Here is a 56690-nt window from a genome sequence, read left to right on the forward strand (position 1 = left end):
GGGCGCCTCGCGCCCCTACGACGTCGCGCGCGACGGCTTCGTCCTCGGTGAGGGCGCGGGCGTCCTGGTCCTGGAGTCGGCCGAGCACGCCGCCAGGCGCGGTGTCCGCGTCTACGCGGAGGCGGTCGGCCAGGGCATCTCCTCCGACGCCCACGACATCGTGCAGCCGGAGCCCGAGGGCCGCGGCATCGCGCACGCGCTGCAGAACCTGCTCAACAACACCGACCTGGACCCGGCCGAGATCGTGCACGTGAACGCGCACGCCACCTCGACCCCGGCCGGCGACGTCGCCGAACTGAAGGCGCTGCGCACGGTCTTCGGCGACGACACCGACCACATGGCGGTCTCCGCCACCAAGTCGATGACCGGTCACCTCCTCGGTGGCGCGGGCGGCGTGGAGTCGGTCGCCTCGGTGCTCGCCCTGTACCACCGGGTGGCTCCGCCGACCATCAACGTCGAGAACCTCGACCCCGAGGCGGAGGCTGCCGCCGACGTTGTTCGCGGTGAGGCGCGGAAGTTGCCCGTCTCCGGGCGGATCGCCGCGCTGAACGACTCGTTCGGGTTCGGTGGGCACAACGTGGTGCTTGCCTTCCGGACGGTCTAGTTCCCGCCGTTTTCGTACGTACGTGAAGGGCCCCCGCCGTGTGGTGGGGGCCCTTCGTGTGTGGTTGAGGGGAACTCAGACGACCTGGTGCAGCCAGCGCACCGGCGCGCCCTCGCCCGCGTACCGGAAGGGCTCCAGTTCGTCGTCCCAGGGCTTGCCGAGGAGCTTGGCGAGTTCGGCCTCGAGGTCGGTCTCGCCCCGCTGGGAGCGCAGGAGCGCGGCGCGGAGGCGGTCCTCGGGGATCAGGATGTCGCCGTGGATTCCGGTGACGGCGTGGTAGATGCCCAGCTCGGGGGTGCAGCTGTAGCGCTCGCCCTCGGCCGTGGGGCACGGCTCGGCGGTGACCTCGAAGCGCAGCATCTGCCAGCCGCGCAGTGCGGAGGCGAGCTTGGAGGCGGCGGAGACCTCGCCCTTCCAGGAGAACTCTGATCTCCAGGTGCCCGGCGAGGCGGGCTGCCGGATCCAGTCGAGGTTGACGCGGGTGCCGAGCACCCCCGCGACGGCCCACTCGACGTGCGGGCACAGCGCGCGGGGCGCGGAGTGCACGTAGAGAACTCCACGTGTCGTCACTGGGGCCTCCGGACAGAGCGACGCATCTTGTAACTTAGCGGGACGGCGGTGGCGGGGCTGCCACGTGGCGAGGCTACCGTGCGGCGGCGTCAGGAGTGTGACGTACCGTCGGTCCCAGCGCGCAGAAACACTGAGGTTTCACCCAAGGGGACGCGGTGTTGACCGACCGTGTCCGTCGGGGTAGTGACCGACCCTGCACAACGATCGAGGGGACCAGGGGATGCGGAACCGTAGCCACCGTTCGCGGGCCGTTCTCGCCTTCGCGGCGGCGGCCCTGCTGGGCGTCGCCGGTTGCGACGCCACCGGTGGCAACTCCGCGGCACCGAAGGGCACCACGGCGAATGTCCGGCCGTCCCCGACGCCCGCCTGGGACCGCAGCCCCGAGTCCGTGGCCGCGGTCGGCGACTCCATCACGCGGGGTTTCGACGCGTGCACCGTGCTGTCGGACTGCCCCGAGGCGTCCTGGGCGACGGGCAGCGACAAGAAGGTCAACAGTCTCGCCGTACGGCTGCTGGGGACGGCCGGGGCGGCGGAGCGCAGCTGGAACTACGCGGTGACCGGGGCGCGGATGGCGGACCTGCCCGGGCAGATGGCGCAGGCCGTCACGGAGAAGCCGGAGTTGGTGGCGGTGATGGCGGGCGCCAACGACGCCTGCCGCGCGTCCGTGTCGGCGATGACGTCCGCCGCCGAGTTCCAGGCCGACTTCGAGGACGCGTTGGGCACGCTGCGCGCCACGCTGCCCAAGACGCAGGTGTACGTGTCGAGCGTGCCGGACCTGAAGCGGCTCTGGTCCGAGGGCCGCACCAATCCGGTCGGCAAGCAGATCTGGAAGCTGGGCATCTGCCCCTCGATGCTGGGTGACGCGGAGTCCCTCGACGCGGCGGCGACGCTGCGGCGCGACACGGTGCAGGACCGGGTGGAGGCGTACAACAGGGTTCTGGAGGAGGTCTGCGCGAAGGACAAGTACTGCCGCTTTGACGGCGGTGCGGTCTTCGACTACCGCTTCGGGACCGATCAGTTGAGCCACTGGGACTGGTTCCACCCGAGCAAGAACGGCCAGGCGCAGCTCGCGGAGATGGCTTATCACGTGGTGACGTCCAAGGAACCGGTGGCGTGAGACGGGCTGCTCCGGGAGACGGGACACGGGCCGCCGGTCGCCGGTCGCCGGTCGCCGCCCCATCGACCGGCAGCGACCGGATGACATCGACTCAGCGCGGGAGTGCTCAGAGGAGGGCCTCCAGGAGGATGGGGAGGTCGGTGAGGCGTTTGCCGGTGGCGTTGAAGACCGCGTTGCCGATGGCCGCCGGGACGCCGACGATGGTGATCTCGCCCAGTCCCTTGACGCCGATGGGGTCTGCCTGAGGGTCCTCGGTGTTGATGAAGGTGGCGTCGAGTTCGGGAACGTCGGCGTTGACCGGGACCAGGTAGTCGGCCAGGCTCGCGTTGACGATCCGGCCGTCGCGGTGATCGGTGCGGGTGCCTTCCAGCAGGGCCATTCCGATGCCGCCGACCATGCCTCCGAGGGCCTGGCTGTGGGCCAGTTTGGGGCTGATGACCCGGCCCACGTCGTAGGCCGCGAAGATACGGCGGATCCGGACCAGGCCGAGCAGGGGATCGACCGACACCTCGGCGAAGACGGCGCCGTATCCGTAGCTGGAGACCCTGGTGTCGATGGTGCCCGGCCCCCAGGTGGCCGTGGCTTCCAGGCCGGGCAGGTCGGCTCGGCTCAGGATCTCGCGGTAGCTGTCCCTGGCGCTGTCGTCGTCGCCCACCATGAGATTGCCGCCGCTGACGGTCACTTGGGCGGGATCGGCGCCGTGCAGGGGCGAGGCGGCGTCCGCGACCGCCATGGTGATGAACTTGTTCCGCAGGGCGTTGCAGGAGGTGAAGGCGGCGGATCCGACGCTGGCCATGGTGGTGGCGCCCGCGTGTGGGGGCGCGGTGGGGTAGGTGGAGTCGCCCAGTCGGAAGGTGACTTTCCCGGCGGGCAGGCCGAGCGCGTCGGCGGCGACCTGCATGACGGACGTGGTGGTGCCCGGGCCCATGTCGCTGGTGGCCGTGGCCACCGTCGCCGTCCCGTCCGCGTCGATCCGGGCGCGCGAGCCGACATCGCGGCGGTTGTTGTGGTACGAGGCGGTGGCCATCCCCATGCCGATCAGCAGATCGCCCTCGGTGCGGCTGCGGGGGGTGGCGTCGCGCCGCGACCAGCCGAAGCGGCGCGCCCCGGTGTCGAAGCATTCGCGGAGCTTGCGGGTGGAGAACGGAAGCCGTGTCACCTCGTCCCTGGTGGGTTCGTTGCGCAGCCGCAGCTCGATGGGGTCGACGCGGAGATCGTGCGCCAGTTGGTCCATGGCCGTCTCCAGGGCGAAGGCACTGGTGACGACGCCCGGTCCGCGCATCGAGGACGGTGACTGGGCGTCGATGGCGGTGATCTTGTACGCGGTGCTGGTGTTGGGGACGCCGTAGAGGAACTTCGGCAGGTCGGTCATGCCCTCCTCGTACGCGTCGTAACGGCAGGTCTCCGTGCGTACCTCGTAGAGGAGGCTGTCGACGCGTCCGGCGGCGTTGGCTCCGAGGGCGAGGCGCTGCCTGCTGGCGGGCCGGTAGCCGGTGCCGTAGTAGAACTGGCGCCTCGTCAGGACGACCTTGACGGGCTTGCCGACCTCGCGGGCGGCGAAGGCGGCCAGGGTGACGTGGTCGTAGGCGCGGATGGCGCTGCCGAATCCGCCGCCGACGAATTCGCTGAGGACCCGGATGTTGCCCACCGGGATGCCGAGTGTGCCGGCCACCGTACGGGCCGCGCCCTGGACCCACTGGGACTTGTCCCAGAGCGTGAGCCGGTCGCCCTCCCAGCGGGCGATGGTCGACGGCAGCTCGATGGGGTTGTGGTTCTCCCGGCTGATGGTGAAGTCGAGATCCACCTTGTGGGGCGCCGACCTGAAGGCGGCCTCCGGGTCTCCGCGGCTGTAGTCGGGGTTCGACGGAGCGGTCACGGAGGTGGCCGTGGAGCTGTTGAAGTCGGTCATGACCTCCTGCCGGTTGTACGTCGCCTCGACGAGGGACGCTCCATGTGTCGCCGCCTCCAGCGTGCCGGCGAGGACGATGGCGATCGGCTGGCCGTAGAACACCAGCTCGGTCACGGAGTGGGCGAGCGCCAGGCTGCTGAAGTCGGTCAGCACGCGCACCACGCCGGGGTGTGCGCGGGCCGCGTCCACGTCGATGGCGGACACCGTGCCCCGGGCCGCCGTGCTGTTGACGATGACGCCGTACAGCAGCCCCTCGAACCGGTGCTCAGCGGCGTAGGTGGCGGCGCCGGTCACTTTCAGCCGGGCGTCGACGCGGGAGAGCGCCTGCCCCACAACGGTGTCGGCCATCACTGCCCTCCGATCGTCATCAGCTGACGGCGCACGGTACGTTCGATGAGCGCGATCTTGAACGCGTTCTCGGACAACGCGGTCGCGCCGTCCGCGGCGTGGGAGGCCGCGTCCGACCAGGTCTTGCGCCCGGGGCGCTTGCCCACCAGCGCGCGCTCCACCTTCGGCAACCGCCACGGCACGGTGGCGACTCCGCCGACCGCCACACGGGCACCGCGGATGACGCCGCCCCTGATGTCCAGCGCGACGGCCGCCGACGCGAGGGCGAACTCGTAGGACTGGCGGTCGCGCACCTTGAGGTAGCCGGACCGCCTCGTGTGCGGACCGGCCGGGATCTCGACGGACGTGATGAGCTCTCCCGGCTTCAGGCTCTGCTCGCGCTGCGGGGTGTTCCCTGGGCGCAGGAAGAACTCCTGGACGGGGATGGCCCGTACGCCGTCCACGCCGCGTACGTGGACGACGGCGTCGAGGGCCACGAGCGCGACGGAGAAGTCCGAGGGGTGGGTGGCCACGCACTGTTCGCTGGTCCCCAGGATCGCCTGCATACGGTTGTCGCCGTCGCGGGCGTCGCACCCCGTGCCGGGGGTACGCCGGTTGCAGGCCGAGTGGACGTCCCGGAAGTACGGACACCGCGGGCGCTGCATGATGTTGCCGCCGATGGACGCCATGTTCCGCAGCTGCGCCGAGGCGCCCAGCTCCAGCGACTGCGTGATGACGGGGTACAGCGAGCGCACCCGCGGATGTGCGGCGAGTTCACTCATCCGTACCAGGGAACCGACCTGGACTCCCGAGGAGGACACCGTGATGTCCTTGTAGGGAAGGCTGTTGATGTCCACCACGCGCGGCGGGCGTTCGACGGTCTCCCGCATCAGGTCCACGAGCGTGGTACCGCCGGCGATGTACCGGCCGCCGGCCGCGCCGGCGGTCAGTGCGGCCTTTTCGGTGCCGGCTTTGCTGAAGGCAAAGGGATGCACGACAAGCTCACCTCTCCTTGGCGGTCTGCTCGATGGCCGAGACGATGTTGGTGTAGGCGCCGCACCTGCAGATGTTGCCGCTCATCCACTCGCGGATCTCCGCCGGGGAGCCGGTGTGTCCCTCCGCGATGCAGGCCACCCCGGAGAGGATCTGACCAGGCGTGCAGTAACCGCACTGGAGGCCGTCGTGATCGATGAACGCCTGCTGGAGAGGGTGCAGTTCGTCGCCGTCGGCGAGCCCCTCGATCGTGGTGACCCGAGCGCCGTCGTGCATGACGGCGAGGGTGAGGCAGGAGTTCACCCGACGGCCGTTCACCAGGACCGTGCAGGCTCCGCAGGCGCCCTGGTCACAGCCCTTCTTGGCGCCGGGAAGGTCCAGGTGCTCCCGCAGGAGGTCGAGCAGCGAGGTCCGGTTGTCCACCGACGCCGACCGCTGCTCGCCGTTGACCGTCAGCCTGACCTCTGACTCCTGCACCGCGGCGGCCGCTGTCTGGCCCTGAGCACTGTCGGACGTGAACGCCGTGCTCAGCAGAGGCGCACTCACGACTGCCGTGGACGCCACCACGAAACCGCGCCGATTGATGGTGGATGCTTCGTCGAACGTATCTGACATAGGTCATGCCTTCCGGTGTCCGAGAGCGATGGGACCGTACTCACCAAGCCCTTCGACAGAGCTCGGTCAGACGCGCTCAGGCATTCCCTCACGGAAAGCTCTGTCGAGGAAATGCGCCCGGTTATCGTAACAGCGAAAACGCGGGAATTAACGATATGAAGGCATCATGAAGCTTCGATGAGACGCATGGACGGGACCGGACGGAGTCTGGTACATCAATACTGTTCAACACGGAGAACCATAGGCGTGATCCACTCCCGGCTTTCGAGGACTATATGCGTGATCTACTACCGGCTCTCACCGGGTGGTTCGGCGAGAAAAAGGCGTTCGCCGTCGCCCTGGTGACCGCGGTGGAAGGAAGCGCGCCGCAACGCCCCGGCGCCATGTTCGTCCGAGGCCCGGACGGTGAAGCGCTCGGCGGTATCTCGGGGGGATGCCTGGACGCCACGCTCTATGAGCTGGCAGGTGAGGTGCTGGCCGACGGCCGCGCCCAAGTGGTGCGGTTCGACAGCGACTCGGACGACGTGTTCGAGCCCGGTCTGCTGTGCGGGGGAAGCATGGAGGTCCTTGTGCGGCGCGTCGACCCGGGCGCGGACGAGGCCTTCGCGGCGGCCCTGGCGTCACTCGCCCGCGGGGCCTCCGTCACGCTCGCCCTGACCGTTGACACCGTCCACCCCGAGCACCTCGGCTCGACCCTGGTCATCACTCCGGAATCGGTCAGCGGCACACTCGGCGCCGAGAAGTGGGACCGTGAATGCCTGCGCCGCCGGGCCGCCGGCGATTCCGGTGTTCTGCATATGACGAACGATTCCCGTGAGAGAATCTCATTTTTCCTGCACCAGATCTCCACGCCGCCCAGGATGCTGTTGTACGGGGCCGTGGATTTCACGCGGGCACTCTCACAGCTCGGAGCATTTCTGGGATATCGCGTGACCGTGTGCGACGCGCGTGCGGTATTCGCCATTCCCGAACGATTCCCGTACGCCCATGAAGTCGTCGTCGACCGTCCGGCGCGCCATCTCGGCAGTGTGGGAACCGATCGCGACACGGTCGTGGTATCGCTGACGCACGACCCCAAGTTCGATATCCCGCTGTTGCGTGAAGCACTTCGACGTCCGCTGGCCTATGTCGGGGCCATCGGGTCACGACGTACGTGTGCCGAGCGGAGCAGGTCGCTGATCGCGGCAGGTGTGACGGAACGCCAACTCGCCCGTCTGCGGGCTCCCGTCGGCCTCGACCTGGGCGGGCTCAGCCCGGAGGAGACCGCCTTGTCCATCGCCGCTGAAGTGGTCGCGGTGCGCCATGGCCGTCCGGCCACGCCTCTTCGAGCCGGCACGGGGCCGCTGCACGCGGAACCCGCCGAAGTATGCGGCCCACTGGACCGTCCTCTGTCGACGCGGGCATGACCAGGCCGTAGGGCGGCGCCAGCGGCCCGTTCGCGGCCGGTTGACCTAGGCTTCCGATCATGTACGACGAACTCTTCGGCACCCTTCCGGACGGCACCCCGGTCCACCGCTGGACGCTGGAGCGCTCCGGTGTACGGGTGCGGGTCCTGACGTACGGCGGGATCGTGCAGTCGGTCGAGGTGCCGGGTCGGGATCGGGCGGCCGTGGACGTGGTGCTGGGCTTCCCGGACCTGGCGGGGTATCTCGCGCATCCCCAGCCGTACTTCGGGGCGTTGGTCGGGCGGTACGCGAACCGGATCGCGGGCGGCCGCTTCCCGCTCGACGGTCGGACGTACCACCTGGCCCAGAACAACGGCACCAACTCCCTGCACGGCGGCGAGCACGGCTTCGACAAGCGCGTGTGGGACGCGCAGGCGGTCGAACACGGGGTTCGGCTGTCACGGGTCGCCCCACACGGCGAGGAGGGCTTCCCTGGGCGCCTGGAGGTCTCTGCGACGTACACGCTGGATGAGGGTGGCGCGCTGCGGATCGCGTACGGGGCGGTCACGGACGCGCCGACCGTGGTGAACCTGACGAACCACACGTACTGGAACCTGAGCGGAGGCGGCTCGGGGAGCGCGGGCGGACACGAACTCCGTATCGCCGCCTCGCGGTTGACTCCGGTGGACGGGGACCTCATCCCGACCGGCGAGTTCCTGGACGTGGCGGACACCCGCTTCGACTTCCGGGAGGCGCGGAAAGTGGGCGCCGGATACGACCACAACTTCATGCTCGACAAGGGGCCGACCGAGACGCCCGTCGAGGTCGCCGAGCTGCACGATCCGGCGTCCGGGCGCGTACTGACCGTGGCGACCACCGAGCCCGGTCTCCAGCTCTACACCGCCGACCATCTCGACGGCTCGGTGCCCTTCGCGCCCGGCGACGGCATCGCGCTGGAGACGCAGCACTTCCCGGACTCCCCGAACCGGCCGGGGTTCCCGAGCACCGAGCTGCGGCCGGGCGGGGTGTACGGGTCGGAGACCGTCTATGGCTTCGCGGTGCGGGACTAGCCGGCCCTGGTCAGGCCTGGTCGGGGATCCGGGCTCCCGCACCGGACACCCGTACGCGTGGATCGCCCGCCCTGAGCTCCACCGTCAGCAGGCCGGGGCGGCCCATGTCCGCACCCTGGTGGAGGGTGAGGACGGCCGCGTCCGGGACCAGGCCCAGCTCGCGCGCGTACGCACCGAAGGCGAGGGCCGCGGCCCCGGTGGCCGGGTCCTCGACCACGCCGCCCACCGGGAACGGGTCGCGGACGTGGAAGACGGAATCCGACTCCCGCCACACCAGTTGGACGGTGGTGAGGTCGAGCCGGTGCATCAGGGCTTCGAGCCGCACGAAGTCGTAGTCGAGGTCGGCGAGCCGGGAACGGGTGGCGGCCGTAAGTACGAGATGGCGGGCTCCCGCGAAGGCGATACGGGGCTCACTGGCCGGGTCCAGATCGGCGGCGGTCCAGCCGAGCGCGGCCAGTGCCTCCGCGACATCGGCCTCACCGGCTTCCTCGACCGCGGGCTCGACGCTGGTGAGCGTGGCCCGCAGCTGCCCGTCGACCCGGGCGACGGTCACCGGGACGATGCCGGCCCGGGTGGCGAACACCAGGTCGCCGGTGCCGGACGCGGAGATCTCGCCCGCCTCGGCGAGGGCGATGGCCGTGGCGACGGTGGCGTGACCGCAGAACGGCACCTCGGCCTTGGGGCTGAAGTACCGGATGCTGTAGGCGCGGCCGGGTCCGTCGGCGAGCTCCGGGGGCGGCGGCGTGATGAAGGCGGACTCGCTGTACCCCAGCTCGGCGGCGATCGCGAGCATCGCGGCTCCGTCCAGGGCGGCGGCGTCGAGGACCACTCCTGCGGGGTTGCCGCCGGCCGGGTCGGTGGAGAAGGCGGTGTAGCGCAAGACCTCGGGCGGCACGGATGGGGCGTCGCTGATCGTCATGCTCGCACCAACCCGAGGTCCCGACCGGCTATTCCTGCTGCCCTTCCGGTTCTGGTTCCGGCACACAGTCCGGTGCGGCCAGCAGCTCCACCGCCTCCGGAGGCAGGGAGCCGGGCGGCCAGGCCCGCAGGGTGCGCCGGGCCGCCCGGCGGTTGCGCGTGACCCGGTTCAGGAGCGCGGCGCGCAGTACGGGCCAGCCGTGGCCCGGATGGTGGGCGAGCGACTGGACGATCGGTTCGAGGACACGGTCGGCGATGCGGTCACGGCCCAGGCCGAGGTCGTCGCCGGGGCCGTTCGCCAGCTCCGCCAGCGGGAGGAGACGCTCGGCCGCGGCGAGGATCGGGGGCAGGTCCGCCGGGCGGGCGTCCCGCAGGAGGTGGTGCCAGGCATGGGCGTCGAGCGGCTCGTGCTCCAAGTGGTCCAGAATCTGGCGCACCGGCCGCAGCCCCCGCCTGCCCGCGACCCAGATACCCAGGCCGAAGTCGGGGCGGACCGGGTCCGAGAGGTGGGTGAGGACCAGCTCGTCCCAGCCGGGCAGGGCCAGCAACGCGGCGTATCTGCGGGCCAGTTCAGTGACGGCCGCCGGCTCCCAGTCGCCGTCCGGGGCATTGAGGCGTACGTACCGCTCGATGCTGAGCAGGGCCTCCAGCCGGGTGAGGGTGCGGGGTGCGGTCGCCGCGAGTTCGGCGTAGCGGCCGAGGGCGGAGACGGCGTCCGGGTACTCGCGAAGCCCGGTGGTGGGACCGCCCTCGCCGTTGGCCAGGGTGGCGAGGATGTCCCCGGCGCCTTCGAGGAGGGCTTCGTCGATACGGTCGGCGGGTTCCAGGAGTGCGTCGAGCAGGCCGCCGGTGCTGGCGGCGAGCGGGGCCAGGTACTCGTTCATGACGCCGTTGCGGAAGCCGTCGCGCAACAGCCAGCCCTTGATGGCCGGGTCCTGGGTGCCCTGGAGGCGCTCGACCGCGTGGATCCTGCCCCAGCCGGTGACGCTGCGGCCCAGGGCGTGCAGGGCCTGGTCGGGCTCGTCCAGGGTGCGGCGCAGCGCGACCGCGGCGTACAGCGTGAACTCGTCGAGTGAGCCGAGCAGCAGCAGGAGTTCGCGGTCGCGGGTGTCACCGGCCAGGCCGACCAGGACGATCCCGGTCTTCACGGCGGCCAGGTGGGTGCCGGTCTCGGCGAGCCACCGCCCGATCGCTCCGACGGGGCCGCGTCCGACCCCGCACTCCTTGAGCGCCGGACCGATGCGGTCGGCGGTGCACAACGCGTCGGCGCCGCCCCCGGCGAGCCAGTCGTGCAGTTCCTGGGCGGCGCCGAGATCGGTGTCGAGGCCGGTGGTGAGGTCGAGGCCGGGGGCGGAGGCGAGGTCCGCGATGCGGCGGGCGAGTCCTGCGACGGCGTCGCTGTCCTGACCGATCCCGAAGTGCTTGGCCCGGACGGAGTCGAGGACGACACTCGGCATGAGGGCCTGCTCGCCGCCTGGGGGCTCATCGGGATAGGGCCGCCCTTCGTCCGGCCAGGGACCGGTGCCGTACAGGGCGCCCAGGGCGAGCACATGGGCGAAGAAGGTGGGCCGCGCGTCGACGGCGGGGCCGGTCAACGGCCGGGGCGGAGGCCGCCCTTCCGTACAAGCTGAGGAGTCATGCCCCGATCCTGCCCCAGCCCCGTACCCCGGACAACCGCTTATCGCCCCGCCGCCCCCGGAGGGGCTGGTGGTTCCAGGACTCTGAGCTCTTTGTTCTTCCCGAGCCCCGGCCCGGTCTGTCAGGTTCCGGACCGGGACTGTTCAGGAGGGCGGCTCGTCCTGGGTCAGACGGTAATGCCCGACGCGACGCGACGGTCCGCGATCGAGCGTCCTGCCTGGATCTCGTACGAACCCTTCACAAATGCCCACGAGTTCGCCGTCTCGTCCCAGACCTCGAAGGCACGGCGCGGGACTTCGACGACGGCCACGACGCTCTCGCCGGGTCCCGCCTCCACCCCCGCGAAACCGGCGAGCCACCGGGCCGGGCGGCCGCTGTCCTGTTCGGTCGGCGCCAGATAGACCTGGACGACCTCACGCCCGGCGCGCTCGCCGGAGTTGCGGACGCGGATCGTGACGGTCCTGCCGTCGACCTCGATCGACTCGTACGTCCAGTCGGTGTAGCCGAGGCCGTGTCCGAAGGCGTACGAGGGGGTGGCACCGGCCTTGTCCCAGGCGCGGTAGCCGATGAACACGTCCTCGGTGTACGGGAGTTCACCGTCGACGGGAGCCACCCGGGTGACCGGGGCGTCGCTCAGTGAGCCCCAGGTGGTCGGCAGGCGGCCGCCCGGCTCGTGGGCGCCGGTGAGGACGTCGGCGAGGGCGGCGCCTGCCTCCTGGCCGGGGAACCAGCTCAGCAGGACGGCCGCGACCTCCTCGCGCCACGGAAGCTCCACCGGGGAGCCGGAGTTGACGATCACGACGGTGTTCGGGTTGGCGGCGGCGACGGCGTGCACCAGATCGTCCTGGCGGCCCGGAAGTTTGAGGTCCTTTCGGTCGAAGCCCTCGGACTCGACGCGCTCGGTGGTGGCGACCACGACGACGGCGGTGTCGGCGGCGCAGGCCAACTCGACCGCCTCGGCGATCAGTTCGTCGGCGTCGCGCTGCGGCTCCTGGTGGGCGAGCGTGAAGCCGATCACCTTCAGGTGGACGCCCTCGGGGAGGGTGACGACGTGGGTGAGGGAGACGTTCACCGGTTCGCCCGCGGTCAGTTCGACCTGGGCGCCGGGCATCGGAGCGCCGAAGAAGGTGACGAACGGGTCGCCCTTCTCGGCGCGCTGGACGTCGTCGAAGTACGTCCTGCCGTCGATGGTGAGTGTGAAGGCGCCAAGTCCCTTGATGCCGAAGGTGTGCGGGCCGCTGTCGCGCGGGGTGAAGGTACCCGTCAGCTCGACGGTGTGGAGGGCGGCGTGCGTGACGCCGGCGGGGAGGTCGTCGCCCATCCACTGGATCTGGCCGCTGGGCGCGGAGCCGCTGCCGATGACCTCGCCGGCCGCGTCGCGGCAGACGGCGCGCAGCTCGAACCCCTTGTCGGCGACGGCGAGTTCCTCGTTCGGGTCGGCTCCGACGGCGTACGTCAGGCTGCCCTCGGGGAGAGCCGCGGTGAGGCCGTCGAGGGGCGAGACGACATGGGAGGGGAAGACGGTGGCGGAGCCGCCGCCGAGGACGCGGGCGTCGCGGGCGGCGGCGCCGATGAGCGCGACGGTGCCGGGCCTGAGCGGGAGGGCTTGGCGTTCGTTGCGTCCTTCGCTGCGTACTTCGTTGCGAACTTCGTTGCCTGCTTCGCTGCGTACTTCGCTGCGAACTTCGCTGCGAACTTCGCTGCGAACTTCGTTCCGTACGAGCACGAAGGCGCGGCGGGCGATCTCGCGGGCCAGGGCTTCGCCGTCGATGGTGGCGGGCGGCTCGGTCACGACCGGTTCGGCGCCGTCCAGGATGCCCACGCGGGCGGCGAGGCGCAGCACGTTACGGACGGCCTCGTCGACCGTCGACTCCTCGATGCGGCCGGCTCGTACGGCCCGCGCGAGCGGCTCGCCGTACACGGTCCGCGGGCCGGGCATGGCGACGTCGAGGCCGCCCTCGATGTCGGCGGCCGTGGAGCGGGCGGCCATCCAGTCGGAGACGTTGAAGCCGTCGAAGCCCCACTCGCCGCGCAGGATCTCGTTCACGAGACGGCGGTGTTCGGTCATGGTCGTGCCGTTGACCGAGTTGTAGGCGGTCATGATGCCCCAGGGGCGGGCGTTTTGGACGATGGCCTCGAAGGGGGCCAAGTAGAGCTCGCGCAGGGCACGTTGGGAGACCCGGTTGTTCACTGTGAAGCGGTCGGTCTCGGCGTCGTTGGCGACGAAGTGCTTGACGGTGGTGGCGACGCCGCCGGACTGGACTCCGTTCACATAGCCCGAGCCGATCCGTCCGGTCAGGTACGGGTCCTCGCTGTACGCCTCGAAGTGGCGGCCGCCGAGCGGGGAGCGGTGCAGGTTGACCGTGGGCGCGAGCAGGACGTGGACGTGTCTGCGGCGGGCCTCCTGGGCGAGGAGCGCGCCGGCACGGTGGGCGAGGGCGGGATCCCAGGTGGCGGCGAGCGCGGTCGGGGACGGGAGGGCGATGGAGGGGTCGTCGGCAGTCCAGCGGACGCCTCGTACGCCGACCGGGCCGTCGGACATGACCAGGGACTTCAACCCGATCTCCGGGAGCGCGGGCAGCGACCACATGTCCTGCCCGGACAGCAGCCGCGCCTTGACGTCGAGGCCGAGCCTGCCGAGCGCCGCCTCGACGATGGCCTCGCGGGCCTGGTCCGTCGAGGTCCGGTCCAACGGAGTCCGGTCCAACGGAGTCCGGTCCGACGGGGTCCGGTCCGACGGGGTCTGCTCGGTCTCCGCCACGGCGACACCTCCACGTTGAAGTCCTGGTTGAAGTCCTGGTTGAAGCGCTTGTCGAAGACGGTCGAACTATTGATTGAAGCGCTTGGCGAGGTCCTTGGACATCTCCGTCTCCATCCTGCCTCGGCCGTCCGCGGGCCGGGATCTTCCTACGATGGCGTACGCCCCACCCGTCACGGGATACTTCCGCTGTCCGGCAGCACCCCACAGCGGCGGAAGGTCAGAACTCCCTTGAATCACATACGTACTCGGATCGGCGCACTCGGACTGACCCTGGTGGCGGGGCTGGCGGTGGCGCCCACCGCGTCCGCCGCCCCGTCGACCGCCGAGACCCCCACCGTGGAGGAGCTGCGGCTCGACAAGGCCGCGCCCCAGGAAATCCTGCGGCGTTCCGGATTCGACACCGTGGCCCCGGAGTTCGCACGGGCGCTGGAGAAGGCTAACTCGTACGCGCAGGCCGAGCGTGCCGCCGTACAGCAGGGTGCGCGGCTGTGGCAGCGGGCCGTGGACCGGGCGCAGGGCCGGGGTCCGGCGGGCGGGGACCTGAGCCGGGACGACGACCGGCCGCTGTACTGGGCCCGCCTCGGCATGACGCGTGAAGTGCGCGAGTGGGAGCCGGAGTTCGCGCTCACGGATGCCCAACGGGACAAGCTGCTGGGCAAGTTGGAGGTGTCCTCACGTGGTCAGGACGCCATCCGCTATCCCCAGGCCAAGGGCGTGAAGCGGATCCTGGTCACCGGCTTCGACCCGTTCACGCTGGACCGTGACATCCGGATCTCCAACCCGTCCGGAGCCAGCGCGCTCGCCCTGGACGGTACGACGATCCAGACCGCGGACGGTCCGGCGCGCATTGAGACAGCCATGTTCCCGGTCCGCTGGGAGGACTTCACCGACGGAATGGTCGAGCGGGCGTTGCGGTCCGCTCTGCCGAAGGTGGATCTGTTCACGACCGTCAGCCAGGGCCGCGTGGGCCGGTTCGACGTGGAGCGGACCAACGGGGCCTGGCGGGGCGGCTTCGGCGACAACCTCAACACCGGGGTCCCCGAGACCGTCCCGGTCACCGACCCGGCCTCACAGCCGCAGTGGACGTCAACGACCCTTCCGTACGCGGAGATCGTGGCCGCGAACACGGGCCGCTTCCCGGTGTACGACAACACGTCGGTGACCGAGATCCCGGCGGGCGGCACCACCGCGGTCGTACGTCCCACCGGCCCGACGCCGGGTTCGACGGCTCGCGCCGGGGGCGGCGGTGACTACCTCTCCAACGAGATCGCCTATCGCGCGACGCTGCTGCGCGACCGTCTCGGCCTGCACGACAGTCTGCCCGGCGGTCATGTGCACACGCCCGTGCTGCAGTTCGGCACGGGGAACACGGACCCGGCGACCGGGGTGATCACGGACGCGGCGTTCGTACAGAACCGGCTGGACATCATCGCTCAGGTGCGGGCGATTTTGACGGTGGCGGTGGAGGCGGCGTCCTGAGCGTGGTGGTGAACGCCGGCTCGTGACCGAGTCGGCGGGCGCCGCTCCTGACCAGGGCGGTGGGCGCCGGGGGTCAGCCCGTGGACGCCCGCTCCTGATCGTCCGCGCCGTTCCTGTCCAGGTCGCCGTCCGTCGTCGTCTCCTCGCCCAGCAGGTCGCGGGCCATCAGCGTGGCGCCCGCGACCGCGCCGGGCATCAGGAAGACGGCGACGAACGGGACCAGGAAGGAGACGGCGAGGGGGGTGCCGAAGCCCCAGACCAGGGTCTTGCGGGAGCGGAGGAGGGTGAGGCGGTGGCGGAGGTCGACGCGGCGGCGTTGCATCGCCACCGCGGTCAGCTCCTCCGTGAGGAAGAAGCCGGTGACGAAGAAGCCGATCACCGGGACGGCCGTCTGTCCGACGAACGGGATGAAGCCGAGGGCGAAGAGCAGGATGCCCCACAGGGCCGCCCGCACGACGATACGAAGGCTGTCGCGGGCCGAGATCCACAGCTCCCGCCACAGCGGCAGGCCCGACTCGGGGGCCGTGCCGTCCTTGGAGACGTCCCGGTCGACATTCTCCGAGAGGTTCTCGTAGAACGGCTGGCCGATGAGGAGGGTGACCGCGGTGAAGGTGACCACGGAGAGGAGGAGAGCGAGGGCGAACAGCACGACGGTCAGGAAGCCGCGGAAGAGGCCCTGCCAGGGGCTGCTCCAGTCGTCCGCGAACGGGGTGGCCCAGCCGATGAGGTCATCGCCGTACACCGCCAGGGCGACGAGCGCCCCCGCGTACAACACAAGTGTGATCAGCCCCGGAAGCAGCCCGAACCCGTACTGCTTCCCGTGCCTCCCCACCCACCGCTGGCCCTGCACCAAGTAGTTGAAGCCCACCCCGAAGTCACGCATGGGGGAACTTTAGCGTCGATCCTGCATGAGGGCCCGTCAGCCTGCTACCGGACCTATGTGGACTGTCTGGCGGGGGTTTTCGAGATCTGGACACCGCTAGGGATCGTCGCGCTCGCCCTGGACCTCAGCTTGGGAAGCTACGGCGCTTGGGCGGGGGCGGCTCGGCTGCGCGCGAAATCATCACGGCAGCCATCGAATCCCTGGGGTGAATGCCCGGCAAGTTCCGGCACGCTCTTCCTTGTGCCCGGGAGGGGAACACCCTCCCAGGCCAAGAAACGGCTGAAGTCGCGCGTCGAATTGGGACCGGGCTCGTGACCTCGACTGTCGCGCACCTGCCGAGTCAGCAGCCTGTCTCCCACCTGTGCGGTTGCCAGTGGGTTTGCGGACCAGCGCGGTGTTGGGTCGAAAGTGCGGGCACGTGTCGACGCCGTCTGGGAGGGCCTGGACGCGGGCTACCGGAGCGGCACTCGCGTGGAGAAGCCTCCGGTTGTGACCCGCTCGATCGCGCCGTGCGGTCGATGCGCTTCCCGGCCGGGCGGCCGGGTCAGCGCAGTCCGGCGAAGAGGTCGTTCTCGGGCATGGCCGCGCCGGTGGCGTCCTGGACACGTACGAAGGTCTCCATGCCCATCAACTCGCCGAAGCTCTCCTTGCCCATCTTGAGGAAGAAGATGTTCTCGCCCTGGCTGGCGTGCGCGGCCAGGGCGTCGAACTTTTGGCCGCTGAACGCGGTGGTGTCCACCCATGTGGTGATCTCGTCGTCGGGGAGGCCGATCTTGGCCATCGCGGCGGCCTCGGCGGGGTCCGGCTCCGGCATGTCCGGATGGAACTCGCGCATGATCTCGCCGAACCGCTGCATCGTCGAGCGGGGCATCGTGGTCCAGTACACCTTCGGTGTCAGCGCGGTCATCTCCAGCGCCGCCATCGTGATGCGGTGGGCCTGGATGTGGTCGGGGTGGCCGTAGAAGCCGTTCTCGTCGTAGGTGACGACCACATCGGGTCGGTAGTGCCGCATGAGTTCCGCGAGTCGGGCCGCGCCTGCTTCCACGGGGGTCTGCCAGAAGGATCCGGGGGCGTCGTTGCTCGGCCAGCCCATCATCCCGGAGTCGGCATAGTCCAGCATCTCCAGATCGCTGACCTTCAGGACGTCACAGCTCTCCTGAAGTTCTTGACGGCGCATCGAGGCGACGGCCGCAGGATCGTGGCCGGGATCGCCCGGCTTGACGCCCCCCGGTCCGTCACCGCAACCGCCGTCGGTACACGTCACGAGAACGGTGCGGATGCCTTCCGCCGCGTACTGCGCGAGGACCCCTCCGGTTCCCGTGGCTTCGTCGTCGGGGTGGGCGTGCACGGCCATGAGCGTCAAGGGCCGGTCAGTCATGAAGCAGTCCTCCTGCAGAAGTACGCAACGGTCCGGGTGCGCGGCGGGTGTGCCGCGATCCCGGGGGCCGGATCCTGGTGGGACGGACGACCTTGTGGTCTTCGTGTTCCCCCGCCGGTGCGGCGCCGGTCCCTTTGTCGATGCAACCGTGCCGGCCTGACCGGCTGTTCCCGGTGCGGCCGCTTGGCCTTCCAGGCGTCGGCGTTTGAACGCGAACGAGGTGCAGGCGCGACCTGCGTGTGTCCGTTCTCATCCATCGTGTCAGGGAGCCGTGTCGGCGATCTGCGCTCTGACAACTGCCTTGAGACAAGACGGGCGAGCGATCCGGCTGGGATCAATGGGCTTGGATGTCACGGGGTCGATGTCTCAATGGTCTTGTCAGCTGCGGTGAGCGCCGACCAGGCAAGTGACAGAACCACAGAGACCCCGCGCGGTGGATTCTCATCGATCTTGTCAGTTTTCCGAGCCAGCTCCGCCTCATCGGAAGGTGGCCTGGCCGCCGAACTGGCGCTCCAACGCGCACCGTGCGGCATGAGAGGAGGTCGTCCGGCGGTGTCCTGCCGAAGCGTGGTCCCTCTCGACACGTTAGGTGACGCCTACGGCTTGGCCCACGAGGTGATCGGCGATCCGGCCGGGGCTGCGGAGTCCGGCACCACCGCGTAGTCGGGCAGCTCGACGCCGTTGATCGCGCGCCCGACCAATTCGGTGAACCATTCGCCGGCGAAATCGGGGCGCGGCTCGGCGTCTGGCCCGGGGACGTCGCGGCTGCGGGCGTTCAACCGGCCGATCTCCTGGTTGGCCTCGACGAACGAGCGCATCCGCGCCTCGTAGCGGGCGAACCCGGCGTCGGGGTCCCATCCGGCAGCGGCCAGCTCTCCGGCCAGCACGTAGGCACCGACCAGTGCCAGCCCGGTGCCCTGCCCGGACATCGGCGACGAGCTGAACGCCGCGTCCCCGAGCAACCCCACCCGTCCACTCGACCAGCGGTCCATCACCACCTGGGCGACCTGGTCGAGGTAGAAGTCCGGAGTGTCGTCCAGGTGCGCGAGGATGTCCGGGGTCAACCAGCCCAGGCCCGCCATCCGCTCCCGCAGCAGGACCTTCTGGGCTGCGACGTCACGGTGGTCGACGTCGAAGTCAGCCGAGTCGAAGTAGAACATGGCCATCGCCCGGGTGGCGTCCTGGATGGGCCGCAGGAGGGCGGAGCGCCCGGACTCCTGATCCTGGTACTCCAGCAGCCAGCGGTCCAGCCCGAACTCGTTGGGCACACTGCAAAAGGCCAGCACGTGCCCGAGGTGGCGGAGGAACCGCTCATGCGGCCCGAAGACCATCGCTCGCAGCTCCGAGTGCAGCCCGTCTGCCCCGACCACCAGGTCGAAGCGCCGCCGGTTGCCGCCCGCGAAGACCACGTCGACCCCGTCCGCGTTCTGGGCGAGCCCGGCGATCCGGTCGCCGAAGACGTACTCGACGCCGTCGCGGGTGTCGTCGTAGAGCACCCGGGACAGATCCCCGCGCAGGATCTCGATGTCCGCGATGAACCCGTCGCCACCGTCGTCGTCGGCACGGAAGGTCTCCAGCACCTGCCCGTCCGCGTCCACGGTGTGCGCGCCGGCGGTGTCGGTGCACGCCGCGCGCACCGCCGCGTCCAACCCCATGCGCCCGATGACCTCCTTGGCGACCCCGCGCGCGTCCACCGCCTGCCCGCCGGGACGCAGCTCGGGAGCCCGCTCCACCACGGTCACCTCAGCCCCCTGTCGGCGCAGCCAGTGGGCCAGCGCGGGTCCCGCGATGCTCGCCCCCGCCACCAAAACCCTGGGACCGCTCACCCGCGTCCCCTGCCCGCCCGTCCGGATCGCGTGCCCCGGGTCGGAGTCGTCGACGCTCATCACAGCCTCCATCTGCTTCCTCCCGCGCTGGAACGTCCCCAGCACAGGCCCACCGTTGTGGGTGTATCCAGCCGTATCGACCACGGATCCGCACAAGACTCATCGGTCACGGCAGACATTGATGAGAAACGCCAACTCCGATGAGACTCACATCAACCCAGACTGGCCTAAACCAGGCGAACCAGCCTGTCAGCTAGCCGCCGCCCAAGAATTCGCCAGATCTGCGCGCAACACAGTGAGACGCTGAAAGGACCAGTGAGAACGGACAGCGTGTCTCAGCGCCGCGTCGGATCCGACTTCCATTCGGCACCAGCGGTGAGATTCCGACACGAAATTTGAGACCCCCAGGTGCTGACGCTCACGCCCGGGCGAAGTCGACGAACCGCGAATAGTGGCCCTGGAAGGCGACAGCGACCGTCGCGGTTGGCCCGTTGCGGTGCTTGGCGACGATCAGGTCGCCCCGACTCCCCGTCCGGGGCGGATGTACGCCCCCAACAGGCGCTGAGGCGGCGGTGATCACACCGGTACCACCGCCCACCACCACGTTCTCAGTCGCAGGCGACACCGCAGCCGACACGGCCCGCCGCCGAGCGGGCCAAGCGTCCGCCTCGGCGGCCGTGTCGAGCCCTCGTGCACCGGGGCGGCGGTAGTGGACGCGGCCTTCGATCTGGACCGGATTACTCAACTGACCTACTGCGGCCTGCTCGTGAGCCTCGGTTTCCGTAGGGATCGGTAAATGTCGAAGCTCGCGGCCAGGAACACGGCACCGGCGGCTAGGGCCCACAGGATGGTGCTTCCTGAGATGTACAGGCGCACGCCCTGAACCAGCAGGAAAGTCGATGCGGCCAGGCCTATGTAGGGCATCGCTCTGTCCAGCGGGCCGCCGTCGTCGAACGGATTCTTCAAAGGTGTCCCCCTCCGGAGGCCGGCGCCGCACCTCGCGGGACCGGCCTGAGTGTCGTACAGGTCGGCGCTCACGCGTCCGGCGTCGTCAGCCACGTGCCGATGCCCGCCATCGCGCCGGGGCCGTAGTCGGAGCCGACGCTCTGGACGAGGTCGGCGATCGAGACGGCGCGCAAGGACGCTCGCCAGGCCGCGTCCGCTCCGTTCATGGCGCGGGTGATCGCGCAGGGTACGGTGCACGACTCGGGCGGGGTGGCCAGGGGACCCCGCTGGCGGATTTCCGTGCAGTTGAAGGCCGGGCCGGGACCGTCGACCGCTTCGACGACGTCGAGGACCGTGATGGAGTCCGGTTCCCGGGTGAGTACGTAACCGCCCGACTTGCCCTGCACCGAGCGGATCAGCCCGGCGCGGGAGAGGGACTGCAACTGCTTGGCCAGATAGCTCGCCGAGACGTCGTGCAGTTCCGCCAGGCGGGTCGCGGGGACGGGCTCGTCGACCGATGTGAGCACGACGCAGCAGTGCAGGGCCCACTCGACTCCGCCGGACATCTTCACTCGATCACTCTAACCAGACCCACTTGACTCGGACAGCATGAGTCCGAGTATATTCTCGGATAGAAGGTGTCCGGGTTCGGTCGACGTGCGGAGCCCGCATGGGGACCATGCGCCAGGTTTACGGACATACCATCCCAGCGAAAGGCATGTCATGAAGTTCGCGGTCATCGGCGGTACCGGGCTGATCGGGTCGCAGGTCGTCAGGAATCTGAACGCCGCCGGGCATGAGGCGGTACCGCACTCGCAGTCCACCGGAGCCGACGTCATCACCGGCCAGGGCCTGGACGAGGCGGCCGCAGGGGCGGACGTCATCGTCAACCTGACGAACTCCCCGACCTTCGACGAAGCCTCCCTGGCCTTCTTCCGGGCCTCGATGGACAACCTGCTGGCCGCGGGACAGAAGGGCGGCGTCCGGCACTTCGTCATCCTCTCGATCGTCGGCGTGGACCAGGTCCCCGAGCTGGACTACTACCGGGCGAAGGCGCTCCAGGAGGAGATCCTCGCGGCCGGACCGATCCCCTACTCGATCGTCCGCGCCACACAGTTCATGGAGTTCGTCGACGCGGTGCTGTCGTGGACCACCGACGGCGACACCGTCCGGCTGCCCGCCACACCGATCCAGCCGATCGCCGCCAAGGACGTGGCCGCCGCGGTGGCGGAGGTCGCCGCGGGCGCCCCGCTGGGAGGCATCCACAACATCGCCGGCCCCGAGATATTCACCCTGGACGAGCTGGGCCGGATCACCCTGTCCCACAAGCCCGACGGCCGCACCGTGGTCACCGACCCCACCGCCGGCATGTTCGCCGTCGTGAAGGGTGACGTCCTCACCGACAAGGACGCCCACCTCGCCACCACCCGCTACACCGACTGGCTCTCCTGAACCGCTCGCACCCACCCGCGACACCGACCGGCTCTACTCGAACCGCGCGCACCCACGCGCGACACCGGCCGGCTCTACTCGAACCGCTCACGCCCACGCGCGACACCGACCGGCTCTACTCGAACCGCTCGCGTGACATCACCCGTCACACCGGTGTCACCGCCACCACCACCCCCCGGTCCGCCGCAGGCGACACCGCCGCCGAGACGCGGACCGCCGCCGAGCGGGCCACGCGGCCGGTCCGGGAGGCCATGGCCAGGAGGAGCGGCTGGAGGTGTTCCAGGCCGGAGACGAGGTACTCCTCGCCTGCGAGGAAAAGCGGGCGGGCCGCCAACGCGCCGGCAGCCGCCGTCTCGGTGAGGTCGGCCAGCGGCGGCAGGGAAGCGCGTACGACCCCTGCCCCCACCGTGGCGGCCCGTTCCGCCAGGGCCACCTGGAGCGGGACGAGCGGAGCCAGCGTGGCGGTCAACGCGTCGGCGATGCGCCGGAGTTCGGGGGACGTGTCGCGCAGGACGTCCGCGGCGGCCCGTACCACCGGAGTCAGTACGAGGAGCAGGCCCGCGGCGACCCCCGCCGCCGCGGGCAGCAGCGGTGAGCCCGCGGCGACCAGCTCGCCCAGCGCGTCGGCGGCCTCCTCGACCGCGGGCGCCACCGCGTCGAGGACCGGCAGCAGGCTGTCGCCCAGCGCGGCGAGCAGCACCTGGGCGGGTTCGCTCACGGGATGTGTCGCCAGCGGCGCACCGCTGGTGCCGAGCCGAGTCAGCGTGTCCACCATCCGGTAGAAGGCCTCCTGTGCCTGCGGCGACGCACTCGCCTCGGCCAGCCCGGCCGTGGCCTCCCGCAGGACACGCAGCGCCTCCGCGCCCGAACCGTCGCGGGGATCAAAGGTGTTGACGGCGATTCTGGTGATGTTCCCGGCCGTGTCGAGGAGTTGGCCGGTGATGTCGGTCGTGCTGCGCGCCATGCGCAGTACGTCCTGCCTGCTGGGAAGCGACGGAATCGGGGACATCGGAGCTCTCCTCGCCACGCGCGTACCGCTCGGCCATTGCACTGAGCATGCCCCGCCCGACCTGCCCGGAATGCGCCATCAGGGGCATCCGTGACGGCGTGTGTGACGGCATGCGTGACGGAAACGCCCTCTTGTTGCGGGAGAGTCGAACAGGTACACCTCGCCGTACCGACCCTGTGCCGATCGCAGGCATCACCCAGGAGGTACGACGCGTGCGCCTACCGAGACCTGTCCTGACCGTCACCGTCATCGCCACGGCGACCGGCTCACTCCTGCTCGCCCCGCACAGCGCCACCGCGGACCGCAACCCGCCGGTCAGGGAAGGGTCCGCCCAAGCCCAAGGAAGCGGCGCCGCCAGGAACTCCGCGAGCGCCGCCCTCAACGCCCTCGCCACCCCCGTCACCGACCTCTCCGGCGCCCCCGCCGGCTACCCCCGTGAACAGGTCCTCACCCCGGACCCGGTGAACCCCGCCGACAAGTCCATCAAGCTCGGCCTCACCCCGTACCACGCGATCGCCCCGAAGCTGAACTCCCTTCAGGAGCTGGGCAATCGGGTGAGTGTGGAGGTCGCGGGCGAGTCGGCCGGGGGCCACCGCCTCTACCTCGTCACCGTCACCGCGCCCGAGTCCGCCCGCGAGACGCGCGCCCAGGAGCGGATGCGTGAACTCATCGAGAACGCGCCGCAGTCGGCGGCCAAGGACCCGGCCGTGAAGAAGACCTACAAGACTCCCGTCTTCTTCAACAACAACATCCACGGCAACGAGTGGGAGGGCACGGACGCGGCCCTCGGGCTCATCGAGCAGCTCGCGACGGCCAAGGACAGCAAGACCGCCGACCTCCTCGCCCACAGCCGCCTGTACTTCAACATCACGGCGAACCCCGACGGCCGTATCGCGGGCACCCGCGCCAACGCCAACGGCTTCGACCTGAACCGGGACTTCGTCACCGCCTCGCAGCCCGAGGCCCGCGCGATCCGCCAGATCGGCATCGACAAGCAGCCCGTGGTCATGGTCGATCTGCACGGCTACGTCAACGGAACACTGATCGAGCCGACGACCCCGCCGCACGGCGAGAACTACGAGTACGACCTGTTCCTCAAGAACACCTACGCCAACGCGCTGGGCATGGAGGCCGCCGTCAACGGCCTCGGCTACACACCCGCCGCCGACGGTGTGGAGCCGGCCCAGATCCCCTTCCGCGACCAGGAGGAGGGCTGGGACGACTGGCCGCCGATCTTCACGCCGCAGTACGCGGCGTTCCACGGCACGGTCGCCGCGCACACCGTCGAGATCCCGATGCAGGTGAACAACGCGGCCTACGAGTCGCTGCCGGTCGCGGAGTTGAAGCGGCGCTCCGCGATCAACGTCGCTGTCGCGGGCGCCGCCATGCGCGCGACCCTCGACTTCGCGCAGGCGCAACGGACTTCACTCATCGCCGACCAGATCGAGGTCTTCCGGCGCGGCGTGACCGGAGCCGCGCAGGTACCGGTCTCCGCGGAGACGGTCCCCGGCGTCCCGGGCATCGGCCCCGAGGACGTCTACACGACCGAGTTCCCCCGCGCGTACGTCATTCCGGGCGGCGCCACACAGCGCTCCGCGACCGCCGCCGCCCGCCTCGTCGACCACCTCCTCGCCAACGACGTGCGCGTCACCCGCGCGACCGCCGGATTCCGGCTCGCGGGACGGTCGTACGCGAAGGGCAGTTACGTCGTCGACCTGCGTCAGCCCAAGCGCGGGATGGCCAATGTGCTGCTGGCGGACGGGACGGACATCAGCGACAAGGTGTCGGTGATGTACGACATCTCGGGGTGGAGTCTGGGCCGGCTGTGGGGCGCGACGGTCACGCCCGTGCCTGGCGGCACCAGTCTGACGGCCGTCCCGCTGCGCACGGTCGGCGCGGCCACGGACGTCGGGTACGTCGCCCCGCGCGGCGACCTGAGGCTCCGCCTCGACGACCCGCAGGAGATCGCAGCCCTCAACTCCCTCTTGAATCAGGGAGTTTCGGTACAGCAGGCCGCCGACGGCAGTGCGATCGTGCCGGCCTCCGCCCGGGCGAAGGCCGTCGTCGCCGCCCGTGAGTACGACGTCGCCTTCGACGCGACGAAGGTGACCGGTGGCACTCCCCTGCGTCTCACCCGGGTCGCCGCCGCTGTCACCCCGGGCGAGCTGTTCGCGCTGCGCGAGATGAACTTCGACGTGGTCCCGGTGTCGACGGCCATCCTCAACGCGGGCTTCAACTGGTCCGGTGCGGATGTGCTGTTCGTTTCATCCGGGCTCAGCCACACGGGCCTCAACGCGTCCGCACGGGCCGCGCTGGGCGCCTTCCTGGACACCCATGGCCTGGTGGGGCGCGGAGCCACCGGCGCCGCCCTCAACGCCGCCACAGGGCTGCTCACCGTCAGGCCGGTGGCGGGCGACGGGGACGCCAACGGCGTTGTACGGGTGGTGAATTCGGGCGCGGTGACCGCAGGCGCCCCCGACCACAGCTTCGTCTACGCCCCGCTCTGGTTCACCGACCTCGGCCCCGGGGTCCGCGTGGAGCAGTCGTACGCGACGGGCGATCCGCTCGTCTCCGGGCACTGGCGCGCGCTGGCCGACGGCACGGCCGGGCCCGCGGCGGCGGGGGGCCAGGCTTCGGTCGTCAGTGGTCCGCACGCGGTCCTCTTCGGGACGGAACCGCTCTTCCGCGACCATCCGAAGGGTGAATTCCCGCAGGTGGCACGGGCGTTGCTCACACTTCCGCAGTAGCAGGGCCCATACGACAGAGGCCGCACCCCACGTCCTTGGGGTGCGGCCTCCGTCGTGTGCAACGACTGCGGTCAGACGAGCGTCACGGTGATGTTGCCGCGCGTCGCCTTCGAGTAGGGGCAGACCTGGTGGGCCTTCTCGAGCAGCGCCGTGGCCGTCGCCGTATCCACGTTCGGGATGGCGGCGGAGATCTCGACGATGAGCCCGAACCCGTCCTCGTTCTTGCCTATGCCGACCTTCGCGGTGACGGTCGATCCGGAGATGTCAGCCTTCTCCTGACGGGCCACGACGCCGAGGGCGCCCTGGAAGCAGGCGCTGTAACCGGCGGCGAACAGCTGCTCCGGGTTGGTCCCGGCGCCGCTGCCGCCCATCTCCTTGGGCGGATTGAGGACGACGTCGATCTTGCCGTCATCGGTGGCTACTCGGCCGTCGCGGCCGTTCTCGGCGGTGGCGACGGCGGTGTACAGGACGTCTGACTGCTGGATGGACATACGGTGCGTTCCTCCTTGGTCCGCCGCGACTCGCGCCCGCGATCGCGACGATTCTGGAAAGAAGTTACCGCATGCCGGAAATCCAACAGAAGGGCGGGGATCGGAAGCCCGGCAGAACGGCGGGCAAAGGTCAGAGCTTGACGATCATCTTTCCGGTGTTGTCGCCGCGCAGGACCCCGAGGAACGCCTCCAGGTTGTTCTCGATGCCCTCGACAACCGTCTCGCGGTACTTGAGCGTGCCCGAGGCGACCCAGGGGCCGACCTCCTGGACGAACTGCGACTGGAGGTCGTAGTGGTCGCCGACGAGGAAGCCCTCGATACGGCCGCGGGTCTGGATCAGGCGGGCGAGGTTCCTCGGGCCGGGGACGGGCTCGGTGCTGTTGTAGACGGAGATCGCGCCGCAGATCGCGATGCGGCCGTCCCGGTTGAGCTGGCCGATGGCCGCCTCCAGGTGGTCACCGCCGACGTTGTCGAAGTAGACGTCCACGCCGTCGGGGGCGGCCTCGCGCAGCTGTGCGTTCACCGGGCCGCTCTTGTAGTTGAACGCGGCGTCGAAGCCGTACTCCTCGATGAGCAGTTTGACCTTCTCGTCGGAGCCCGCCGAGCCGATGACGCGCGAGGCGCCCTTGAGCTTGGCGATCTGGCCGACCTGGCTGCCGACCGCGCCGGCGGCGCCCGACACGAACACGGAGTCGCCCTCCTTGAAGGAGGCGGTGCGCAGGAGACCGGCGTACGCGGTGAGGCCGGTCATGCCAAGGACACCGAGGTACGTGCTCAGCGGCGCGGCCTCCGGGTCCACCTTGACCGCCTGCTTGGCGTCGACCACGGCGTACTCGCGCCAGCCGAGGAAGTGCAGTACGTGGTCGCCGGCCTCGATGCCCTCGGCGTTGGAGACGACGACCTCGCCGACCGCGCCGCCCTGCATGACCTTGCCCAGCTCGAAGGGGGCGACGTACGACTTGGCGGCGCTCATGCGGCCGCGCATATATGGGTCGACGGAGAGGTACTTGTTCCGTACCAGCACCTGGCCCTCACCCGGCTGCTTCACCTCGGCCTCGACCAGGGCGAAGTCCTCGGGCTTGGGCCAGCCTTCCGGGCGGCTGACCAGGTGCCATTCGCGGCTGACGGCGGGGAGCTGGGGGGTGTCGGTCATGGGAGGGCGCCTTTCCTGCGGGTTGCTGCGGGTGCTGTCTGCGGCTCTGACGGCTCAGGTATTTCAGGTATTTCAGTACCTGAAACAACCATGCTCCTGAATATTTCATGATGTCAAGTAACGGGGTACTCTGGAACGCATGGCCACGCAGAAGACCCCCCGTATCGACCCGCTGACGCTGGAGGTCGTCGACCTCATCGGCACGGTGGTGGCGCGATATCACGAGGAGTACGAGGACGCCGCCGGCGAGCATGCGCTGACGGGCGCACAGGCGCGGCTGCTGAGCCTGCTGTCGCTGGAGCCGCTGCCGATGCGGCGGCTCGCGCAGAAGCTGAAGTGTGAACCGTCCAATGTCACCGGGATCGTGGACCGGTTGGAGGTGCGGGGGCTGGTCGAGCGGCGGCCGGATCCTACGGATCGCCGGGTCAAGCTGGCGGCGGCCACGGAGGAGGGGCTGCGGGTTGCTCGCAGTCTGCGGGAATCACTCCGCTTTGCGCGGGAGCCGTTGGCGGGGCTGTCGCGGGAGGAGCGGGTGTCGCTGCGCGGGCTGCTTCAGCGGATGCTCGCCGCGTAGTGAGTGCTGGGGTCCGGGTTTTCGCCCCCTCCACCCCTACCCGCCCCTTGCTCCTGAGGGCTCCGCCCCAGACCCCCGTGTCGCGCTGAACGCGCCTGCCCTCAAGCGCCGGACAGGCTGAAAACCCTTACGCGCACCACCACAAGATCCGGTCGCACGACTTCGAAGGTGAAGGCTCCGGTGTCGGGTCGGCCGAGGTCGGGTCGCTGCTCGGGGGCCGGGAGGTCTCGGTGGGTGTCGTGGACTCGGGGGCCGAGGTCTCCGGGGTGGTGATCGTCGAGGCCGAACCCTCATCGCCGTCCTCCGCCTCGGCGGACTCCGAGGCGGATACGGATGCGGACGGCGAGGCCGACTCGGAGGCCGAGGGTGAGGCGCCGGCCGAGGCGCCGGTGGAGCCTGCCGTGTCATCGATGGGCAGGGCGGTCTCGGCCGAGGTGTTGGCGCCTCCCTCGGGTGACTCGTCGGCCGTCGCGGCCTTCGGGCTGGACCCCGGGGCCTCCACGCCGAGTTCGGCGAGGCTCAGGCCGCCCGCGGCGAGAAGCAGGCCGGCGCCGACTATCAGGGCTCCACGGCGCCTTCGCCGGTGCGCGGCGGCCTTCCGGTCCCGGCGGCTGCCCCCGCCCGCGGCGGAACCCCGACGCCGCCCACGGGGACCCGTGTCGTCGTCATCGTGCCCGTCGTCGACACCGTCCTCCGCTTTCGGACGCGATTCGACCGCGTCCGCGTGTTCGCGGACCTTTTCGGCCGGTGTGCCGCACCCCGGACATGCAAGGGCGCCATTGAGGTGCCTGTGGCACGGGAGGCAGTAGTCCATGACGCCGGAAGACTAAGTTCCCCACAGGTAACGTTCATAGTCACAGCTGTGAATGTTCTGTGGGGAACCACCCGTTCCGGTGGCCGAGTTGGGGACGCCCCCGCACATTCCCCGCCATCCCCAGGCATCCCTCGCGCATCACATCGAAACCGTTGAGTGTTCAACCCATTGACACCCCCCGGGCCGCCTCCTTACTGTCACGCCAACATTTCGAACGGATGACGAAATTTCGAACAGAATCGAAGAGCACAGGGGGCAACTGCCGTGCGCATCACGGGAATCAGCACACACGTGGTCGGGACGCCCTGGCGGAACCTGACGTACGTCCAGGTGCACACCGACGAAGGTGTCACCGGAGTCGGCGAGACCCGCATGCTGGGCCACACCGACGCGCTGATCGGCTATCTGCGCGAGGCGGAGGCCCACCACATCCTCGGCTCGGACCCCTTCGCTGTCGAGGATCTCGTCCAGCGGATGAAGTACGGCGACTACGGCCGGGCCGGCGAGATCGTGATGTCCGGTATCGCCGTCGTCGAGATGGCCTGCTGGGACATCAAGGGCAAGGCGCTCGGCGTGCCCGTCTGGCAGCTGCTCGGCGGCACGGTCACCGACAGGGTCAAGGCGTACGCCAACGGTTGGTACACCACCGAGCGGACCCCGGAGGCCTATCACAAGGCCGCTCAGGAGGTCGTCGCGCGCGGATACAAGGCGCTCAAGATCGACCCGTTCGGCACCGGGCACTTCGAGCTCGACCACGAGGCCACCCTCTATTCCGTCTCGCTGATCGAGGCCGTGCGCGACGCGATCGGACCCGGGACCGAGTTGATGCTGGAGATGCACGGCCGCTTCTCGCCCTCGACCGCCGTCCGGCTCGCCCGCGAACTCGCGCCCTTCAGACCCGCCTGGCTGGAGGAGCCGGTTCCGCCGGAGAACCTCAAGGCACTGGAGAAGGTCGCCGCCAAGGTGGACATACCGCTCGCCACCGGCGAACGCATCCACGACCGCATCGAGTTCCGTGAGCTGTTCGAGAGCCAGGCCGTCGACATCATCCAGCCCGACGTCGGTCACATCGGGGGTATCTGGGAGACCCGGAAACTGGCCGCCACCGCCGAGGCGCACTACATACTCGTCGCGCCGCACAACGTGGGCGGGCCGGTCCTGACCGCCGCCTCCCTCCAAGTCGGCTTCTCCTCGCCGAACTTCAAGATCCTGGAGCACTTCAACGACTTCGCGGACGCGGAGATCAAGAAGGTCGTGAAGGGGGCCCCTGAGGTCGTCGACGGGTACTTCCACCTCTCCTACGCGCCCGGCCTCGGTGTCGAGCTGGACGTCGACGCGGCGGCCGAATTCCCGCAGCAGCAGGCCCGGTTCGACCTGTGGGCGGACGGCTGGGAGCAGCGCAGGCCGAAGTGCGCTCAGTGAGTACGGGGAAGGCGGTCCTTCTCACGGCCCCGGGCGAGCACCGGCTGACCGCCCATGAGCCCAGGCGGCCGGATGCCGGCGAGGCTCTTGTGCGTGTGCACGCCGTCGGTATCTGCGGCAGCGACCGCGAGGTCTACCAGGGCAACCGGCCCAAGGGGTATGTCCGTTACCCCCTCATCCCCGGCCACGAGTGGTCCGGGACGGTGGACGCGATCGGTGCCGGGGTGCCGCCCGCTCTCGTCGGGCGCAAGGTCGTCGGGGAGGGCTTCCGCAACTGTCAGGTCTGCGACCGCTGTCACGCGGGCGAGACCACGCTGTGCACGGCGGGGTACGAGGAGACCGGCTTCACCCAGCCCGGCGCGATGGCCGCCACCCTCACCCTGCCCGCCCGCCTCCTCCATGTCCTGCCGTACGAGGCCGACTTGACGGCGGCGGCCCTGCTGGAGCCCGCCGCGTGCATCGCGGCCGCCGCGCTCAAGGCCGCCGCACTGCCCGGAGAGCGGGTCGCGGTCGTCGGCACCGGCACACTCGGGATGTTCGCCGTGCAGTTCCTCACGGCGGGCTCCCCGGCCGAACTGCTGGTCGTCGGCACCCGCCCCGACCGCGCGGAGCTGTCCAGGACGTTCGGCGCCACCGACTTCCGTACGAAGGAACAGGTACTGCCCGACGACTTCGATGTGGTCATCGAGACCGCCGGGTCCGCCTCCGCCGCGCGCACCGCCGCCTCCCTGCTCCGGCGTGGCGGACGCCTGGTCCTCACGGGTATCCCGGCGCCGGGCGCGGAGGGTCTCGACCCCACCGATCTCGTCGTACGACAGCTGGAGGTGCACACCGTGTTCGGGGCGCCGCCGGCTGCCTGGGCCCACACGGTGCGGGTGTTCGGCGCCGGGCTCCTCGACCCGTTGCCGCTGGTCACGCACGAGCTGCCGCTCGCCGAGTTCCCGGCGGCCATCGAGCTGGTGGGGTCCGGCGACCCGAAGGTCGGAAAGGTCCTGCTGCGCCCATGAACCAAGTCGTTCCCGGCCCACGAAACCAGGTCGCTCTCAGCCGAGCACCAGACCGTTCCCATCCCACGAACCACGTCGCCGCCCGCCACACACCAAGCCGTCCCCGACCCACGAACCACGTCGCCGCCCGCCACACACCAAGCCGTCCCCGACCCACGAACCGCGTCGTCTGCCGCCACACACCAAGCCGTCCCCAGCCCACGAACCACGCCGTCCCCCGCCACCCACCAGGCCATTCCCAACCCACGAACCACATCGCCCCCCGCCACACACCAGGCCGTTCCCAGCCCATGAGCCGACTCCTTCCGCTCGCCTGAGCAGTACGCCGGTGTGGGGTGCCCGACCGCACCACACCGGCGCACTCCCACCGGCCCGAACCATGTTCGGGATATCGAACGCACTCCAGTCAACAAACGCGAAGGACAGCTTGTGACCGACGTCCCGCCTCCGGCAGCCCGTCGACCCGGCGAGCAGGCGCTCGCCGCGCTCGGCCTGGGCGCGCCGCCCCTCTCCCCCGCCGACGCCTCGCCGCACAGCTTCCCGGGGGGCGGCCGCTGGCGTACCGAGGTCCCGTCCGTCGAGGGTCCCGAGGCCCTTGCCGTGGTCCTCAAGGAGTCCTCGCGGCTCGATGTGCCGATCCACCGGATCAGCCAGGGCAGCGGCGTCTGGATGCTGACCGACTCCGAGATCACCGAGATGGTCGAGGCCACGGCCGAACACGCCATCGAGCTCTGCCTGTTCACCGGGCCGCGCGGCACCTGGGACATCGGCGGCTCGGTGCGCTCCGACTCGCGGGGCGGCGGGCTGCGCGCCCGGGGCCACGACGCGGTTGCCGGATGCGTCGAAGACGCCCTGCGGGCAACGGAGTTGGGTGTCACGTGCCTGCTCGTCGCCGACGAGGGTGTGCTGTGGACGCTGCACCGGGCACGCGTCGCCGGGATCATCCCGGCCGACACGACCCTCAAGCTCTCGGCGCTGGTGGGCCCCGTCAACCCGGCCTCGTACGCCGTGTACGAGAACCTCGGCGCGGACTCCCTCAACGTGCCGAGTGATCTGACGCTCACTCACCTGACCGAGATCCGGCGGGTTTCCGCCGCCCCCATGGACATGTACATCGAGGCCCCCGACGACCTCGGCGGGTACGTGCGGATGTACGAGGTCGCCGAGCTGATCCGGCGTGGCGCACCGCTCTATCTGAAGTTCGGCCTCTCCAAGGCGCCCGGCATCTACCCCTACGGACACCACCTGCGGGAGCTGACCCTGAGCACCGCCCGGGAACGGGTGCGGCGCGGCCGGCTCGCTCTGGACCTGCTCAGGCGGCACGGAGCCGCCGGTGACATGGCGCCGCTCGGTTCCCGACTGCCGGGCGTACTCAGGCGATTCGAAACGCCCTCATAACGTTCCGCGCCAACCCCCTTCACAAAAGTCGACGCAGCCGCACACAATCCCACACACCTGTTCCCGGTCCCACTTCCCCCCCCCATCGGAAGCGTCCCCGCACCGCCAGACCGAACCGGCCCACACATCAAGGATGATGATCATGCGTAACCGCAGAGCCGCACTCGCCGCCATAGCCGGAGCCGCTTCCCTCGCCCTCACCCTCTCCGCCTGCGGGCAGAGCAGCGAGGGCGGCAGCGAGGACAAGGCGACCGATGCCGGCGACGCCACCATCGGCATCTCCATGCCCACCAAGTCCTCCGAGCGCTGGATCGCCGACGGCGCCAACGTCGTCAAGAACCTGGAGGCCAAGGGCTTCAAGACCAAGCTGGCCTTCGGCGAGGACGAGCCGGACCAGCAGGTCTCGCAGATCGAGAACATGATCACGCAGGGCGTGGACGCGCTGATCGTCGCCGCGATCGACAACAAGTCCCTCAACAACGTGCTCCAGCAGGCCAAGGACGCCGACATCCCGGTGATCTCCTACGACCGCCTGATCCTCGGTACGGAGAACGTCGACTACTACGCGTCGTTCGACAACGAGAAGGTCGGCGAGCTCCAGGGCTCCTACATCGTCGAGAAGCTCGGGCTGAAGGACGGCAGCGAGAAGGGTCCCTTCAACCTCGAACTGTTCGCGGGCTCGAACGACGACAACAACACCCGGTACTTCTTCCAGGGCGCGATGACCGTCCTCCAGCCGTACATCGACGAGGGCAAGCTCGTCGTCAAGTCCGGGCAGACAGAGCTGACCCAGGTCACCACCCTGCGCTGGGACGGCGCCACCGCGCAGCGGCGCATGGACGACATCCTCACCGCCTCGTACAAGAGCGGCCGGGTCGACGCGGTGCTCTCGCCGTACGACGGCATCTCCATCGGCATCATCTCGGCGCTGAAGTCGGACGGTTACGGCAGTGCGAGCAAGCCGCTGCCGGTCGTCACCGGGCAGGACGCCGAGGTCGCCTCGGTGAAGTCGATCATCGCCGGCGAGCAGTCGATGACCGTCTACAAGGACACCCGTGAACTCGCCAAGGTGGCCTCGAACATGGTCGACGCGGTCCTCAATGACAAGAAGCCCGAGACCAACGACACCAAGACGTACGACAACGGCGCGAAGGTCGTGCCCGCGTACCTGCTGGTGCCCGTGAGCGTGGACAAGGCCAACTACCAGAAGGTCGTCGTCGACTCCGGCTACATCAAGGAAAGCGACCTCAAGTAGCGGGGGGCGAGCTCAAGCAGCCTCCGCACTCTAGGGATTGGAAGGCACGACCATGGCGGGACCCGTCCTGGAAATGCGCTCGATCGTCAAGACCTTTCCCGGCGTCAAGGCGCTGTCGGACGTCACGCTGACCGTCCGTCAGGGCGAGGTCCACGCCATCTGCGGGGAGAACGGAGCCGGCAAGTCGACCTTGATGAAGGTCCTCTCCGGCCTCCACCCGCACGGGAGTTACCAGGGAGACGTCCTCTTCGAGGGCGAGATCTGTACGTTCAAGGACATCAGGGCCAGTGAGCAGCACGGCATCGTGATCATCCATCAGGAGCTGGCCCTGGTGCCCTACCTCTCCATCGCGGAGAACATCTTCCTCGGCAACGAACACGCCACGCGCGGGTTCATCAACTGGAACGAGACCCTGCGGCACGCCTCCGAGCTGCTGCGCCGGGTCGGCCTGGGCGACCATCCGGAGACCCGCGTCACCGACATCGGCGTGGGCAAACAGCAGCTGGTGGAGATCGCCAAGGCGCTGTCGAAGAAGGTGAAGCTGCTCATCCTGGATGAGCCGACCGCCGCGCTGAACGACGAGGACAGCGGCAAACTCCTCGATCTCATCCTGGAGTTGAAGAGGCAGGGCATCACCTCGATCATCATCTCCCACAAGCTGAACGAGATCCGCAGGGTCGCGGACTCGGTGACGATCCTGCGCGACGGGAAGTCCATCGAGACCCTCGACGTGAAGGCAGCCGAGACCACCGAGGACCGGATCATCAGCGGCATGGTCGGCCGCGACCTCGACCACCGTTTCCCCGAACGCACCCCGTACGAGGGGGTGGTGGGCGAGGCCCCGGCCCTGGAGATCCGCAACTGGACCGTGCTCCACCCGATCGACCAGCAGCGCAAGGTGGTCGACGACGTGTCGATCAGCGTCAGGCGCGGCGAGATCGTCGGCATCGCAGGCCTGATGGGCGCCGGCCGTACCGAGCTCGCGATGAGCGTCTTCGGGCGCTCCTACGGCCGGTACGCGGGCGGCACGGTCTTCAGGGACGGCAAGGAGATCCGGACGAAGTCCGTCCCCGAGGCGGTCGGACACGGGATCGCGTACGTCACCGAGGACCGCAAGCACTACGGCCTCAACCTCATCGACACCATCAACCGCAACATCTCGCTCAGCGCCCTGGGCAAGGTCTCCCGGCACGGTGTCGTGGACGAGCACGAGGAGCGGCAGGTCGCCGAGGGCTTCCGTAAGTCCATGAACATCAAGGCGCCGACCGTCTTCGAGCCGGTGGGCAAGCTGTCGGGCGGCAACCAGCAGAAGGTCGTCCTCAGCAAGTGGATCTTCGCGGGCCCGGAGGTGCTCCTGCTGGACGAGCCGACCCGGGGCATCGACGTGGGAGCCAAGTTCGAGATCTACACGGTCATCGACAAGCTGGCCGCCGAGGGCAAGGCGGTCGTGTTCATCTCCTCCGAGCTGCCGGAGCTGCTCGGGATGTGCGACCGCGTCTACACGATGGCCGCGGGGCGGCTGACCGGTGAGTTCTCGCGGGCGGAGGCCTCCCAGGAAACGCTGATGCGCCAGATGACAAAGGACAAAGAGGTAACGCGATGAGCACGGATCTGACCGCCAGGACGCCGGCCCCCGCGCCGCCCGGAAAGAGCGGATCGGCGGCGGGCGGCGGGTTGCTCCGGCTGGTGCTGGCCGGTCTGCGCCGCAACATGCGCCAGTACGGCATGCTGATCGCCCTCGGCCTGATCGTGGCGCTGTTCGCGGTGTGGACGGACGGCGACCTGCTGCTGCCGCGCAACGTCTCCAACCTGGTCCTGCAGAACAGCTACATCCTGATCCTCGCGATCGGCATGATGCTGGTGATCATCGCGGGCCATATCGACCTGTCCGTCGGCTCGCTGACCGCGTTCGTGGGCGCGTTCGCGGCCGTACTGACCGTGCAGCACGATGTGCCGTGGCCGGTCGCCGTGGTGCTGTGCCTGATGATGGGCGCGCTGGCGGGCGCGGTGCAGGGGTTCTTGATCGCCTACGGCGGCATACCGTCGTTCATCGTCACCCTCGCCGGCATGCTGATCTTCCGCGGTCTGACGGAGATCCTGCTGGAGGGGCGGACCCTCGGCCCGTTCCCGGGCGGGCTACAGGATCTCGGCAACGGCTTCCTGCCGGAGGCCGGTCCGAACACCAACTACCACAACATCACCCTGCTGCTCGGCCTCGCCCTGATCGTCTTCGCGGTCCTCCAGGAGGTCCGCGACCGGAGGCGCCAGCAGGAGTTCTCGCTCGACGTGGTGCCCAGGAACCTCTTCCTGCTCAAGCTGGTCGCCATCAGCGCCGCGATCCTCGTCGTCACCATGCTGCTCGCCAGCTACAAGGGTGCGCCGATCATCCTGCTGGTCCTCGGCGTGCTGGTGGTCGGCTACGGCTACGTCATGCGCAACGCGGTCTTCGGCCGTCACATCTACGCGATCGGCGGCAACCTGCCGGCGGCGAAGCTGTCCGGCATCAGGGACAAGAAGGTCACCTTCCTGGTCTTCCTGAACATGGGCGCGCTCGCGGCCCTGGCGGGTCTGGCGATCGCCGCACGCCTCAACGCGGCCTCACCGAAGGCGGGCCTGAACTACGAACTGGAGGCGATCGCCTCTGCGTTCATCGGCGGCGCGTCCATGAGCGGCGGCGTCGGGACCGTCCTCGGCGCGATCATCGGCGGTCTGGTCCTCGGTGTACTGAACAACGGCATGAACCTTCTGAGCGTCGGCTCCGACTGGCAACTGGTCATCAAGGGCCTTGCCCTGCTGGCGGCGGTCGGCTTCGACGTGTGGAACAAGCGCAAGGTCGGTTCGTAAGAGGTCGCGCAGATAGGCATGGTGGGGCTACCCCGGAAGGAGGACAGGCGCAGGTCTTGGCGATCACGGAGTTGCGACGCTCTGTGATCACCGGGAAGACCTATGCCTGTACTTCCGTCATGGGCAGGCCGAGCCACCTTGGGGTCAATTCGGCTGTACTGCCGGAGGGGTTGGCCTACGCGGCGACTCATCCGCTGGGCTGCCACCGCCCACGCACACCGACCGAGTCGTCTTCGACAAGATGCTGCAGCTCCTGCAATTCGGCTGCTCCTACCAGGCGATCGCCGACACGACCTGCTCGGCCACCACGATCCGCAACCGCCGCGACGAGTGGATCCTGCTCGGCGTCTTCGCCAAGCTCAAGCAGATCGCGCTAGATGCCTACGACCGGATCGTCGGCCTCGTACTCGACCAGATCGCCGTCGACGGCTCCATCACCAAAGCCCCCGGCGGCGGCGAGGTCGCAGGGCGGTCGCCGGTCGATCGCGGTAAACAGGGCCTGAAACGCTCAGGCATGACGGACGGCCATGGAATTCCGCTGGGCCGCGTACTGGCTGGAGCGAACCGTCACGACTCTTCGCTGCTCGCTCCGACGCTGGACCGCCTGGACGACCTGGGACCGCTACCCGATGACATCACCGTGCACCTGGACGCCGGCTACGACTCGGACAAGGACCCGCGCCCGCCTCGACGAACGCGGCCTGCACGGCCGCATTGCACACAAGGGCGAGAAGGCACCGATCCAGGCAAGCCAGAGGTGGCACGTCGAACGCACCCATGCCTGGCAGAACGCCTTCCACCGCCTCGCCCGCTGCTACGAGCGCCGCGCCACGTCATCGACGCCCTCTTCGACCTCGCCGATACCATCATCACCGTGCGTAGCCTTGTCCGGTCGGGCATGGACGACGGACCGCTGGGACGAACGCCCGAACCGCCGCCCATGACCAGACGCCAACCTTTGGGCGCAGTCGGGCATCAGCCCACCCGATGCGGTTGCGGCATCGCTGGCCGGCTGCGTGGTGTTCTCGGCCCTGACATCGGACCGGATTCCGTCCTTGCCCGGGGCGGTGCCGCCCGGGCGTGGCTCCAGTCTCTCGTGCGTTCACTGCTTTAGGAGTTCAGCGAAGCGGTCCAGCGCGCGATCGGTGCGGTGGCGGTCGCCGGTGGCTGTGAGATCGAACAGCAGACCCCGGACAACGGCCATGACCAATGTGGGTGTGACGGTGTCGTCAGGACCGGTGGAGACGTCGCGGAATGTGGCACCGAGCGTGTCGAACCAGTCCGTGATCGCCTCGCCCTGGTCAGGGTAGGTCTCGGGGTGAACCAGGCCGTCGGCGTGTACCTCGAAGAACAGCCGGACGAACGGCGCACGTTCGTCTGCGCTGATCCACGCCCAGATGCCACGCAGCCGCTCCCGCACAGAGCCCGTCTTTGGCGGAAGGTGTTCGGCTAGGCGCACCGCACCTCGGCGGCGGGCCTCGGTGAGGACCGCAGCGACCAACTCCTGTTTGCTGCCGAAGTCGTAGAGCAGCATCCGTGGGCTGGTGTCGAGGGTTGCGGCCAGTGGTCGCAGGCTCAGCCCGGCCAATCCGTGCGCCAGCACGTAGTCGGTCGCCCGCGCCAGTGTGCGCTCGCGACGGGCGGGGTCTGCGGGTCGCCCCACGGTGGATCTCCTTGTAGCAAGTCGGAACCGGAACAGCGTTGGCGAGTATATGGTACGACTGTTTCAATAACGAGGGGAGGCCACTTTGCACACCTTCGACCGAGCACTCGTCCTGGGCCCTGGGAGTCACGTCGGCACGGCCTGGATGGCCGGGCTGGCCTACGGGTTGCGCCGCGACGGCGTGGATCTGGGCGAGGCCGACCTGATCATCGGCACGTCGGCCGGCGCGATCGTCGGAGCACTACTCGCCACCGGCCAGGACCCGGGGCGGCTCGCGACGTCGCATCGCCGGCCCGCTCACCGACTCGAGGCAGACCCGGCACGGATGGGCAAGGTGTTCGCCGTGCTCGGCGACCGCAGCCTGGAACCCGGCGAGGCCAGGCGTCGCGTCGGCCAGCTCGCTCTCGACAGCACCGACCCCGAAGCCGATGAGGCGCTGATCGCGGGGCGCGCCGCCTTGATCGGTGCGGACGCGTGGCCGGAGCGGCGACTGCTGATCACCGCGGTGGACGCGACCACTGGTGAGCCCGTGGTGTGGGACCGCGAAAGCGGCGTGCCGTTGGTGCACGCGGTGGCTGCGAGCAGCGCATTCCCAGGCGCAGCGCCGCCGGTTGCCATCGACGGCCGGCGGTACATGGACGGTGCGCTACGGTCGGGCATCAACGCCGATCTCGCTGCCGGAGCCCGCACGCTGGTCGTGGTCGAGCCGATGGCGCACCTGTTTCCCCGCGAGCCGCTCAACCAGGAGTTGGCGGCCGTGGGGGCGAACACCGTGGTGAGCATCAGCCCCGATCCGGCCTCGGTACGCGCTTTCGGCTCGGACATGGGCAACTTGGCAGCCTGGGAACCGGCCTACCAAGCGGGTCTTCGCCAGGCCGGCGACATCGACGCGCAACTCCGCTCCACGTGGAGGACAGAAGCCGACACGGACTGACCGCCGATCAGGTCGGTGATGCGTGGGCGGTGGCAGCCCAGCGGATGAGTCGCCGCGTAGGCCAACCCCTCCGGCAGTACAGCCGAATTGACCCCAAGGTGGCTCAGCCTGCCATGACGGAAGTACAGGCATAGGTCTCCCCGGCGATCACAGAGCGTCGCAACTCCGTGATCGCCAAAACCTGCGCCTGTCCTACTTCCGGGGTAGCCCCACCACGCCTATCTGCGCGACCTCCAAGTCGCCGGACCCCGCCTCGTGCGGGGGGCCATCCATCCGTACGACCACGGAGCACACCGTCGACGCCTGAGGTCCCTGTGGAGTCTCTGAGCGGTCCCTGAGGGATATTGGGTCCCTTCAGTTGCCCGTGATCGTTAACTCTCACCAAACTCACACGAGTTGAACAGCGCCCCCTCCGTATCCGTACCTGTGGGTGGCCCGCGCTCCCCCGCGCGGGCCACCCACAGACGGAGGGCCCGTCCTCCCCACCGGGCCCGCCCCCTACGGAGGTTCCATGGCCGACAACGTCACCTCGCTGTTCCGCAGCACGGCGGCGCACAGCCCCTCAATGGCAGCGCTCACCCGTGAGGGCGGCGAAGGGGCCGGTCCGGTCGACTTCTGTATCCCGTGCAACCCCTACTTCCCGACACCCGCCATGTTCGACGACCTGGCGAGTCGGCTGCGCGAGATCATCACGTACTACCCGAGCAGCGCCGACACCATCACGGCCGAGCTCTGCAACCTGCTCCAACTCCCTCCGCAGTGCGTCGCGATGGGCAACGGCTCGACCGAACTCATCACCTGGATCGACCACTTGCTGGTCCGGGAGTCCCTCGCGATACCCGTCCCCACCTTCGGCCGCTGGACCGACCAGCCGATGGAGACCGGCAAGCGCGTCGACATGTTCCCGCTTCAGGAGTCCAGCGGGTTCGCCCTCGACCTGGCCAAGTACGCCGAGTTCATCCGCGCCCGCGGCACCCGGGTCGCCGTCATCTGCAACCCGAACAACCCCGACGGCGGCTTCGTACCCCGCCAGGCGCTCGTCCAGTTCATGGACGCGATGGCGGACCTGGACCTCATCATCATCGACGAGTCGTTCCTGGAGTTCGCCGACGCCGAGCACGAGCCGAGTGTCGTCGAGGACGCCGTGATGCGGCCCAACGTCATCGTGCTGCGCAGCCTGGGCAAGAACTTCGGCCTGCACGGCATCCGCTTCGGCTACCTCGTCGCCAACCCGGCGCTGGCCGGCAAGGTCCGCTCGATGCTGCCCAAGTGGAATCTCAACTCCTTCGCGGAGACCGTGGTGTTCATGCTCAAGAACCACGGCCAGGAGTACATGCAGAGCCTGCACATGGTCCGCCGCGACCGCCTCGACATGGCCCAGCAGCTCTCCCACCTGCCCGGTCTGACGATCTATCCGTCGCAGGGCAACTTCCTCTTCGTGCGCCTCCCCGTGGGCGCCGAGGGCACCGTGGTCCGGGACCGGCTGCTCACCGAACACCGCATCCTGGTCCGTGAGTGCGGCAACAAGATCGGTTCGTCGAGCCGCTTCCTGAGACTCGTGGTACGCCCCCAGGTGGACGTGCGTCGCCTGGTGTCCGGCCTGGAAGGCGTGCTCTACGGGACCAGGAGGGGAGCCGCCGTACCCGAGATGGTCAACGGGACCAACTACAGCTCGGGTACGGCGGCCGTGGACAGACTCGTCGGCGCCACGAACGGGGCGGGCATGCCGGGGCTGGCGGCACAGGCCGCGGCGATGCAGAGTCTCGCGGGTGCACAGAGTTACGCGGGCCCGCAGAGCCTTGCGGGCCCGCAGACCGGCGGCTGGCCGGCGCCGGCCCCCGCGCAGGCTCCCGGTGCCATGCCGGGGTTGGCACCGGCCGCGGCACCGGCTGCCGTGATGCCGCCGCCGGCCGTCCCGATGCCCGGGTACGCGCCGGTCCCGGCCGCCGGGCTGCCCGCCTACACCCAGACCGGCATGCCCGGCATGGCAGCGGCCATGCCGGCCCCCCAGCCCGGCGTGATGGCCCCGGTGCCGGGCGCCCACCCCAGCGGACTGACCGCCGCCCAGGTCCGCGGCCGGACCCAGCCAGATCCTCCCCCGCAACCTCGGGCCATGGGCTGGCCTGCCGCGGGAGCCGTGTACAACCAGGCGGGTTAGTCGGACGGGAGCCGCGAAGGGGGCTGCGCCCCTCCCCGACTCCCGTCACACACCTGCCATTTCACGCCGCACGCCCGCTGAACCCGTCGTACGCGATCCTCGTACACAACCGTCGTATGCGACGTCGTACGTGACGTCATATGTGACCGTCGTACGCGACCGGAGTCAGCGGGTGGTGAGCATTCCCTCCCGCAGACGCGCCAGGGTGCGCGTCAGGAGGCGGGAGACATGCATCTGGGACACACCGAGGCACTCGCCGATCTGCGACTGGGTGAGCTCGTCGACGAAACGCATCCGCAGTATGTGCCGGTCTCGGTCGTCGAGTTCGGCGATGAGCGGGGCGAGGGCGTGGAAGTCCTCCACGAGCTCCATCGCGGGGTCCTCCTCGCCGATGAAGCCGGCCAGGGCGGTCTCGCCGTCGTCGCCGTCGCCGTGGATGGCGGCGTCGAGGGAGGTGGAGTTGTAGCCGTTCGAGGCCATGCGGGCTTCGATGACCTCGTCCTCGGTGAGGTCCATCAGGGCGGCCAGTTCATCGACCTTGGGAGCGCGCCCCAGCCGGGTGCTGAGTTCCTCGGTGGCCTTGGCGAGTTCGACGCGGGCCTCCTGAAGGCGGCGCGGAACGTGGACGGCCCAGGACGTGTCACGGAAGAACCGCTTGATCTCGCCGACTATGTAGGGCACGGCGAACGTCGCGAACTGGGTCTCCCGGGTGAGCTCGAAGCGGTCGATGGCCTTGATGAGGCCGATCATGCCGACCTGGACGATGTCCTCCATGTCGTCGCCGCGGTGGCGGAACCGGCCGGCCGCGTAGCGGACCAGCGACATGTTCATCTCGATGAGGGTGTTGCGCGCGTACTGGTGCTCAGGGGTCCCCTCTTCCAGTACGGCGAGTTGAGCGAAGAACCGCGTCGACAGGTCGCGCGCGTCCTTCGGCGCGACCGTCTGCGGGTCGACGATCTCCGGCAGCCCTGCGAAACCGGTGTCCGTGTGTGTCCGGACTGCCGTCGTCATGGTCGCCATCGTCGTCATCGTTGCCCTCCCTGGTCCGTCGGCCCTCTGCCATCCCCCAACAGAAGCGTGTCCGGCGCCTACCCGCGCATTGCTGCCTCACTCCCCTGCGCACGTACCCAATGTGCGAAGCCCTCCCCATGGCCGGGCCGGTGGGAGAGACGACGACTCAAGGGCCGCCCGGGAGTGCGTTACAGCGTGCGCTTCAGGGGCAGGCGTTCATCCTGAACAGAAGCCACCCCGTACGAGGAGGGCTTATGCGAACGCGACATCCGCGTGTGAACGGCCGCCCATGGGACCACGCGGTCTTCGACGCCCGGCCCGAGGCCATCGCGGACGCGCGGGACCTCGCCCACGCTTTTATGAACAGCCTCACGCCGGCGGTGGACACCCTGGTCGCGTCGAGCGTCGCCCTCGTGGTGTCCGAACTCGTCACCAACGTCGTACGGCACGCACAGGGCACCTCCTGCTCCCTGCGCCTGTGGGCGCGCCCCGGCGCCATCACCGTCGCCGTCACCGACGCGGACCCACGACCGCCACGGGAACGCGCTCCCGACCTCACCGGTGGAACCGGCGGTTTCGGCTGGCCGATGGTCCAGAAGCTGGCCAGGTCGGTCACCGTGCACACGGGCCCCGCCGGCAAAACCATCCGGGCGGAGCTTCCCCGGTAGCCCGGCAGCCGCCCGGGGCCAACCGAGTTGGGCTCAAGGCGGGCCAAGAACTACCGTCGCGAGCATGGTCGAAAACGATGCCCTCGATGCCACCCGCGACGGGTACGACGCTGCTGCCCTCACCTATGCGCAGCTGTTCCGGGACACACTTCGGGACAGGCCCCTGGACCGCGCGATCCTGGGTGCCTTCGCCGAGGTCGTACGTGCGGGTGGGGACGGTCGGGTCGCGGACCTGGGGTGCGGGCCCGGGCATATCACCGCTCATCTCGACGAGTTGGGGCTGACGGCGTTCGGTGTTGATGCCTCTCCGGCGATGATCGAGCTGGCTCGCCGGGCCCATCCGGGCCTGCGGTTCGACGTGGGCTCGATGGCCGCGCTGGACATCGCCGACGGCGCGCTGGGCGGCGTACTCTCACGCTGGTCCATCATCCACACGCCGCCGCAGGAACTCCCCGTCATCCTGGCGGAGTTCCACCGCGTGCTGGCACCCGGCGGCCATCTTCTGCTCGGCTTTTCGGCAAGCGAGGATCCGTCCCACCCGACGCAGCTCTTCGACCACGCCGTCGCCCCGGCCTACCGATGGTGGCCCGATCACCTGGCCACGCTGCTGCGCGAGTCCGGCCTGACCGAGGTGGCCCGGATGATCCGCGAGCCCGAGCCCACCGACCGCCGGCAGTTCCGGGAGATCCAACTGCTCGCCCGCACAGCCCAGGCAGGAGCTGCCTGACCGATCGCATGGCCGGGCTATCCGCCGAGGTAACGGTGTCTGCTGTCGCCCGGCGAGATGAAGAGCCCACCCTCGCGAACCTGCCATTCAGCCGTGCCATCGATTTCATGACCGGCGAGGAAGAGTCCCCTGACGCGGTCTCCGTCATCATCGGAGGCAGGGATTCTCGCCATGTCCCGGATCTGGTGAAGGAGCCATTCCAGGGCCGACTCCCGGATGTCCGCGCCGTAGAACATGTAGTGAGTCCAGTTGACGTGGCGGCGAGGTGTGCCCCATCCGTTGGAATAATGATCGTCTTCGTGAGCCGAGATGATTTCCTGGGCTGCGACGAGTTGTTTGTCGTCGCACTCCAGCCATCCTCTGACCGACACGTAAATACCCATGGGTGTCCTCTCTCGTCGTCAGCTGACGTCACAGCCTGCGGCCGGTATCGGCTGCGTGGGCGCCCCGGTCTCCGGCGGAGGCCCGCTGCCCTTCGACGGCGACGGTGCTGCCGATGCCGAGAGTGCGGGCGTGGACCGCGGCGGGCGCGCGGTTCAGTGTCGTGCGTGACACCCGTTCGGGTGCGTGTGCTCTGCGCTCCGGTGGGCACACGAGCCGAATGAGATTTCTCTGCGCAGCCATGTCGTCCCCGCTCAGGGCACGCCGCCGTAGGGCGGACCCGGCGGCTACCCAGGTGCCTCCCAGTCTGTGCGGGTACGGTCCACGCCGGGCGGCGTGGCGTCCCTGTGAGAACCGGGGTGCCCCTGGGAGATCAGGCGTGCTATCTCGCCGGGCTGCCGTTCACGCGCCGGGACGCGGTGCGGGCGAGCCGGATCCCCCGTGCGTCGGACCTGTGCCTCTCGATCATTTGGACGATGGCTCCCGCACGGGCCGGGCAGGCGGATGGGACACGTGATACAGGCCGGAGGCGTCGCCGCCGAGCAACGGCGGCAGCAGCACCAGCTGATCGAACACGACACGCTCCCGTCGGCGCGGAGGGAGCCACCGTCCGCTGCCGGGGGCACGCGCCGCAAGCCCCGGCTGTATGTGATCGACGCGCTGCGCCTGGTGGCCGCCCTGATGGTGGCGCTGCACCACTACATCGGCACCTATCGCGCCAACCAGCCGGACAACCTCATCTGGGGCCGTCCGGTCTCGGAGATCTTTCCCAGCCTCTTCCCGTCCGCCACCTACGGCTGGATCGGCGTCGAGTTCTTCTTCGTCATCAGCGGCTTCGTCATCTGCATGTCCAGCTGGGGTCGGCGGGCCAGGGACTTCTTCGTCTCGCGCGTCATCCGCCTCTACCCGGCCTACTGGTTCGCGGTGCTGTTCACCACCGCGGTACTCACGCTGTGGCCGGCGCAGTTCACCGCCCTCCCCTCCGTGAAGGTCATCCTCAACCTCTCCATGCTCCAGCAGGGTGAGGGAGCACCGGCGGTGGACGGCGTGTACTGGACGCTCTGGTCCGAACTGCGCTTCTACGTCATCTTCATGCTGGTGGTGGCGACCGGGCTGACGTACCGCAAGGTCGTGATGTTCTGCTGCGTCTGGGGCGCCCTCGCGGCTGTCGCGCCCAACTCCGGGGTTCCGCTGCTGGTGACGGTCGCCAACCCCGAGGCCGCATGGTTCTTCATCGCCGGCCTCGCCCTGTACCTTATGCACCGCTTCGGCCAGGACCTGCTGCTGTGGGGCATCCTGGGCCTGGCCTGGGTGATGTCCCAGAACCAGCTGCCGGCCCGGATCAGGGTGGAAAAGGTGTCGAGCTGGTCCGGCTCGCTGATCCTCTACACGCTCTTCCTGCTCCTCATGGTGGGCATCGCCCTCGGCCTGACCGACCGAATCCAGTGGAAGTGGCTGGCCACCGCGGGATCGCTCTCGTACCCCTTCTACCTCCTCCACTACGCCATCGGCACCACACTGATCCACTACCTGCACGAGGACATCGACGCCCGCCTGCTGGTCCCTGCCCTCGTCGTCGCGATGCTCGCCCTGAGCTGGCTCGTCCACCGCTTCGTCGAGGTACCGCTGGCACGCAAGCTCAAACAGGGCCTGACCAGCGCGTTCAGCAGACTGGACGCCAAACACTGAGCCGGGTCTAACGGTTCCCGGCAGGGAGCCAGTCCTCGTTGCGGCGATGGCGGCCGAGTCCCACGGCCTCGAATTCGTCCTCGGCCGCACCGGCCACTGCGCCGAGTCGCCGAAGGGCCCGGGCGATCGGGCTTCCGGCAGCGGGGAACGGCTCGCCCTCCGAGGCGTGCAGCGGCCCGAGCACCACGGCCCCGCCGGACCAGACGGCAGCGCACTGTTCGCCGACGCCGCCGAAGTACTCGGCCTCCGCGTAGGCGACCGGTCCGGCGGCGGACCACCCGGCGAGCAGTCCGTCGAAGCCGCCCGGCAGCCGCGAGAACCCCAGCGGCCCGACCACGCTGCCGTCCGTGACGGCGTCGAGGAGCTGGTCCGTCATCGGCAGCAGCGACAGGCCCTGCCCAAGAGGCACCACTGTGGTGTCGGCGAGGTCTTGTGAGGCAGCCCGCAGCAGCTCGTCTTCGGCGATCAACGCCTGTAGTTCATAACCCACTTGTGGCCTCCCTCGCGCACCGACCGGAGACCTCATCCTGCCTCACCGGCCCGGGCGGAACCGCGTGCCGTCCTCCTCCGAACCGGCCCCCGCACGGGAACCGTTCACCCCGGCCTACGTCCTCAGGCGAAGTAGTGGCCCTTGTCGAGGTCCTCCAGCAGCCCGGGTTGGGCCGGCCGCCACCCGAGCAACTCCTGGGTCAGCGCGCTCGACACGGGACTGTCGACCCCCAGGGGACCTGCCAGCCAGCCGAAGTGCTCGCCCGCATTCTCGGGGGCGACGGACGCCACGGGGATTCCGAGGTGACGTCCGATCACCTCGGCGACGGCACGGATCGGCACGCCCTCGTCGGCGACGGCGTGCAGCGTCGAGCCCGCGGGGGCCTTGTCCAGCGCCAGGCCGAAGAGGTGCGCGGAGTCGAGCCGGTGCACGGCGGGCCAGCGGTTGGATCCGTCGCCGATGTAGCCGGAGACGCCCTTGTCGCGGGCGATGCCGACCAGGGACGCCATGAAGCCGTTGTCTCCTTCCCCGTGATTGGTCGGAGAGAGCCGCACGATGGACGAGCGGACTCCGCGCGACGCGAAGGAGAGCACCAGCTCGGCGGTGGCCAGCCGGGTCCGCGGGCCCTCGCCCCAGGCGGCGACATCCGAGGCGGGACCGTGCCCGTCCTCTTCGGTCCCCACCCGCCCGGAGGTGAGCCCGAGCGTCCCGGAGGCGATGACCAGCGGCCGGTCCGAACCGGCGAGTGCCTCGCCGAACGTCTCGACGGCACGGCGATCCGCGTCGGCGGCGCTCTCGAAGCCCCCGGAGAAGGCGATGTCGTGCTTGAACGCGAGGTGGATCGCACCGTCCGACGCGGCGGCCGCCTCGCGCAGAGTGTCGAGGTCGTCGAGCGTGCCGCGCAACACCTCCACCCCGGCCTCGGTGAGGGCAGCGGCTGCCGCGTCGGAGCGGGCGAGCCCGGTGATCTGGTGGCCCGCGCCAATGAGCTCGGGGACGACGGCGGATCCGATCCAGCCGGACGCACCCGTCATGAACACGCGCATGGGAGACCTCCTGAGTAGTTCGGCTGCTCGCGCCACGGCGAGGCAGTCGATGTCAGCAACTGACATCAACCTACACCTGATGCCAGTCACTGTCATCACATAGAATCCGGGGCATGGGCAGATGGGAACCGAACGCGCGTGGCCGACTGGCGCAGGCCGCACTGGAGCTCTACAGCGAGCGCGGGTACGAACAGACCACCGTGACCGAGATCGCCAGGCGGGCGGGGCTCACGGAGCGGACGTTCTTCCGGCACTACGCCGACAAGCGCGAGGTCCTGTTCGAGGGCTCGACCTCACTGGAGGAGCTCCTCGTGGGCGCCCTCAACGGCACACCCGCGTCCGCGGCCCCGATCGACGCGGTGGCCGCCGCCCTCGACGCCGCCGCGGCGGTCTTCGAGGAGCACCGCGCACACTCCCAGAAGCGCCAGAAGATCATTGCCGCCAACACGGAGCTGCGGGAGCGCGAGCTGATCAAGCTCGCCTCACTGTCCGCGGCACTCGCCGACGCGTTGCGGCAGCGCGGCGTCGCGGACCCGGCCGCGAGCCTGGCCGCCGAGGCGGGGATCGCCGTCTTCAAGATCGCGTACGAACGCTGGGTCGAAGAGACCAACCAGCGATCGATGGCACAGCTCATCCGGGAGTCCCTGGACGAGCTCAAGGCCGTGACCGCGGGCACATAGTCACCGAGGTGACACCAAGGGCAGAACCCGCGTGCGCCCATGGTGCGGAACGAGGACGCCGCACAGACGGAACCCGCCCCTCCGCCGGAGGCTCTCATCTCCCCCCGGCTACCGCAGAGAGCCCGGTCCGGCTAATCCCCCGAGGCGTACGGCCCTCCGCTCGCAGGCACATTCGCGGCTACGCCCCGGTCGCCGAACCACCCCCGGACAGCACCTGTGGCCTGCGGTTTCCATGATCCGGCCAGCCGCCCGGCCCAGCGCTGTGACCGTCTCGTCGCACACGCTGCCGCAACCGACGTACGCAGGCCGGTGTCCCTCTGCACGCCGGCCGCCCACGGGGTCGCGGCCGACGATTTCCAGGGGGAGAACATCATGCGCAACAGCACGCACGACGACACCATGGACAGCGCGTCCAAGGCCGGCTCCGGCCGCCGCGTCACCGTACTCGGACTCGCGGTCCTGTTCGCCGCGGTGGCCATGGCCACCACCGGATGCGGCGGGAACTCGGACACGGCGGCCCGTACGACCGCCGCCAGGTCGGCGCCCCCGAAGACCACCGAACTGGGCGCGGTGGAGGGCAAAGCGTACGGATACAACCCGTACGTCTGGGCCACCCGTGCGCCGAGCACGATCGGCGTCCACGGCCTCGTCCTGCGCGGTCAGAGCTTCACCGTGGGAGGCCAGGTGAAGATGGCGCTCTTCAAGGACGGTGGCGTGCCGGGGGTTCCCAGCTGGTACAAGACCACCACCGCGCGCTCCGTCTCCGGGCGGCCCGGCGGGGGCTTCGACGTCACGACCGGCCTGCTGGACTGCACCGCCTACGGCTACGCGAAGAACTCGACGCTGATGGCCCTCGACGTGACCACCCACACCTGGTCCTCCAAAGCCCGCGTCTCCACGGGCTGCGGCAACTGAGGTCGCGGGTCGGCGGCCACCGGTTCTCCCGGGCCGCCGGTGCACGGCCGCCGTCGCCACCGCGCCGGCTGACGACCGGGCCGCCGCCACGCCGGAGGTCGGCGAGGATTCCCTCCAGGAACCTGTACGGGATGGCCTGCCCGGTGGCGAGGGCCTCCGCCTTCACCGGTGGGCCCTCGCCCTGCCGGACGGTCGGCTCCGGTAGCGCCCGTACCGGGTAATCCACCCGCGCCGAGATCCTCATACGACGATTGTGGGACGAATCGCTGTGGACAATGGCCGCACCCGAGCCGCCGCTGTCCAGGGGAGAACCTCATGGTGTTGAGCAGACGTACCTTCAGCGCACTCGCCACGACCACCGCCCTCGGCTTCTCCCTGAGCCGCAGTGGGAACGGCGGCGCGTACGCCGTCGATGCCACGCCCACAGCACCCGCGCCCGGGCCGCCGGGTGCCGACGGCGACCGGCACACCGTCGGTTTCGACGCGTACTCGCTGCTGATCGACGGCAGGCGCGTCGTCCTGTGGTCCGGCGAGGTCCACCCCTTCCGCCTCCCGAGCCCGTCGCTGTGGCGGGACGTCCTGCAGAAGCTGCGCGCCCACGGCTACAACGCGATCAGCATCTACGTGTCCTGGAACTACCACTCCCCCGCGGCCGGGACGTACGACTTCACCGGCGTCCGCGACCTCGACCTGTTCCTGCGCATGGCCGCCGAGACCGGTCTGTACGTGATCCTGCGACCGGGCCCGTACATCAACGCCGAGGTCGACGCGGGCGGTTTCCCCGGCTGGCTGACCGCCACCGAGGGCGTGGCGAGGACCTCGGACCCGACCTATCTGAAGCACGTCGACGAGTGGCTGACCGTCGTCGACCGCATCGTGGCCCGGCACCTGCACACCGACGGCGGCGGCACGGTCGTCCTCTACCAGCTGGAGAACGAGTACGCGGACCACGTCACCAGCCCCCTCGGCCGCGACTACATGGCCCACCTGTACGCCAAGGTCCGCGACGACGGCATCGACGTGCCGCTGTTCCACAACGACAAGGGCAGGAACGGCTATTGGGCCCCTGGCACCTTCGACACGGGCGGGGAGAGCGGGCGTTGGCTGTACGGCTTCGACGGGTATCCGTCGCCCTTCAAACCCCCGCCGGACTGGGGGTACTTCGGAGTCGGCGGTACGAAGGGGGGCTCGACGGCGAGTCCGCGGACCCCGGGGTTCGTGCCCGAGTTCGGGGGCGGCTGGTTCGATCCGTGGGGCGGGGTGGAGTTCGACGGCACGGGGTACGCGGAGTCGGCCAGGACGCGTGACGCGGCGTACGAGCGGCGCTTCTACCTCACCAACCTCGCCAACGGCATCAAGATCCACAACGTCTACATGACCTTCGGCGGCACCTCCTGGGGATGGCTGCCCGCACCGATCGTCTACACGTCGTACGACTACGGCGCCGCCCTGGACGAGGCCCGGCAGCCCACCGCCAAGCTGGTCCCGATGCACCAGATCGGGCAGTTGCTGCACTCCGTGCCCGACCTGGCCAAGCTGGACCGCGCGGAGCCGGTCACCGGGACGGACCCGCAGGTCAAGGTGTATCCGCTGGTGAACCCGGACACCGGCGCGCGCTTCTACGTCGTACGCAACGACACCGCGGCGGAGGTGACGACGGCGCTTCCCTTCTCGGAGCTTCCCCTCACCGTGCCCGCCGCGGACGCCCGGCTCCTGGCCACCGGGATCGCCTTCGGGCGGCGGAAGCTGGCGTACTCCACCGCGCAGCCGATGCTGTGGCTCGCGGCCGGACGGCAGGACATCGCCGTGCTCACCGGCCGCTCCGGAGAGAGGACCGAGACCGCGCTGGAGTGCGCGAGTGAGCCGACGGTGACCGTGCTTGAGGGGGCCGCGGCGTACGAGTACGAGAGTGGTGTGCTCCGGGTCTCGGCTCGACTCGGCGGTCTTGTGCGGGTGTTGGTGGAGGGCGGCGGTGCCTCGGCGCCGCTGCTGCTGCTCCTCGCGGACGACGAGAGCTCCGGACGGCTGTGGCGGTACGACACCCCGTCGGGCCCGGTACTGGTACGCGGCCCCGCGCTCCTGCGTACCGCCGCCCTGCACGACTCGACCGTCCGGCTCACCGGCGACACCGTGGAGGCGGCCGATCTGGAGGTGTGGGGACCGCGCGGGGTGAGTGAAGTCATCTGGAATCAGGGCGGGTTGAGGACACGTGCCACGTCCTCCGGGAGTCTGCTGGCCGAGCAGCGGCTGCCCGGCGTGCCGGAGGTCCGGCTTCCCGTGCTGATCAACTGGCGGCGGTCCGCGGAGAACCCGGAGTCGGCCGCCGGCTTCGACGACTCGGGGTGGACGGTCGCGGACAGGACGTCCTCGTACAGCAGCACCCCCGTACCGGCCGGGCAGCCCGTGCTGTTCGCCGACGACTACGGCTTCCACTACGGAGACGTCTGGTACCGGGGACGCTTCGAGGGAGCGGCGGAGTCCGTGTCCCTCGCCTTCACCACGGGCACGCAGGGGGTGCTGATGGCCTGGCTGGACGGGCAGCCACTGGGCACGCATCGGATGCCGGTGCCGGACAAGAAGACGGTCAGGCAGGGGACTTGGGCCGACACAGCGGTCTTCCCCCTCCCCCTCGGCGAGGGGCCGCACGTCCTCTCCGTGCTCGTCCGCCGTATGCAGCACGACCAGGATGCGAAGGCGGACGACACCCACAAGGCTGCCCGCGGGCTGGCCTCCGCAATTTTCAACGGGGCTTCCCCCGCCGTCACTTGGCGGATCCAGGGTGCGGCGGCCCCCGACCCGGTGCGCGGGCCGCTCAACCACGGCGGGCTGTACGGGGAACGTGAGGGCTGGCATCTGCCCGGGTTCGCGGACGGCGGCTGGAAGGCGGTCGGCTTCCCGCGGGCCGAACGGCGGCAGGGCGTCGTCTGGTACCGCACCGGGTTCCGGCTTTCCGTCGACCCCGGCGTCGATGCCTCGATCGGGCTCACGCTCACCGACGACCCGACCCGCGCCTACCGCGTCCAGATCTTCCTGAACGGCTGGAACATGGGCCAGTACATCAACGACGTGGGCCCCCAGCACACCTTCGTCCTGCCGAACGGGGTGCTGCGGACACGTGGCGAGAACACACTGGCCCTCGCCGTCCTGTCCGACGGGACCACACCCTCGGGTCCGGGCGAGGTGAAGCTGACGCTGCTGGGCAGTGCGGCCGGAGGAGTACCGGTGACGGTGGTGGACTCTCCCGGCCGCACCGCGTCCGGCTGAGCCGGATCACGTTCCCTTCGGCCGTGGCCGACCGGCCGTCGTGGCCGACCGGTGCCGGTCGTGGCTGACCGATGCCGGTCGTGTCGTGGCTAACCGGCGAACGCGGGCTGCGGGAGCCCCTTCCCGGCGCCGGGCACCACCAGCACCGAGCCCGACAACGGATGCGGTGCCTCAAGGCCCTTACGAGCTGTGGTGATGTACAGGTCGGTGAGGTCGGCGCCGCCGAACGCGCAGGCGGTGGGGCGGAGTACGGGCAGTTCGAGCACACGGTCGAGGGTCCCGTCCGGGGTGTAGCGGTGGACCGCTCCGCCGTCCCAGAGGGCCACCCAGACACAGCCGTCGGCGTCGACGGCGAGACCGTCGGGCAAGCCGTCGTCCACCGCCGCCAACTGCCGCCTGTCGACCGACAGTTGATCATCGCCGATGTCGAACACGTCGATGCTTCGGGTCGGCGAGTCGACGTAGTACATCAGTCGGCCGTCGGGGCTCCAGCCGATGCCGTTGCTGACGGCGACGGAGTCCAGGACGGTCCGCGCGGTGCCGTCGGGGGCGAGCCGGGACAGGGTGCCGCCGCCCGCTGCCTCGTCGTAGCGCATGGTGCCGAACCACAGGGCGCCGTCGGGCGCGACCGCCGCGTCGTTGCCACGGCGGCCGGGGACGAGCTCCCGGTGCAGCCACCGGAAGCCGTCGATGCCGTCGTAAACCCCCACGCCGTCACGGAGGTTGACCACCAGACCGCCGCCTTCCCGCGGCTTCGCGGCGCCCACGTGCTGCTCGGTGACCATGACCGTGCGACGGCCGGTGGCGGGATCGTAGGTGTGGACCCGCGAGCCGAGGATGTCGACCCAGATCAGCCGCTGCTCCCGGGAGTCCCACGTGGGCCCCTCCCCCAGGGTCGCGCGCTCGTGTACGGCGACCTCGACCGCCGTCATCCCACGCTCCGGTGGCCCAGCCGCTCGGACAGCTCGACGGCGCCCTTCGCGGCGAGCTGCTCCAGCTCGGCCCGGCGCTCGTCGCTCCAGCGGATCATCGGTACGGAGATGGAGAGGGCCGCGACGACCTGGCCCGTGCGGTCGCGCACCGGGGCGGCGATGCAGCTGACGTCCGGATTGGACTCGCGGCTCTCCACGGCGATCCCCCGGCCGCGGATCTCGGCGAGGGCCTCGCGCAGGGCGGCCGGTTCGGTGATGCTGTTGGGCGTCATCGCGACCAGCTCGGCGTCGTCCGGGACGCGGGCCGTCAGCTCCTGGTCGGGGAGCGAGGCGAGCAGCATCTTGCCGACCGAGGTGCAGTGGGCGGGCAGTCGGCGGCCGGCGGCGGACACCATGCGCACGGCGTGCGTGGAGTCCACCTTCGCGATGTAGATGACGTCGGCACCCTCCAGGATGGCGACGTGCACGGTCTCGTCGCAGGTCTCGGCGACCGAGCGGGCGACCTGCTGGCCCTCGGCGGCGAGGTCCAGCTGCTCCGCGTACCGGCTGCCCAGTTGATACGGACGGACACCGAGCCGGTAGCGTCCAGGCTGACTGGGAACCTGGACGATGTACGAACGGGCGGCGAGTGTGGTGACCAGCTCGTGCACGGTCGTGCGTGGCAGCCGCAGCCTGCGCACGATGTCGGGGGCGGAGAGCGTGCCGTCCCCGTCGAGGAAGAGCTCGAGTATGTCCAGAGCTCGGGTCACGGCAGGTACAAGACGTCCCACAGCCGGCCCCCTCCTTGCGTTCGAAATGTCAACAGTCGATCGGGATTGCGAACACAGGTTACTCATAGTGCTCTTGTGTGGGCAATGGGTGTGCGGTGTGCGTAACCGCTGGTGGGTGCGGGGCAGGTGGCTAGAACCTAGCGCCGGGCTCGGGGGTCGCCCAGTTCCCCGCGCAGGCGTTGCGCCCTGAGCACCAGCTCCAGCTCGAAGCGGCGGTCCGGGTCGTCGACCTCGTCGCCCCACAGTTCCCTTATCTGGCGCAGGCGGTAGCGGACGGTCTGTGGGTGGACGCCGAGGCGGGCCGCGACCTCGGGGGCGCCACCGCGCGTTTCCAGCCAGGCGAGCATGGTCTCGGCGAGGCGGCGGCCGTGGGTGGGGCCGCAGTGGGCGAGGGGGGCAAGGCAGCGCAGGGCGAGGTCGTCGATGAGTTCCTCGGGCTGGAGCAGGACCAGCGCCTCGGTGTGTTCCGTGCAGTGCAGCACCTCGCCGACCGGGAGCAGGCGCCGCTCCATCAGGCGTACGGCGGCCTCCGCCCAGCGCAGCGACTTCGCGGCGTCGGCGAGCGGTACCGGCGGGCCGATGGCGCCGGACCAGCCGGTCAGCGCGCGGTGCAGCAGTTCGGGGCGGCCGGCGGCGTCCGGTTCGGGCACGACCATGCGGGGCTGCTCGTACTCCATGTCGAGCAGGACACTCTGGCCCACGGCCGGCGCGACGGCCTCCCGGGCGGGGCGCAGCAGTACCCCGACGGCGACCTTGTCGGGCAGTTGCCAGCCGATGCGGGCGGCGCGTTCGACGAGCGCCTCGGCCGGGTCGCCCCGGTGGTGGCGCTCGGAGAGCAGGAGCTCCATCAGGCGGCGCTGGAGGCGCAGGCGCTCCCCGGCCTGCCGGGCGGCGGCCTCCGCGTAGCCGCGTACGGACTGGTCCACCAGACCGTCCAGGTATTCGTATCCGGCGTCGACGAGTTCGTACATGGCCGGTGGCGGGATCTCGACCCTCTGCCCGATCTCGGCGAACCGGCGCCAGGCGAGTCTGACCCCGAGCCGGTAGATCGCCTGGAGCGAGTCGAGGCTGCGGCCGTTGAGGCCTTCGCCGCGGCCGAACTCCTGGAAGACCTCCGGGTGGACGCGGGGCCGGCCCTCGGCGGTCTCCAGGTGCTGCACGAACACCTCGATGGCGCGGCGGATGCCGATCAGCGCCATGGGCTCGCCCGAGTCGTCGAGGAAGACGGGCAGCGTCGGGTACTCGTGGCGGATCTCCTGAAGGATCTCCTCGGCGAGCACCGGCGCCTCGGCCATCGCGAGCGCCGCGAACTGGCGCACCTGGAGGCGCGGGACGTCGCGCCAGGCCGAGCGCGTCGTGACGGTTCCCGGGCGGGGGGTCACGTCGGGGCTCCGGCGAGGGACGGGCCGCGTGTCGTCACCATCGACACTCCGACGAGGGACGGGCCGCGTGTCGTCACCGTCGACGTTCCCGCGCGCGACGGCATGTCAGCGCTCCTGCCCGGCGTTCTGGTAGGTGATGAGCGGGGTGTTCGGCTGGTCGGGGGTCGCTTCGAGGAGGGCGACGATGCCGAGCGCGGCGCCCACCGCGAGTGCGGTGGCGCCGAGGACGGTCAGTGCGGCGGCGAGCAGTCTGGACATCGTGGGTGAGCCTCTCTGTCGGAGGTCGTCCCCACCCCGGCCGCTTCGTCCGCGGCCGTGGTCGTCCCACGGTCGTGCGGTCGGCGACCCCTGCCCGTTCCCCGTGGTGCGTTCCCGATGTTCGCCGGTCCCGTCCGGCAAGTCCACAGTCTCGACAATGCATTGACACTCCGTCAAGGGTGCGCCTACGGTTCCCGGCCCATACCGCAGGTGCACTTTCCCCACGGTGCCGACCCGCCCGCACGACCCGCGTGTCGAGCCGTCTCACGCCCCCTGGAGTGCCCGGATGCACCGGAAAGCCTCGCCCGCCGCCCTGATCCTGCTGGGTCTCGGGACCTTTCTCCTCGTGCTGGCCCCACTGCTCGCGTGGTACGTGAAACCACATGCCGCCGTGAATCCGATCGACATCGACCAGACCGCCGTCTACACCGGCACCGGCAGCGTCTTCGACGTCGACAAGGTCGAGACCGTGCCCGACCAGAAGATCACCGTCACGCAGAAGGTACGCGGTGACGTCGCCGCCAGCGAGACCAGCGGAAACGGGGTCTGGGACGTGACGACCACGGTCGACACGGACAAGTCGCTGCCCGCGGCGGACCCGCACGACGCACTGGAGTTCACCCCGCACCGGTGGGTCATGGACCGGACGACCAACAAGCCGGTGCACTGCTGCCAGGAAAAGCCGTACATCCAGGGCGAGGCGTACCTCAAGTTCCCCTTCGACGTGCAGAAACGCGCGTACCGCTGGTGGGACAACTCCCTTGGCGCGACGGTGACTTTGAACTTCCGGGGTACCAAGAAGATTCAGGGGTACGAGGGTTATCGGTTCACCGGTACGGTCCCGGCGACCAAGACCGGGACGCGGCTCGTGCCGGGCGCGATCGTCGGCGAACCCGAGCGCAGCCAGGTGCTGGCCGAGGAGTGGTACGCCAACCACCTCGTCGAACTCGTCGTCGACCAGCGGACGGGCCGCGTGCTGTACGCGCAGGTCGGACCCCGCAAGACGCTAAGGGCACCGGGCGGCAAGGAGGACGCCGCAGTGCTGCTGGACGCCGAGAAGCTCGCCTTCACCGCGGACACCCAGAAGTTCGCGGTGGACCGGGCCAAGGAGGAGAGCGGCCAACTGCGAGCGGTGGGG

48 protein-coding genes and 4 pseudogenes (2 of these 52 only partly in view) are annotated in these 56690 nt (G+C 69.7%); 24 read left to right on the forward strand and 28 right to left on the reverse strand.

Annotation, left to right across the window (positions count from 1 at the left end; all coding sequences use genetic code 11):
* Window positions 1-604, forward strand: the final stretch of a protein-coding gene (locus tag ACIPC1_RS02800) for a beta-ketoacyl-[acyl-carrier-protein] synthase family protein (RefSeq protein ID WP_402512675.1). It extends 668 nt beyond the left edge of the window; 604 of the gene's 1272 nt are visible here — the last part of the coding sequence; its start codon lies beyond the left edge, outside the window; its stop codon occupies window positions 602-604.
* Window positions 605-679: 75 nt separating this feature from the next.
* Here ACIPC1_RS02800 and ACIPC1_RS02805 read toward each other — a convergent pair whose 3' ends face one another.
* Window positions 680-1174: a DUF3145 domain-containing protein gene (locus ACIPC1_RS02805; protein ID WP_266826886.1), complete on the reverse strand. Its 495-nt coding sequence runs from the start codon at window positions 1172-1174 to the stop codon at window positions 680-682.
* Window positions 1175-1394: 220 nt separating this feature from the next.
* Here ACIPC1_RS02805 and ACIPC1_RS02810 point away from each other — a divergent pair, with 220 nt between their 5' ends.
* Entirely contained in the window at window positions 1395-2291 is an 897-nt protein-coding gene (locus ACIPC1_RS02810) for an SGNH/GDSL hydrolase family protein (RefSeq protein ID WP_402512677.1), read from the forward strand.
* A 106-nt stretch (window positions 2292-2397) separates the two neighbouring features.
* Here ACIPC1_RS02810 and ACIPC1_RS02815 read toward each other — a convergent pair whose 3' ends face one another.
* The 3 genes from ACIPC1_RS02815 to ACIPC1_RS02825 are packed head-to-tail and all read right to left on the reverse strand — an operon-like array spanning window position 2398 to window position 6135.
* Complete coding sequence (locus ACIPC1_RS02815; RefSeq protein ID WP_402512679.1) at window positions 2398-4548, reverse strand: xanthine dehydrogenase family protein molybdopterin-binding subunit; 2151 nt, start codon at window positions 4546-4548, stop codon at window positions 2398-2400.
* The gene (locus tag ACIPC1_RS02820) at window positions 4548-5522 is read right to left on the reverse strand and encodes an FAD binding domain-containing protein (protein WP_402512681.1); all 975 of its coding nucleotides are present in this window, start codon (window positions 5520-5522) and stop codon (window positions 4548-4550) included. The genes ACIPC1_RS02815 and ACIPC1_RS02820 overlap by 1 nt, the downstream gene beginning before the upstream one ends.
* Before the next feature lie 7 nt (window positions 5523-5529).
* Entirely contained in the window at window positions 5530-6135 is a 606-nt protein-coding gene (locus ACIPC1_RS02825; protein WP_402512682.1) for a (2Fe-2S)-binding protein, read from the reverse strand.
* 275 nt (window positions 6136-6410) lie between these two features.
* Between ACIPC1_RS02825 and ACIPC1_RS02830 the strand changes: the two genes are divergently transcribed.
* Window positions 6411-7541, forward strand: a complete 1131-nt coding sequence (locus ACIPC1_RS02830; protein WP_402512684.1) for an XdhC family protein — start codon at window positions 6411-6413, stop codon at window positions 7539-7541.
* A 59-nt stretch (window positions 7542-7600) separates the two neighbouring features.
* Window positions 7601-8590, forward strand: a complete 990-nt coding sequence (locus ACIPC1_RS02835; protein WP_402512685.1) for an aldose epimerase family protein — start codon at window positions 7601-7603, stop codon at window positions 8588-8590.
* Between the two features lie 10 nt (window positions 8591-8600).
* Here ACIPC1_RS02835 and ACIPC1_RS02840 read toward each other — a convergent pair whose 3' ends face one another.
* From ACIPC1_RS02840 to ACIPC1_RS02850, 3 genes are all read right to left on the reverse strand, one after another.
* The gene (locus ACIPC1_RS02840) at window positions 8601-9509 is read right to left on the reverse strand and encodes a PhzF family phenazine biosynthesis isomerase (RefSeq protein WP_402512687.1); all 909 of its coding nucleotides are present in this window, start codon (window positions 9507-9509) and stop codon (window positions 8601-8603) included.
* Between the two features lie 28 nt (window positions 9510-9537).
* Window positions 9538-11103 (reverse strand): hypothetical protein, encoded by a 1566-nt coding sequence (locus ACIPC1_RS02845; protein WP_402512689.1) that lies wholly within the window; start codon window positions 11101-11103, stop codon window positions 9538-9540.
* Window positions 11104-11312: 209 nt separating this feature from the next.
* The gene (locus ACIPC1_RS02850) at window positions 11313-13853 is read right to left on the reverse strand and encodes a glycoside hydrolase family 3 protein (RefSeq protein ID WP_402513374.1); all 2541 of its coding nucleotides are present in this window, start codon (window positions 13851-13853) and stop codon (window positions 11313-11315) included.
* A gap of 282 nt (window positions 13854-14135) precedes the next feature.
* On the opposite strand from ACIPC1_RS02850, the gene ACIPC1_RS02855 reads away from it, so the two are divergent.
* Complete coding sequence (locus tag ACIPC1_RS02855; RefSeq protein ID WP_402512691.1) at window positions 14136-15386, forward strand: pyroglutamyl peptidase; 1251 nt, start codon at window positions 14136-14138, stop codon at window positions 15384-15386.
* Between the two features lie 73 nt (window positions 15387-15459).
* Here the strand turns inward: ACIPC1_RS02855 and ACIPC1_RS02860 are convergent, their stop codons facing one another.
* The 5 genes and pseudogenes from ACIPC1_RS02860 to ACIPC1_RS02880 all read right to left on the reverse strand — a co-directional run bounded on the left by ACIPC1_RS02860 (window position 15460) and on the right by ACIPC1_RS02880 (window position 20984).
* Window positions 15460-16269: an EI24 domain-containing protein gene (locus tag ACIPC1_RS02860; protein WP_402512693.1), complete on the reverse strand. Its 810-nt coding sequence runs from the start codon at window positions 16267-16269 to the stop codon at window positions 15460-15462.
* A gap of 544 nt (window positions 16270-16813) precedes the next feature.
* Complete coding sequence (locus tag ACIPC1_RS02865; protein WP_402512694.1) at window positions 16814-17647, reverse strand: PIG-L family deacetylase; 834 nt, start codon at window positions 17645-17647, stop codon at window positions 16814-16816.
* A gap of 596 nt (window positions 17648-18243) precedes the next feature.
* Window positions 18244-19533, reverse strand: coding sequence for an FAD-dependent monooxygenase (locus ACIPC1_RS02870; protein ID WP_402512695.1), 1290 nt, complete (start codon window positions 19531-19533; stop codon window positions 18244-18246).
* Between the two features lie 358 nt (window positions 19534-19891).
* Window positions 19892-20011: pseudogene (locus tag ACIPC1_RS02875) on the reverse strand (DnaB-like helicase C-terminal domain-containing protein); the annotation flags it as partial.
* Between the two features lie 496 nt (window positions 20012-20507).
* Complete coding sequence (locus ACIPC1_RS02880) at window positions 20508-20984, reverse strand: RrF2 family transcriptional regulator (RefSeq protein WP_402513376.1); 477 nt, start codon at window positions 20982-20984, stop codon at window positions 20508-20510.
* Between the two features lie 157 nt (window positions 20985-21141).
* Here ACIPC1_RS02880 and ACIPC1_RS02885 point away from each other — a divergent pair, with 157 nt between their 5' ends.
* Window positions 21142-21870 (forward strand): SDR family oxidoreductase, encoded by a 729-nt coding sequence (locus tag ACIPC1_RS02885; protein WP_402512697.1) that lies wholly within the window; start codon window positions 21142-21144, stop codon window positions 21868-21870.
* 145 nt (window positions 21871-22015) lie between these two features.
* On the opposite strand, the gene ACIPC1_RS02890 is transcribed toward ACIPC1_RS02885, so the two are convergent.
* Window positions 22016-22879 carry a hypothetical protein gene (locus ACIPC1_RS02890; protein WP_402512698.1) on the reverse strand — a complete coding sequence of 288 codons (864 nt, stop codon included), beginning with the start codon at window positions 22877-22879 and terminating at the stop codon, window positions 22016-22018.
* 212 nt (window positions 22880-23091) lie between these two features.
* Between ACIPC1_RS02890 and ACIPC1_RS02895 the strand changes: the two genes are divergently transcribed.
* A complete protein-coding gene (locus ACIPC1_RS02895; protein ID WP_402512700.1) occupies window positions 23092-25626 on the forward strand; it encodes a M14 family zinc carboxypeptidase in 2535 nt (844 codons plus the stop codon).
* Between the two features lie 71 nt (window positions 25627-25697).
* Here the strand turns inward: ACIPC1_RS02895 and ACIPC1_RS02900 are convergent, their stop codons facing one another.
* Window positions 25698-26117, reverse strand: a complete 420-nt coding sequence (locus tag ACIPC1_RS02900) for an organic hydroperoxide resistance protein (protein WP_384385612.1) — start codon at window positions 26115-26117, stop codon at window positions 25698-25700.
* 130 nt (window positions 26118-26247) lie between these two features.
* Entirely contained in the window at window positions 26248-27270 is a 1023-nt protein-coding gene (locus tag ACIPC1_RS02905; RefSeq protein WP_402512702.1) for an NADP-dependent oxidoreductase, read from the reverse strand.
* 139 nt (window positions 27271-27409) lie between these two features.
* Between ACIPC1_RS02905 and ACIPC1_RS02910 the strand changes: the two genes are divergently transcribed.
* Window positions 27410-27844 carry a MarR family winged helix-turn-helix transcriptional regulator gene (locus tag ACIPC1_RS02910; RefSeq protein WP_402512703.1) on the forward strand — a complete coding sequence of 145 codons (435 nt, stop codon included), beginning with the start codon at window positions 27410-27412 and terminating at the stop codon, window positions 27842-27844.
* 127 nt (window positions 27845-27971) lie between these two features.
* On the opposite strand, the gene ACIPC1_RS02915 is transcribed toward ACIPC1_RS02910, so the two are convergent.
* Window positions 27972-28658 (reverse strand): hypothetical protein, encoded by a 687-nt coding sequence (locus ACIPC1_RS02915; RefSeq protein WP_402512705.1) that lies wholly within the window; start codon window positions 28656-28658, stop codon window positions 27972-27974.
* 264 nt (window positions 28659-28922) lie between these two features.
* On the opposite strand from ACIPC1_RS02915, the gene ACIPC1_RS02920 reads away from it, so the two are divergent.
* The 7 genes and pseudogenes from ACIPC1_RS02920 to ACIPC1_RS02950 all read left to right on the forward strand — a co-directional run bounded on the left by ACIPC1_RS02920 (window position 28923) and on the right by ACIPC1_RS02950 (window position 37528).
* Window positions 28923-30080 (forward strand): mandelate racemase/muconate lactonizing enzyme family protein, encoded by a 1158-nt coding sequence (locus ACIPC1_RS02920; RefSeq protein WP_402512707.1) that lies wholly within the window; start codon window positions 28923-28925, stop codon window positions 30078-30080.
* Complete coding sequence (locus tag ACIPC1_RS02925) at window positions 30068-31087, forward strand: zinc-binding dehydrogenase (RefSeq protein WP_402512709.1); 1020 nt, start codon at window positions 30068-30070, stop codon at window positions 31085-31087. Before ACIPC1_RS02920 ends, ACIPC1_RS02925 begins: the two co-directional genes overlap by 13 nt.
* Window positions 31088-31516: 429 nt before the next feature.
* Window positions 31517-32485: a hypothetical protein gene (locus ACIPC1_RS02930; protein WP_402512711.1), complete on the forward strand. Its 969-nt coding sequence runs from the start codon at window positions 31517-31519 to the stop codon at window positions 32483-32485.
* Between the two features lie 142 nt (window positions 32486-32627).
* The gene (gene chvE / locus ACIPC1_RS02935; RefSeq protein WP_402512712.1) at window positions 32628-33740 is read left to right on the forward strand and encodes a multiple monosaccharide ABC transporter substrate-binding protein; all 1113 of its coding nucleotides are present in this window, start codon (window positions 32628-32630) and stop codon (window positions 33738-33740) included.
* Window positions 33741-33792: 52 nt separating this feature from the next.
* Window positions 33793-35343 (forward strand): multiple monosaccharide ABC transporter ATP-binding protein, encoded by a 1551-nt coding sequence (gene mmsA / locus ACIPC1_RS02940; protein ID WP_402512713.1) that lies wholly within the window; start codon window positions 33793-33795, stop codon window positions 35341-35343.
* Window positions 35340-36584, forward strand: a complete 1245-nt coding sequence (gene mmsB / locus ACIPC1_RS02945) for a multiple monosaccharide ABC transporter permease (protein ID WP_402512714.1) — start codon at window positions 35340-35342, stop codon at window positions 36582-36584. The genes mmsA and mmsB overlap by 4 nt, the downstream gene beginning before the upstream one ends.
* A 102-nt stretch (window positions 36585-36686) precedes the next feature.
* Window positions 36687-37528: pseudogene (locus tag ACIPC1_RS02950) on the forward strand (IS5 family transposase).
* Window positions 37529-37686: 158 nt separating this feature from the next.
* Here the strand turns inward: ACIPC1_RS02950 and ACIPC1_RS02955 are convergent.
* The gene (locus tag ACIPC1_RS02955) at window positions 37687-38247 is read right to left on the reverse strand and encodes a TetR/AcrR family transcriptional regulator (protein WP_402512716.1); all 561 of its coding nucleotides are present in this window, start codon (window positions 38245-38247) and stop codon (window positions 37687-37689) included.
* Between the two features lie 145 nt (window positions 38248-38392).
* Between ACIPC1_RS02955 and ACIPC1_RS02960 the strand changes: the two genes are divergently transcribed.
* Window positions 38393-39181: a patatin-like phospholipase family protein gene (locus ACIPC1_RS02960; protein WP_402512718.1), complete on the forward strand. Its 789-nt coding sequence runs from the start codon at window positions 38393-38395 to the stop codon at window positions 39179-39181.
* Between the two features lie 5 nt (window positions 39182-39186).
* On the opposite strand, the pseudogene ACIPC1_RS02965 reads toward ACIPC1_RS02960, so the two are convergent.
* Window positions 39187-39313, reverse strand: a pseudogene (locus ACIPC1_RS02965) (IS5/IS1182 family transposase); the annotation flags it as partial.
* 379 nt (window positions 39314-39692) lie between these two features.
* Between ACIPC1_RS02965 and ACIPC1_RS02970 the strand changes: the two are divergent.
* On the forward strand, window positions 39693-41339 hold the full coding sequence (locus ACIPC1_RS02970) for a pyridoxal phosphate-dependent aminotransferase (protein WP_402512719.1): 1647 nt from the start codon (window positions 39693-39695) through the stop codon (window positions 41337-41339).
* A gap of 165 nt (window positions 41340-41504) precedes the next feature.
* Here ACIPC1_RS02970 and ACIPC1_RS02975 read toward each other — a convergent pair whose 3' ends face one another.
* Window positions 41505-42350 (reverse strand): RNA polymerase sigma factor SigF, encoded by an 846-nt coding sequence (locus ACIPC1_RS02975; protein ID WP_402512721.1) that lies wholly within the window; start codon window positions 42348-42350, stop codon window positions 41505-41507.
* A gap of 254 nt (window positions 42351-42604) precedes the next feature.
* Here ACIPC1_RS02975 and ACIPC1_RS02980 point away from each other — a divergent pair, with 254 nt between their 5' ends.
* Together ACIPC1_RS02980 and ACIPC1_RS02985 are read left to right on the forward strand one after the other, a co-directional pair.
* Window positions 42605-43018 (forward strand): ATP-binding protein, encoded by a 414-nt coding sequence (locus tag ACIPC1_RS02980; protein ID WP_402512723.1) that lies wholly within the window; start codon window positions 42605-42607, stop codon window positions 43016-43018.
* A 64-nt stretch (window positions 43019-43082) separates the two neighbouring features.
* Window positions 43083-43745: a methyltransferase domain-containing protein gene (locus ACIPC1_RS02985; RefSeq protein ID WP_402512725.1), complete on the forward strand. Its 663-nt coding sequence runs from the start codon at window positions 43083-43085 to the stop codon at window positions 43743-43745.
* Window positions 43746-43762: 17 nt separating this feature from the next.
* Here the strand turns inward: ACIPC1_RS02985 and ACIPC1_RS02990 are convergent, their stop codons facing one another.
* Window positions 43763-44128, reverse strand: a complete 366-nt coding sequence (locus ACIPC1_RS02990; RefSeq protein ID WP_402512727.1) for a hypothetical protein — start codon at window positions 44126-44128, stop codon at window positions 43763-43765.
* A 28-nt stretch (window positions 44129-44156) separates the two neighbouring features.
* Window positions 44157-44300, reverse strand: coding sequence for a hypothetical protein (locus ACIPC1_RS02995; protein ID WP_402512728.1), 144 nt, complete (start codon window positions 44298-44300; stop codon window positions 44157-44159).
* Between the two features lie 330 nt (window positions 44301-44630).
* Between ACIPC1_RS02995 and ACIPC1_RS03000 the strand changes: the two genes are divergently transcribed.
* Window positions 44631-45815 (forward strand): acyltransferase family protein, encoded by a 1185-nt coding sequence (locus tag ACIPC1_RS03000; protein WP_402512730.1) that lies wholly within the window; start codon window positions 44631-44633, stop codon window positions 45813-45815.
* Window positions 45816-45822: 7 nt separating this feature from the next.
* Here the strand turns inward: ACIPC1_RS03000 and ACIPC1_RS03005 are convergent, their stop codons facing one another.
* Complete coding sequence (locus tag ACIPC1_RS03005) at window positions 45823-46305, reverse strand: hypothetical protein (protein ID WP_402512732.1); 483 nt, start codon at window positions 46303-46305, stop codon at window positions 45823-45825.
* Window positions 46306-46427: 122 nt separating this feature from the next.
* On the reverse strand, window positions 46428-47351 hold the full coding sequence (locus tag ACIPC1_RS03010) for an SDR family oxidoreductase (protein WP_402512733.1): 924 nt from the start codon (window positions 47349-47351) through the stop codon (window positions 46428-46430).
* Window positions 47352-47464: 113 nt separating this feature from the next.
* Between ACIPC1_RS03010 and ACIPC1_RS03015 the strand changes: the two genes are divergently transcribed.
* Both ACIPC1_RS03015 and ACIPC1_RS03020 read left to right on the forward strand, forming a co-directional pair.
* Window positions 47465-48031, forward strand: a complete 567-nt coding sequence (locus tag ACIPC1_RS03015; protein ID WP_402512735.1) for a helix-turn-helix domain-containing protein — start codon at window positions 47465-47467, stop codon at window positions 48029-48031.
* Between the two features lie 372 nt (window positions 48032-48403).
* Entirely contained in the window at window positions 48404-48946 is a 543-nt protein-coding gene (locus ACIPC1_RS03020) for a hypothetical protein (protein ID WP_402512736.1), read from the forward strand.
* Between the two features lie 46 nt (window positions 48947-48992).
* Here ACIPC1_RS03020 and ACIPC1_RS03025 read toward each other — a convergent pair.
* Window positions 48993-49190, reverse strand: a pseudogene (locus ACIPC1_RS03025) (transcriptional regulator); the annotation flags it as partial.
* A 71-nt stretch (window positions 49191-49261) separates the two neighbouring features.
* Between ACIPC1_RS03025 and ACIPC1_RS03030 the strand changes: the two are divergent.
* The gene (locus ACIPC1_RS03030) at window positions 49262-52210 is read left to right on the forward strand and encodes a beta-galactosidase (RefSeq protein ID WP_402512738.1); all 2949 of its coding nucleotides are present in this window, start codon (window positions 49262-49264) and stop codon (window positions 52208-52210) included.
* 89 nt (window positions 52211-52299) lie between these two features.
* On the opposite strand, the gene ACIPC1_RS03035 is transcribed toward ACIPC1_RS03030, so the two are convergent.
* From ACIPC1_RS03035 to ACIPC1_RS03050, 4 genes are all read right to left on the reverse strand, one after another.
* Window positions 52300-53142 carry an SMP-30/gluconolactonase/LRE family protein gene (locus ACIPC1_RS03035; protein ID WP_402512740.1) on the reverse strand — a complete coding sequence of 281 codons (843 nt, stop codon included), beginning with the start codon at window positions 53140-53142 and terminating at the stop codon, window positions 52300-52302.
* On the reverse strand, window positions 53139-53912 hold the full coding sequence (locus tag ACIPC1_RS03040; protein WP_402512741.1) for an IclR family transcriptional regulator: 774 nt from the start codon (window positions 53910-53912) through the stop codon (window positions 53139-53141). Before ACIPC1_RS03040 ends, ACIPC1_RS03035 begins: the two co-directional genes overlap by 4 nt.
* Window positions 53913-54049: 137 nt before the next feature.
* Window positions 54050-55294: a PucR family transcriptional regulator gene (locus ACIPC1_RS03045; protein WP_384385679.1), complete on the reverse strand. Its 1245-nt coding sequence runs from the start codon at window positions 55292-55294 to the stop codon at window positions 54050-54052.
* Between the two features lie 105 nt (window positions 55295-55399).
* A complete protein-coding gene (locus ACIPC1_RS03050; RefSeq protein ID WP_402512743.1) occupies window positions 55400-55552 on the reverse strand; it encodes a hypothetical protein in 153 nt (50 codons plus the stop codon).
* 286 nt (window positions 55553-55838) lie between these two features.
* Here ACIPC1_RS03050 and ACIPC1_RS03055 point away from each other — a divergent pair, with 286 nt between their 5' ends.
* Window positions 55839-56690, forward strand: the 5' portion of a protein-coding gene (locus tag ACIPC1_RS03055; protein ID WP_402512745.1) for a DUF3068 domain-containing protein. It continues 126 nt past the right edge of the window; 852 of the gene's 978 nt are visible here — the first part of the coding sequence; it begins with the start codon at window positions 55839-55841; its stop codon lies off the right edge, out of view.

The sequence above is a fragment of the Streptomyces sp. NPDC087263 genome (genome assembly GCF_044744645.1).
Lineage (GTDB): Bacteria > Actinomycetota > Actinomycetes > Streptomycetales > Streptomycetaceae > Streptomyces.

Coding starts and splice junctions, on each gene's coding strand:
- ACIPC1_RS02810 (WP_402512677.1), top strand. CDS start 1,395: ATGCGGAACCGTAGCCACCGTTCGCGGGCCGTTCTCGCCTTCGCGGCG.
- ACIPC1_RS02815 (WP_402512679.1), bottom strand. CDS start 4,548: ATGGCCGACACCGTTGTGGGGCAGGCGCTCTCCCGCGTCGACGCCCGG.
- ACIPC1_RS02825 (WP_402512682.1), bottom strand. CDS start 6,135: ATGTCAGATACGTTCGACGAAGCATCCACCATCAATCGGCGCGGTTTC.
- ACIPC1_RS02830 (WP_402512684.1), top strand. CDS start 6,411: ATGCGTGATCTACTACCGGCTCTCACCGGGTGGTTCGGCGAGAAAAAG.
- ACIPC1_RS02835 (WP_402512685.1), top strand. CDS start 7,601: ATGTACGACGAACTCTTCGGCACCCTTCCGGACGGCACCCCGGTCCAC.
- ACIPC1_RS02840 (WP_402512687.1), bottom strand. CDS start 9,509: ATGACGATCAGCGACGCCCCATCCGTGCCGCCCGAGGTCTTGCGCTAC.
- ACIPC1_RS02860 (WP_402512693.1), bottom strand. CDS start 16,269: ATGCGTGACTTCGGGGTGGGCTTCAACTACTTGGTGCAGGGCCAGCGG.
- ACIPC1_RS02865 (WP_402512694.1), bottom strand. CDS start 17,647: ATGACTGACCGGCCCTTGACGCTCATGGCCGTGCACGCCCACCCCGAC.
- ACIPC1_RS02870 (WP_402512695.1), bottom strand. CDS start 19,533: ATGAGCGTCGACGACTCCGACCCGGGGCACGCGATCCGGACGGGCGGG.
- ACIPC1_RS02880 (WP_402513376.1), bottom strand. CDS start 20,984: ATGTCCGGCGGAGTCGAGTGGGCCCTGCACTGCTGCGTCGTGCTCACA.
- ACIPC1_RS02885 (WP_402512697.1), top strand. CDS start 21,142: ATGAAGTTCGCGGTCATCGGCGGTACCGGGCTGATCGGGTCGCAGGTC.
- ACIPC1_RS02890 (WP_402512698.1), bottom strand. CDS start 22,879: ATGTCCCCGATTCCGTCGCTTCCCAGCAGGCAGGACGTACTGCGCATG.
- ACIPC1_RS02900 (WP_384385612.1), bottom strand. CDS start 26,117: ATGTCCATCCAGCAGTCAGACGTCCTGTACACCGCCGTCGCCACCGCC.
- ACIPC1_RS02905 (WP_402512702.1), bottom strand. CDS start 27,270: ATGACCGACACCCCCCAGCTCCCCGCCGTCAGCCGCGAATGGCACCTG.
- ACIPC1_RS02910 (WP_402512703.1), top strand. CDS start 27,410: ATGGCCACGCAGAAGACCCCCCGTATCGACCCGCTGACGCTGGAGGTC.
- ACIPC1_RS02915 (WP_402512705.1), bottom strand. CDS start 28,658: ATGGACTACTGCCTCCCGTGCCACAGGCACCTCAATGGCGCCCTTGCA.
- chvE (WP_402512712.1), top strand. CDS start 32,628: ATGCGTAACCGCAGAGCCGCACTCGCCGCCATAGCCGGAGCCGCTTCC.
- mmsA (WP_402512713.1), top strand. CDS start 33,793: ATGGCGGGACCCGTCCTGGAAATGCGCTCGATCGTCAAGACCTTTCCC.
- mmsB (WP_402512714.1), top strand. CDS start 35,340: ATGAGCACGGATCTGACCGCCAGGACGCCGGCCCCCGCGCCGCCCGGA.
- ACIPC1_RS02960 (WP_402512718.1), top strand. CDS start 38,393: ATGGCCGGGCTGGCCTACGGGTTGCGCCGCGACGGCGTGGATCTGGGC.
- ACIPC1_RS02970 (WP_402512719.1), top strand. CDS start 39,693: ATGGCCGACAACGTCACCTCGCTGTTCCGCAGCACGGCGGCGCACAGC.
- ACIPC1_RS02975 (WP_402512721.1), bottom strand. CDS start 42,350: ATGACGACGGCAGTCCGGACACACACGGACACCGGTTTCGCAGGGCTG.
- ACIPC1_RS02980 (WP_402512723.1), top strand. CDS start 42,605: ATGCGAACGCGACATCCGCGTGTGAACGGCCGCCCATGGGACCACGCG.
- ACIPC1_RS02985 (WP_402512725.1), top strand. CDS start 43,083: ATGGTCGAAAACGATGCCCTCGATGCCACCCGCGACGGGTACGACGCT.
- ACIPC1_RS02990 (WP_402512727.1), bottom strand. CDS start 44,128: ATGGGTATTTACGTGTCGGTCAGAGGATGGCTGGAGTGCGACGACAAA.
- ACIPC1_RS03000 (WP_402512730.1), top strand. CDS start 44,631: ATGGGACACGTGATACAGGCCGGAGGCGTCGCCGCCGAGCAACGGCGG.
- ACIPC1_RS03010 (WP_402512733.1), bottom strand. CDS start 47,351: ATGCGCGTGTTCATGACGGGTGCGTCCGGCTGGATCGGATCCGCCGTC.
- ACIPC1_RS03015 (WP_402512735.1), top strand. CDS start 47,465: ATGGGCAGATGGGAACCGAACGCGCGTGGCCGACTGGCGCAGGCCGCA.
- ACIPC1_RS03020 (WP_402512736.1), top strand. CDS start 48,404: ATGCGCAACAGCACGCACGACGACACCATGGACAGCGCGTCCAAGGCC.
- ACIPC1_RS03030 (WP_402512738.1), top strand. CDS start 49,262: ATGGTGTTGAGCAGACGTACCTTCAGCGCACTCGCCACGACCACCGCC.
- ACIPC1_RS03035 (WP_402512740.1), bottom strand. CDS start 53,142: ATGACGGCGGTCGAGGTCGCCGTACACGAGCGCGCGACCCTGGGGGAG.
- ACIPC1_RS03050 (WP_402512743.1), bottom strand. CDS start 55,552: ATGTCCAGACTGCTCGCCGCCGCACTGACCGTCCTCGGCGCCACCGCA.